The 56,075-nt window shown below is 63.6% G+C and carries 51 protein-coding genes, 1 pseudogene and 1 riboswitch (1 of these 53 running past the window's edge); of the genes and pseudogenes, 35 read left to right on the plus strand and 17 right to left on the minus strand.

What is annotated here, in order from left to right; translation table 11 throughout:
• Window positions 1–2,722, minus strand: a 2,722-nt coding sequence (locus ACLEJU_RS21015) for a response regulator (RefSeq protein ID WP_440776742.1), incomplete at its 3' end; no start/stop codon positions are given.
• A gap of 193 nt (window positions 2,723–2,915) precedes the next feature.
• Here ACLEJU_RS21015 and ACLEJU_RS21020 point away from each other — a divergent pair.
• The 7 genes from ACLEJU_RS21020 (at window position 2,916) to ACLEJU_RS21050 (ending at window position 11,199) form a co-directional block, all read left to right on the plus strand.
• Entirely contained in the window at window positions 2,916–3,632 is a 717-nt protein-coding gene (locus ACLEJU_RS21020; protein WP_435423836.1) for a response regulator transcription factor, read from the plus strand.
• A gap of 3 nt (window positions 3,633–3,635) precedes the next feature.
• On the plus strand, window positions 3,636–5,033 hold the full coding sequence (locus ACLEJU_RS21025) for a histidine kinase sensor domain-containing protein (RefSeq protein ID WP_435423835.1): 1,398 nt from the start codon (window positions 3,636–3,638) through the stop codon (window positions 5,031–5,033).
• 108 nt (window positions 5,034–5,141) lie between these two features.
• Window positions 5,142–6,041 carry a cysteine synthase CysM gene (gene cysM, locus ACLEJU_RS21030; protein WP_435423834.1) on the plus strand — a complete coding sequence of 300 codons (900 nt, stop codon included), beginning with the start codon at window positions 5,142–5,144 and terminating at the stop codon, window positions 6,039–6,041.
• Window positions 6,042–7,400 (plus strand): 23S rRNA (uracil(1939)-C(5))-methyltransferase RlmD, encoded by a 1,359-nt coding sequence (gene rlmD, locus ACLEJU_RS21035; RefSeq protein ID WP_435423833.1) that lies wholly within the window; start codon window positions 6,042–6,044, stop codon window positions 7,398–7,400.
• A 96-nt stretch (window positions 7,401–7,496) separates the two neighbouring features.
• Window positions 7,497–9,737 (plus strand): GTP diphosphokinase, encoded by a 2,241-nt coding sequence (gene relA / locus ACLEJU_RS21040; RefSeq protein ID WP_079226867.1) that lies wholly within the window; start codon window positions 7,497–7,499, stop codon window positions 9,735–9,737.
• A 62-nt stretch (window positions 9,738–9,799) separates the two neighbouring features.
• Window positions 9,800–10,633, plus strand: a complete 834-nt coding sequence (gene mazG / locus ACLEJU_RS21045) for a nucleoside triphosphate pyrophosphohydrolase (protein ID WP_435423832.1) — start codon at window positions 9,800–9,802, stop codon at window positions 10,631–10,633.
• Window positions 10,634–10,659: 26 nt separating this feature from the next.
• Window positions 10,660–11,199 (plus strand): DUF2058 domain-containing protein, encoded by a 540-nt coding sequence (locus ACLEJU_RS21050; RefSeq protein WP_110638807.1) that lies wholly within the window; start codon window positions 10,660–10,662, stop codon window positions 11,197–11,199.
• Between the two features lie 58 nt (window positions 11,200–11,257).
• Here ACLEJU_RS21050 and ACLEJU_RS21055 read toward each other — a convergent pair whose 3' ends face one another.
• From ACLEJU_RS21055 to purM, 4 genes are all read right to left on the minus strand, one after another.
• On the minus strand, window positions 11,258–11,440 hold the full coding sequence (locus tag ACLEJU_RS21055) for a hypothetical protein (protein ID WP_103449505.1): 183 nt from the start codon (window positions 11,438–11,440) through the stop codon (window positions 11,258–11,260).
• 170 nt (window positions 11,441–11,610) lie between these two features.
• Window positions 11,611–12,321 (minus strand): DUF3108 domain-containing protein, encoded by a 711-nt coding sequence (locus ACLEJU_RS21060; protein WP_435423831.1) that lies wholly within the window; start codon window positions 12,319–12,321, stop codon window positions 11,611–11,613.
• Between the two features lie 8 nt (window positions 12,322–12,329).
• The gene (purN, locus tag ACLEJU_RS21065; protein WP_435423830.1) at window positions 12,330–12,983 is read right to left on the minus strand and encodes a phosphoribosylglycinamide formyltransferase; all 654 of its coding nucleotides are present in this window, start codon (window positions 12,981–12,983) and stop codon (window positions 12,330–12,332) included.
• Window positions 12,983–14,041, minus strand: coding sequence for a phosphoribosylformylglycinamidine cyclo-ligase (gene purM, locus ACLEJU_RS21070; protein ID WP_027918086.1), 1,059 nt, complete (start codon window positions 14,039–14,041; stop codon window positions 12,983–12,985). The genes purN and purM overlap by 1 nt, the downstream gene beginning before the upstream one ends.
• 254 nt (window positions 14,042–14,295) lie before the next feature.
• Between purM and ACLEJU_RS21075 the strand changes: the two genes are divergently transcribed.
• The 6 genes from ACLEJU_RS21075 to ACLEJU_RS21100 all read left to right on the plus strand — a co-directional run bounded on the left by ACLEJU_RS21075 (window position 14,296) and on the right by ACLEJU_RS21100 (window position 21,391).
• Window positions 14,296–15,366: a DUF2066 domain-containing protein gene (locus ACLEJU_RS21075; protein ID WP_435423829.1), complete on the plus strand. Its 1,071-nt coding sequence runs from the start codon at window positions 14,296–14,298 to the stop codon at window positions 15,364–15,366.
• Window positions 15,367–15,378: 12 nt separating this feature from the next.
• On the plus strand, window positions 15,379–16,452 hold the full coding sequence (locus ACLEJU_RS21080) for an AI-2E family transporter (RefSeq protein WP_103449510.1): 1,074 nt from the start codon (window positions 15,379–15,381) through the stop codon (window positions 16,450–16,452).
• A 153-nt stretch (window positions 16,453–16,605) separates the two neighbouring features.
• Window positions 16,606–17,313: a DnaA regulatory inactivator Hda gene (gene hda / locus ACLEJU_RS21085; protein WP_008092169.1), complete on the plus strand. Its 708-nt coding sequence runs from the start codon at window positions 16,606–16,608 to the stop codon at window positions 17,311–17,313.
• A gap of 127 nt (window positions 17,314–17,440) precedes the next feature.
• Window positions 17,441–18,079: a C40 family peptidase gene (locus tag ACLEJU_RS21090; protein ID WP_435423828.1), complete on the plus strand. Its 639-nt coding sequence runs from the start codon at window positions 17,441–17,443 to the stop codon at window positions 18,077–18,079.
• A 135-nt stretch (window positions 18,080–18,214) separates the two neighbouring features.
• Window positions 18,215–18,748 (plus strand): C40 family peptidase, encoded by a 534-nt coding sequence (locus ACLEJU_RS21095; RefSeq protein ID WP_294336725.1) that lies wholly within the window; start codon window positions 18,215–18,217, stop codon window positions 18,746–18,748.
• Window positions 18,749–18,844: 96 nt separating this feature from the next.
• A complete protein-coding gene (locus ACLEJU_RS21100; protein WP_435423827.1) occupies window positions 18,845–21,391 on the plus strand; it encodes a dermonecrotic toxin domain-containing protein in 2,547 nt (848 codons plus the stop codon).
• 12 nt (window positions 21,392–21,403) lie between these two features.
• Here the strand turns inward: ACLEJU_RS21100 and ACLEJU_RS21105 are convergent, their stop codons facing one another.
• Entirely contained in the window at window positions 21,404–21,982 is a 579-nt protein-coding gene (locus ACLEJU_RS21105; protein ID WP_435423826.1) for a hypothetical protein, read from the minus strand.
• Window positions 21,983–22,147: 165 nt separating this feature from the next.
• Window positions 22,148–22,368, plus strand: a riboswitch (cobalamin riboswitch).
• Between the two features lie 119 nt (window positions 22,369–22,487).
• Here ACLEJU_RS21105 and cobO point away from each other — a divergent pair.
• From cobO to ACLEJU_RS21180, 15 genes are all read left to right on the plus strand, one after another.
• Complete coding sequence (gene cobO, locus ACLEJU_RS21110) at window positions 22,488–23,099, plus strand: cob(I)yrinic acid a,c-diamide adenosyltransferase (protein ID WP_435423825.1); 612 nt, start codon at window positions 22,488–22,490, stop codon at window positions 23,097–23,099.
• On the plus strand, window positions 23,096–24,391 hold the full coding sequence (locus tag ACLEJU_RS21115) for a cobyrinate a,c-diamide synthase (protein WP_435423824.1): 1,296 nt from the start codon (window positions 23,096–23,098) through the stop codon (window positions 24,389–24,391). Before cobO ends, ACLEJU_RS21115 begins: the two co-directional genes overlap by 4 nt.
• A complete protein-coding gene (gene bluB, locus ACLEJU_RS21120) occupies window positions 24,388–25,038 on the plus strand; it encodes a 5,6-dimethylbenzimidazole synthase (protein ID WP_435423823.1) in 651 nt (216 codons plus the stop codon). The genes ACLEJU_RS21115 and bluB overlap by 4 nt, the downstream gene beginning before the upstream one ends.
• On the plus strand, window positions 25,035–25,943 hold the full coding sequence (gene cbiB / locus ACLEJU_RS21125) for an adenosylcobinamide-phosphate synthase CbiB (protein WP_435423822.1): 909 nt from the start codon (window positions 25,035–25,037) through the stop codon (window positions 25,941–25,943). The genes bluB and cbiB overlap by 4 nt, the downstream gene beginning before the upstream one ends.
• Window positions 25,936–26,928, plus strand: coding sequence for a threonine-phosphate decarboxylase CobD (cobD, locus tag ACLEJU_RS21130; protein WP_435423821.1), 993 nt, complete (start codon window positions 25,936–25,938; stop codon window positions 26,926–26,928). The genes cbiB and cobD overlap by 8 nt, the downstream gene beginning before the upstream one ends.
• Entirely contained in the window at window positions 26,925–28,379 is a 1,455-nt protein-coding gene (locus ACLEJU_RS21135; protein ID WP_435423820.1) for a cobyric acid synthase, read from the plus strand. The genes cobD and ACLEJU_RS21135 overlap by 4 nt, the downstream gene beginning before the upstream one ends.
• A 1-nt stretch (window position 28,380) precedes the next feature.
• Window positions 28,381–28,902: a bifunctional adenosylcobinamide kinase/adenosylcobinamide-phosphate guanylyltransferase gene (cobU, locus tag ACLEJU_RS21140; protein WP_435423819.1), complete on the plus strand. Its 522-nt coding sequence runs from the start codon at window positions 28,381–28,383 to the stop codon at window positions 28,900–28,902.
• Entirely contained in the window at window positions 28,899–29,954 is a 1,056-nt protein-coding gene (gene cobT, locus ACLEJU_RS21145; protein WP_435423818.1) for a nicotinate-nucleotide--dimethylbenzimidazole phosphoribosyltransferase, read from the plus strand. The genes cobU and cobT overlap by 4 nt, the downstream gene beginning before the upstream one ends.
• Entirely contained in the window at window positions 29,951–30,508 is a 558-nt protein-coding gene (gene cobC / locus ACLEJU_RS21150) for an alpha-ribazole phosphatase family protein (protein ID WP_435423817.1), read from the plus strand. The genes cobT and cobC overlap by 4 nt, the downstream gene beginning before the upstream one ends.
• A gap of 1 nt (window position 30,509) precedes the next feature.
• A complete protein-coding gene (locus tag ACLEJU_RS21155) occupies window positions 30,510–31,238 on the plus strand; it encodes an adenosylcobinamide-GDP ribazoletransferase (RefSeq protein WP_435423816.1) in 729 nt (242 codons plus the stop codon).
• Between the two features lie 213 nt (window positions 31,239–31,451).
• Window positions 31,452–32,564 carry a glycoside hydrolase family 5 protein gene (locus ACLEJU_RS21160; RefSeq protein ID WP_435423840.1) on the plus strand — a complete coding sequence of 371 codons (1,113 nt, stop codon included), beginning with the start codon at window positions 31,452–31,454 and terminating at the stop codon, window positions 32,562–32,564.
• 42 nt (window positions 32,565–32,606) lie between these two features.
• A complete protein-coding gene (locus ACLEJU_RS21165) occupies window positions 32,607–33,011 on the plus strand; it encodes a MarR family winged helix-turn-helix transcriptional regulator (protein WP_435423815.1) in 405 nt (134 codons plus the stop codon).
• Between the two features lie 63 nt (window positions 33,012–33,074).
• A complete protein-coding gene (locus ACLEJU_RS21170) occupies window positions 33,075–34,277 on the plus strand; it encodes an MFS transporter (RefSeq protein WP_435423814.1) in 1,203 nt (400 codons plus the stop codon).
• Window positions 34,274–34,396 (plus strand): hypothetical protein, encoded by a 123-nt coding sequence (locus ACLEJU_RS21175; protein WP_435423813.1) that lies wholly within the window; start codon window positions 34,274–34,276, stop codon window positions 34,394–34,396. The genes ACLEJU_RS21170 and ACLEJU_RS21175 overlap by 4 nt, the downstream gene beginning before the upstream one ends.
• 46 nt (window positions 34,397–34,442) lie before the next feature.
• The gene (locus ACLEJU_RS21180) at window positions 34,443–34,994 is read left to right on the plus strand and encodes a glutathione peroxidase (RefSeq protein ID WP_435423839.1); all 552 of its coding nucleotides are present in this window, start codon (window positions 34,443–34,445) and stop codon (window positions 34,992–34,994) included.
• A gap of 528 nt (window positions 34,995–35,522) precedes the next feature.
• On the opposite strand, the gene ACLEJU_RS21185 is transcribed toward ACLEJU_RS21180, so the two are convergent.
• Window positions 35,523–35,783, minus strand: a complete 261-nt coding sequence (locus tag ACLEJU_RS21185) for a DUF2798 domain-containing protein (RefSeq protein WP_435423812.1) — start codon at window positions 35,781–35,783, stop codon at window positions 35,523–35,525.
• Window positions 35,784–35,897: 114 nt separating this feature from the next.
• On the opposite strand from ACLEJU_RS21185, the gene ACLEJU_RS21190 reads away from it, so the two are divergent.
• Complete coding sequence (locus ACLEJU_RS21190; protein ID WP_435423811.1) at window positions 35,898–36,827, plus strand: LysR family transcriptional regulator; 930 nt, start codon at window positions 35,898–35,900, stop codon at window positions 36,825–36,827.
• 43 nt (window positions 36,828–36,870) lie between these two features.
• Here the strand turns inward: ACLEJU_RS21190 and ACLEJU_RS21195 are convergent, their stop codons facing one another.
• The 3 genes from ACLEJU_RS21195 to ACLEJU_RS21205 all read right to left on the minus strand — a co-directional run bounded on the left by ACLEJU_RS21195 (window position 36,871) and on the right by ACLEJU_RS21205 (window position 39,238).
• Entirely contained in the window at window positions 36,871–38,136 is a 1,266-nt protein-coding gene (locus ACLEJU_RS21195; RefSeq protein WP_435423810.1) for an OmpP1/FadL family transporter, read from the minus strand.
• A gap of 146 nt (window positions 38,137–38,282) precedes the next feature.
• The gene (locus tag ACLEJU_RS21200; protein WP_435423809.1) at window positions 38,283–38,765 is read right to left on the minus strand and encodes a hypothetical protein; all 483 of its coding nucleotides are present in this window, start codon (window positions 38,763–38,765) and stop codon (window positions 38,283–38,285) included.
• A gap of 248 nt (window positions 38,766–39,013) precedes the next feature.
• Window positions 39,014–39,238: a hypothetical protein gene (locus tag ACLEJU_RS21205; protein ID WP_012313162.1), complete on the minus strand. Its 225-nt coding sequence runs from the start codon at window positions 39,236–39,238 to the stop codon at window positions 39,014–39,016.
• Between the two features lie 955 nt (window positions 39,239–40,193).
• Between ACLEJU_RS21205 and ACLEJU_RS21210 the strand changes: the two genes are divergently transcribed.
• Window positions 40,194–40,553 carry a sel1 repeat family protein gene (locus ACLEJU_RS21210; protein WP_440776743.1) on the plus strand — a complete coding sequence of 120 codons (360 nt, stop codon included), beginning with the start codon at window positions 40,194–40,196 and terminating at the stop codon, window positions 40,551–40,553.
• Between the two features lie 154 nt (window positions 40,554–40,707).
• The gene (gene rmuC, locus ACLEJU_RS21215; RefSeq protein ID WP_435423838.1) at window positions 40,708–42,081 is read left to right on the plus strand and encodes a DNA recombination protein RmuC; all 1,374 of its coding nucleotides are present in this window, start codon (window positions 40,708–40,710) and stop codon (window positions 42,079–42,081) included.
• Here rmuC and ACLEJU_RS21220 read toward each other — a convergent pair.
• Both ACLEJU_RS21220 and ACLEJU_RS21225 read right to left on the minus strand, forming a co-directional pair.
• Window positions 42,053–45,529: a hybrid sensor histidine kinase/response regulator gene (locus tag ACLEJU_RS21220; protein WP_435423808.1), complete on the minus strand. Its 3,477-nt coding sequence runs from the start codon at window positions 45,527–45,529 to the stop codon at window positions 42,053–42,055. The two genes, rmuC and ACLEJU_RS21220, sit on opposite strands and share 29 nt — an antisense overlap.
• Before the next feature lie 195 nt (window positions 45,530–45,724).
• The gene (locus ACLEJU_RS21225; protein ID WP_435423807.1) at window positions 45,725–46,903 is read right to left on the minus strand and encodes an MFS transporter; all 1,179 of its coding nucleotides are present in this window, start codon (window positions 46,901–46,903) and stop codon (window positions 45,725–45,727) included.
• A gap of 150 nt (window positions 46,904–47,053) precedes the next feature.
• Here ACLEJU_RS21225 and ACLEJU_RS21230 point away from each other — a divergent pair, with 150 nt between their 5' ends.
• The 3 genes from ACLEJU_RS21230 to ACLEJU_RS21240 all read left to right on the plus strand — a co-directional run bounded on the left by ACLEJU_RS21230 (window position 47,054) and on the right by ACLEJU_RS21240 (window position 50,055).
• Window positions 47,054–47,785, plus strand: coding sequence for a GntR family transcriptional regulator (locus ACLEJU_RS21230; protein ID WP_435423806.1), 732 nt, complete (start codon window positions 47,054–47,056; stop codon window positions 47,783–47,785).
• 140 nt (window positions 47,786–47,925) lie between these two features.
• The gene (locus ACLEJU_RS21235; RefSeq protein ID WP_435423805.1) at window positions 47,926–49,200 is read left to right on the plus strand and encodes an MFS transporter; all 1,275 of its coding nucleotides are present in this window, start codon (window positions 47,926–47,928) and stop codon (window positions 49,198–49,200) included.
• Window positions 49,201–49,221: 21 nt separating this feature from the next.
• A complete protein-coding gene (locus tag ACLEJU_RS21240) occupies window positions 49,222–50,055 on the plus strand; it encodes an amidohydrolase family protein (protein ID WP_435423804.1) in 834 nt (277 codons plus the stop codon).
• Between the two features lie 171 nt (window positions 50,056–50,226).
• Here ACLEJU_RS21240 and ACLEJU_RS21245 read toward each other — a convergent pair whose 3' ends face one another.
• The gene (locus ACLEJU_RS21245; protein WP_435425098.1) at window positions 50,227–51,090 is read right to left on the minus strand and encodes a methyl-accepting chemotaxis protein; all 864 of its coding nucleotides are present in this window, start codon (window positions 51,088–51,090) and stop codon (window positions 50,227–50,229) included.
• Window positions 51,082–52,146: pseudogene (locus ACLEJU_RS21250) on the minus strand (methyl-accepting chemotaxis protein); the annotation flags it as partial. The pseudogene ACLEJU_RS21250 and the gene ACLEJU_RS21245, both read right to left, overlap by 9 nt.
• A 267-nt stretch (window positions 52,147–52,413) precedes the next feature.
• On the opposite strand from ACLEJU_RS21250, the gene ACLEJU_RS21255 reads away from it, so the two are divergent.
• On the plus strand, window positions 52,414–54,291 hold the full coding sequence (locus ACLEJU_RS21255) for an MFS transporter (RefSeq protein WP_435425087.1): 1,878 nt from the start codon (window positions 52,414–52,416) through the stop codon (window positions 54,289–54,291).
• Window positions 54,292–54,296: 5 nt separating this feature from the next.
• Here the strand turns inward: ACLEJU_RS21255 and sugE are convergent, their stop codons facing one another.
• The 3 genes from sugE to rdgC form a co-directional block, all read right to left on the minus strand.
• Entirely contained in the window at window positions 54,297–54,614 is a 318-nt protein-coding gene (gene sugE, locus ACLEJU_RS21260) for a quaternary ammonium compound efflux SMR transporter SugE (protein ID WP_103449539.1), read from the minus strand.
• A gap of 95 nt (window positions 54,615–54,709) precedes the next feature.
• Window positions 54,710–55,675, minus strand: coding sequence for a bile acid:sodium symporter family protein (locus ACLEJU_RS21265; RefSeq protein ID WP_435425088.1), 966 nt, complete (start codon window positions 55,673–55,675; stop codon window positions 54,710–54,712).
• Between the two features lie 184 nt (window positions 55,676–55,859).
• Window positions 55,860–56,075, minus strand: the 3' end of a protein-coding gene (rdgC, locus tag ACLEJU_RS21270; RefSeq protein ID WP_103449541.1) for a recombination-associated protein RdgC. Its footprint extends 705 nt past the window's final position; the window shows 216 of its 921 coding nt (coding positions 706–921); the start codon falls outside the window, past its right edge; its stop codon occupies window positions 55,860–55,862.

Raw genomic sequence — 56,075 nt, forward strand, 5'->3', positions numbered from 1 at the left:
TCGCCGCATCCAGCTCATCCAGCGCCTGCGTTGCCTGTGGGCTGTCCTGCTTGAGCAGGGTCTCGCTGCGCTGACACGCCGCGCGCAGCTGGGGCACGCCGCAATAGCGCGAGGCACCGTTGAGCCGGTGCACCTGCTCGATCAATGTCGATGGGTCATCCGCCTCGCGCGCTGCGCGAATCGCCTGGCGGTCGCTTTCCAGCGACGCCAGCAGCATGGCCAGCATGTCGGCAGCCAGGTCTGGCTTGCCGGCGGCCAGGCGCAAGCCTTCGTCCGGGTCCAGCACCGGCAGCTCATGACTGTCGGCATGCGGCCCGCTGGCATGATCCAGTGGCGATGCGCCCAGGCTCAGCCCGGTCCACTTCATGACCACTTGGGCCAACTGTCGCTCGCTGATCGGCTTGGTCAGGTAATCGTCCATGCCGCTGTGCAACAAGGCGCGCTTTTCGTTGGCCATGGCATGGGCAGTCAGGGCGACGATCGGCAACGGGTTGCCGCTCTGGGTCTTTTCCCACAGGCGGATCTGCTCGGTGCAGGCCCGTCCGTCCATGCCGGGCATCTGCACGTCCATCAGCACCAGGTCGAAAGGCTCGGCCTGTACCGCAAGCACGGCGGCATGGCCATTGTCGACAGCCAGCACTTCGGCACCCAGGTCTTCGAGCAGCGTCTGCACCAGCAGCAGGTTGGCGGCGTTGTCGTCGACGCACAGGATCTTCGCCCGGCGTTGGCCGCTGCTGGCCAGTGCCGGTTCGGCCAGCGGCCGGCGCGGTTGCACAAGCTCCAGCAACAGGCGGCGCAACTTGCGCGTGCAGGTCGGTTTGGACAGCAGCTGACCATGACCGTTAGGCAGGAACGGGTGATACAACGCCTGCTCGGTGGTCGGGCACAGCACCACACACTGGCAGTGCAAACGTTCCAGCTGCTGGTTGTATTGACCGAGCTGCTCCGGCGAAAGCGTGCCGAGGTTGGCGCCGAGTACCGCGAACTCGAATGGCAAGCCGGCCTGGAAGCCTGCCTGCACACCCTGCAGCAACTGATCGTAGGAGGCGAACAGGCTGACGCTCAGGCCGCAGTCCTCGAGCTGGTGCTCCAAGGCCTGGCGCGCCAGCTCATGGCTATCGACAATGGCCGCTCTGCGCCCCAGCAACGGTTGCAGTGGGTGTTCCTCGATGTCGTCGTGGGCCTTGGGCAGGCTCAAGCTGATCCAGAACTGCGAGCCTTCGCCTGGTGTGCTGTCGACGCCGATCTCACCGCCCATCTGTTCGATCAGGCGCTTGGAAATCACCAGCCCCAGGCCGGTACCACCGGGCTGGCGTGCCAACGAATTGTCGGCCTGGCTGAACGCCTGGAACAGCGTGCGCACGTCTTGTGGCGACAGGCCGATACCGGTGTCCTGCACGCTGATACGCAGCTGGGCGCTGTCATCCTGTTCGTCCTCGAGCATGGCCCTGACCACGATGGTGCCTTCGCGGGTGAACTTGATCGCGTTGCTCACCAGGTTGGTGAGGATCTGTTTCAGCCGCAACGGGTCGCCGATCAGCGATGTCGGCGTGTCGCGGTAGATCAGGCTGAGCAGTTCGAGCTGTTTGGCGTGGGCGGCGGGGGCGAGGATGGTCAAGGTGTCCTGGACCAGGTCACGCAGGTTGAACGGGATGCTGTCGAGCACCAGCTTGCCGGCCTCGATCTTGGAGAAGTCGAGGATCTCGTTGATGATACCCAACAGGTTGTCGGCGGATTTCTCGATGGTGCTCAGGTAATCCAGCTGCCGCGGGGTCAACTCGCTCTTCTGCAGCAGGTGGGTGAAGCCCAGGATGCCATTGAGCGGCGTGCGGATTTCGTGGCTCATGTTGGCCAGGAACTCCGACTTGATGCGGCTGGCCTCCAAGGCCTCCTTGCGCGCCATGTCCAGCTCGATGTTCTGGATCTCGATGGTTTCCAGGTTCTGGCGCACATCCTCGGTGGCTTGGTCGATGCTGTGCTGCAGCTCCTCGTGGGCGCCGTGCAGGGTTTCGGCCATACGGTTGATGCCGCGGGCCAGTTCGTCCAGTTCATGGCTGCCCATGGCCGGCAGGCGTTCGTCGAGGTGGCCGTCCTTGAGCTGGTTGACCGCATGCTTGATGCGTGCGATCGGGTCATTGATGGTGCGGCTCATGCGCATTGCCAGCAGGCCGCTGAGGGCCAGGCAGGCGAGGATCAGCAGCACGCTCGTGAACAGGTTGCGGTAGCCGCGCAACAGCGTGCCGTCGTGGGACAGCTCGATCTCGACCCAGCCCAGCAGGCGCTCGGCCTCGGACGGTACGGCATCGGTGGCCAGGTCGCGGTGGTGGCCGAACACCGGCATCAGGTAACGGGTGGCGTCGTTGCCGGTGCGCTGCAGCAGTTGGGTACCGGTGCCGCCGCTGGGGGCCTGGTTGATCATGCTCGGCCCGGCATGGGCCAGGCGGCTGCGGTCGGGGGCGAGGAACGCCACGGCGCGCACATCAGCCTGCTCCAGGGTCTGCGCGGCGATGCGCTCCAGCTGGGCGGGTGCCTGCCGTGCCAGGGCCGGTGCGGCCAGCGGTGCCAACTGCTCGGCGAGCATCTTGCCGCGCTGCAGCAACTGGGTGCGCAACTGGTCTTGTTGCAGCCAGGTGAAATAGCTGCCCAGCACCAGTGCCATCAGGCTGGCCGGCAGCAGTGCCAGCAGCAGCACCCGGCTTCTGATTCCCAAACGATCGAGCACACTCGCCTCCTGTGATGTGCCTGGACGCCGTCGTCGCTGCGACGGAACAAAGCGGAAAGTTACTCCGCTGGCTGCGCTAATGCACCCACTGAATGTCATTTCGTTACTTGGCCAACGCATTGGTCGCAGGGCGGTTGCCTGGGAGGAAAGCATGCTCAATAATTGAGTAACTGAGAATGGATGGCAGTTGCCAATGAATCCTGTAGCTAATTACACCTCCCACATCCTGGCGATCGAGGACGATCCGGTCCTGGGGGCGTACCTGCATGAAGAGCTGCAGCGTGGCGGCTTCCAAGTCACCTGGTGCCGCAATGGCCTGGATGGCCTGGCGGCGGCCGGTCGGCAAAGCTTCGACGTGGTGCTGATGGACATCCTGCTGCCTGGCCTCAATGGCCTGGATGCCCTGGCCCGGCTGCGCCAGCACAGCGCCACGCCGGTGATCCTGATGTCGGCGCTGGGCGCCGAGGCCGACCGCATCAGCGGCTTCCAGCGTGGTGCCGATGATTACCTGCCCAAGCCCTTCAGCATGGCCGAGCTGCAGGTGCGGATCGAGGCGATACTGCGCCGGGTCGCCCTTGAGCGGCGCCATCAGCCGCCGCTGGAGGCCGCCGCAGACGCGCTGCATTTCGACGAAGGCCTGTGTGACGTCAGTCTGGGTGGTCGGCTAGCCGGCATGACCCCCAGCGAATACCGGCTGTTCGACGTTCTCTACCGCAATGTCGATGAAGTGCTGAGCAAGCCCTTCCTTTACCAGCAGGTGCTGCAGCGCGGTTACTCGCGACACGACCGCAGCCTCGACATGCACGTCAGTCAGATCCGCCGCAAGCTCAAGAGTATCGGCTATCACGAGCGGGAGATCCGCACTGTGTGGGGCAAAGGCTACGTGCTCAGCGTTGGCGAAGCGGAGTAGGCCATGCTCGATCGCCATTCGCTGTTCTGGAAGCTGGCCATCCTGCTGGTGGGCTTCTGCCTGTTGATGATCGGCCTCAGCTACACCTGGGGCCGCCACATGGAAACCCAGAACGCCTTTCTCGACGAGCCGGCCCGCAAGGTGCTGCGCGACTATGCCAGCGAGGCGGAAACGGCCTGGCGTGGCGGTGGGCGGGAGGGGCTGGACCGCTGGGTGGCGGCGATGCAGCAGCGCGAACGCGGCTGGGTCGGTGTGCTCGACCTCAACCTGCGACCTCTCGACAGTGCCATTCTCGGCCCCGAGATCATGCAGCGGCTCACCCGCCTGCGTGGCGTCGACTGGCCCATGAGCCGGCGCAGCGTCGACCAGCCGTGGCTGCGCATTCCGTTCCCCGGCGCGCCGCAGCAGGGCATGCTGGTGATCGAGCTGCCACAACGGCTCAACCCGGGCCATTACCGCCTAGCTTGGCAAATCGTCACCAACGGCATCATCCCCGGCCTGTTTACCTTGCTGCTGTGTGTCGGCCTGTACCGCATGCTGATCGTCCCGCTCAACCAGCTGCGCGAGCAGGCCAATGCCTGGCGTGCCGACCAGCTTTCGGCACGCCTGGATTCACGGACCACGGCCCGCCACGACGAGCTGGGCGAACTGGCCCGAGCTTTCGATCAGATGGCCGAGCGCCTGCAAGGTACCGTGGTGATGCAGCAGCAGCTTTTGCGCGACCTGTCCCATGAAATGCGCACGCCGCTCAGCCGCCTGCGCGTGGCCTGTGACGGCGAGACCGACCTTGCGCGATTGCGAGAACGCCTGGGGCGTGAGGTGGATTGCATGCAGCAGCTGGTCGAGAACACGCTGCAACTGGCTTGGCAGGACGCCGAGCGTACGCCGATGAATCTTGAGCCGATCCAGGTGCAGGCACTGTGGGACCTGCTGGCCGAGGACGCCAGCTATGAAAGCGGCTGGTCGGCCGGGCGCTTGCGCTGCGAGCTGCCGGGCAATTGCTGGGTGGAGGGCAACCTCAACCACCTGGCCCAGGCCGTGGAGAACATGCTGCGCAATGCCATCCGCCATTCGCCGGAAAATGGCCTGGTGCGGCTGGGTGGGCAACGTGAGGGCGGGTATTGGCGTTTGTGGCTGGAGGATGAGGGCGGGGGTGTGGCCGATGAAGACCTGGAGCGTATCTTTGCACCGTTCTCCCGGCTCGATGGCTCACGACCGGGGGATGGCGGGTTTGGCCTGGGGCTGAGCATTGCCCGCAGTGCGATCCAGCGTCAGGGCGGAACCTTGTGGGCGGAGAATGGCAAGCGCGGGCTGCGGCTGTGCATGAGGTTGCCGATGCATGTGCCGGCCTCTTCGCGGGACAAGCCCGCTCCTACAGGGGCAACGATAAGTTGCTCGTAGCTTAGCGCTTATAGCTTGTAGCTATAGCAACCACAGATTGCGTGATATGGCCGGGAAGGGTTTGCCGGTATGATAGGCACCCCTGCCGTCCGGATTGTGAAATACGCCATGACCTTGCAGTACCCAACCATCGCCGATTGCGTCGGCAATACGCCCCTGGTTCGCCTGCAGCGCATCGCTGGCGAAACCAGCAATACCCTCCTGCTCAAGCTCGAAGGTAACAATCCAGCCGGCTCGGTGAAGGACCGCCCGGCACTGTCGATGATCACCCGCGCCGAACTTCGCGGCCAGATCAAGCCAGGCGACACCTTGATCGAAGCCACTTCCGGCAATACCGGCATCGCCCTGGCCATGGCAGCGGCGATCAAGGGTTACAAGATGATCCTGATCATGCCCGACAACTCCACCGCCGAACGCAAGGCAGCCATGACTGCCTACGGCGCCGAGCTGATCCTGGTGACCAAGGAAGAGGGCATGGAAGGCGCCCGCGACCTCGCCGAGAAGTTGCAGGCCGAAGGCCGCGGTCTGGTCCTCGACCAGTTCGCCAACGGCGACAACCCGATCGCCCACTACAGCAGCACCGGCCCGGAAATCTGGCAGCAGACCCAGGGCACCATTACCCATTTCGTCAGTTCCATGGGTACCACCGGCACCATCATGGGCTGCTCGCAGTACCTCAAGGAACTGAACCCCAACGTGCAGATCGTCGGCCTGCAACCGATGGAGGGCTCGGCCATTCCGGGCATCCGCCGCTGGCCCGAGGAGTACCTGCCAAAGATTTTCGATTCCACCCGCGTCGACCGCGTGATGGACATGTCCCAGCAGGAGGCTGAGGACACCACTCGCCGCCTCGCGCGCGAAGAGGGCATTTTCTGTGGCGTGTCTTCCGGTGGTGCGGTGGCAGCCATGCTGCGCCTGTCCCGCGAAGTGGAAAACGCCGTGATGGTCGCGATCATCTGTGACCGCGGCGACCGTTATCTGTCCACCGGCCTGTTCGACCCGAGCTAAATGTCCAAGAAAAAAAGCAACAGCGGCCTGCGCTTCCAGCCGGCCGGTGGCAACCGCGCGCCCCAGGTCCCCGTGGGCAAGAAGCAGCGCCTGGATATCGAGCGCCTGGCCGGTGACGGCCGCGGCATCGCCTTCCTGGAGGGGCGCACCTGGTTCGTCAGTGGCGCACTGGCCGGTGAAGCGGTCGAGGCGCGGGTGCTCAATGCCCGCGGCAAGGTCGTCGAGGCGCGCCTGGAGCGTGTGCTGCAAGCCAGCCCCGAACGCCGCCAGGCGCCGTGCCGCCATTATGAGCGTTGCGGCGGCTGCAACCTGCAGCACCTGCCGCACGAAGCCCAGCTGGCGCTCAAGCAGCGCACTCTGGCCGAACAGCTGCAACGGGTGGCCGGCGTGCAGCCCGAAGAATGGGCCGCGCCCCTGAGCGGACCGGAATTCGGCTACCGGCGCCGTGCGCGGGTGGCCGTGCGCTGGGACGTGAAGGCAAAGCACCTGGATGTCGGCTTCCGCGCCGAAGCCAGCCAGGAAATTGTCTCCATCGATGACTGCGCCGTGCTGGTACAGCCTTTGCAATCTATTCTTCGCCACTTGCCGACCGTGCTGCGCTCGTTGGGCAAGTCGCAGGCGATCGGCCATGTGGAGCTGTTCAGTGGCACCGCCGAAGCCGTGCTAGTGCGCCATGTCGCGCCGCTGCCGGCGGATGACCTGGCGCGCCTGCAAGCGTTCTGCGACGAGGCCAAGGCCCAGTTGTGGCTGCAGGGCGAGGGTGACCCTGCTCCAGTGGATGCCGAGGCGAAACTGGGCTTTGCCCTGGCGCCCTGGCAGCTGGAGCTGGCCTGGCGCCCGGGCGATTTCGTCCAGGTCAACGCCCAGGTCAACACGGCGATGATCGAGCAGGCCCTGGCCTGGCTCGCGCCGCAGGCTGACGAGCGTGTGCTGGACCTGTTCTGCGGCCTGGGCAACTTCGCCCTGCCGCTGGCGCGTCAGGCACGTGAAGTGGTGGCGGTGGAAGGTGTACAGGCCATGGTCGATCGGGCCGCGGCCAATGCCCGGAACAACGATGTGCATAACGCCGCGTTTTTTCAGGCCGATTTATCGCAGCCTTTGGCAGGCGCCGGATGGGCCGCCGAAGGCTTTTCTGCGGTACTCTTGGATCCACCGCGTGACGGTGCATACGAGGTGGTGCAAGGCATCGCCCGCCTCAACGCCAAGCGCTTGGTGTATGTATCGTGCAACCCGGCCACGCTGGCGCGAGACGCCCAGGTGCTGGTCGGTCAGGGGTACCGGTTAAAAAGGGCCGGGATTCTCGACATGTTTCCTCAGACGGCGCATGTCGAAGCCATGGCGTTATTCGAAGCGGGCTAGCGAACTGGCCCCTTGGTGCGGCTTCCACGGAAGCGAAGCTGCACGGTGATAGCCAGTGCACCCGTGTGGTGCGCTGTATGGAAAGGTAAAACAAAGATGGTACAGGTGAGAGTGCACCAGCCGGTCAACACAGACGGCAGTATCAATCTCGAAGCATGGCTGGATCATGTGGTGAGCGTCGATTCGGCACTGGATCGCGTGGCGCTGAAAGAAGCCTGCGAGTTCACCCAGGAAATCGAAAAGAAGGGCAACCCGGCCAAACATTCCTGGGCCGATGGTACGTCCAGTTACCAGGCCGGCCTGGAAATCGCCGAAATCCTCGCCGACCTCAAGCTCGACCAGGATTCGTTGGTCGCGGCGGTGATCTATCGCTCAGTACGTGAGGGCAAAGTGACTCTGGCCGAAGTCGGTCAGCGCTTTGGCCCGGTGGTGTCCAAGCTGATCGACGGCGTGCTGCGCATGGCCGCCATCAGCGCCAGCCTCAGTCCACGCCAGTCGCTGGTGCTGGGTTCGCAGGCGCAGGTCGAGAACCTGCGCAAGATGCTCGTGGCCATGGTCGACGACGTGCGCGTGGCCCTGATCAAGCTGGCCGAGCGTACCTGTGCGATCCGGGCGGTGAAGTCTGCCGATGACGAAAAACGCCTGCGCGTGGCGCGCGAGGTGTTCGACATCTATGCGCCGCTGGCCCACCGCCTGGGCATCGGCCATATCAAATGGGAGCTGGAAGACCTGTCCTTCCGCTACCTGGAGCCTGACCAGTACAAGCAGATCGCCAAGCTGTTGCACGAGCGCCGGCTGGACCGCGAGCGCTTCATCAGCGACGTGATGAACCAGCTACAGAACGAATTGCTGGCCACCGGGGTCAAGGCCGACATCAGCGGCCGGGCAAAACACATCTATTCGATCTGGCGCAAGATGCAGCGCAAAGGCCTGGAATTCAGCCAGATCTACGACGTGCGTGCGGTGCGCGTGCTGGTGCCGGAGGTGCGTGACTGCTATACCGCGCTGGGCATCGTGCACACTCTGTGGCGGCACATCCCCAAGGAGTTCGACGACTACATCGCCAACCCCAAGGAAAACGGCTATCGCTCGCTGCATACGGCGGTGATCGGCCCCGAGGGCAAGGTGCTGGAAGTGCAGATCCGTACCCACGGCATGCACGAGGAAGCCGAGCTCGGCGTCTGCGCCCACTGGCGCTACAAGGGCACCGACGTCAAGCCCAGCTCCAACCACTACGAAGAGAAGATCTCCTGGCTGCGCCAGGTGCTCGAATGGCATGAAGAACTGGGCGACATTGGTGGCCTGGCCGAGCAGCTGCGGGTCGATATCGAACCCGACCGGGTCTACGTGTTTACCCCGGATGGCCACGCCATCGATCTGCCCAAAGGCGCCACGCCGCTGGATTTCGCCTACCGCGTGCACACCGAGATCGGCCACAACTGCCGTGGCGCCAAGATCAACGGGCGCATCGTGCCGCTCAACTACAGCCTGCAGACCGGCGAGCAGGTGGAGATCATCACCAGCAAGCACGGCAACCCGAGCCGTGACTGGCTGAACTCCAACCTGGGCTACGTCACAACCTCGCGGGCCCGGGCCAAGATCGTCCATTGGTTCAAGCTGCAGGCGCGTGACCAGAACGTCGCCGCCGGCAAGACCTTGCTCGAGCGCGAACTCAGCCGCCTGGGCCTGCCGCAGGTGGACTTCGAGCGCCTGGCCGAGAAAACCAACGTCAAGACCGCCGAGGACATGTTTGCCTCGCTCGGTGCAGGTGACCTGCGCCTGGCGCACCTGGTCAACGCCGCCCAGCAGCTGCTCGAGCCCGAGCGCATCGAACAGATCGAGCTGGTGCCGCGCAAGCCTACCGGCCCGCGTACCGGCAAGCGTGGCGACATCCAGATCCAGGGCGTCGGCAACCTGCTCACACAGATGGCCGGTTGTTGCCAGCCGCTGCCGGGCGATGCGATCGTCGGTTACATCACTCAGGGTCGGGGCGTCAGCATCCACCGCCAGGACTGCGCCTCGGCGCTGCAGCTGGCCGGGCGCGAGCCGGAGCGGATGATCCAGGTAAGTTGGGGGCCGATCCCGGTGCAGACTTACCCGGTCGACATCGTCATCCGCGCCTACGACCGCCCCGGGTTGCTGCGCGACGTGTCGCAGGTGTTGCTCAACGAGAAGATCAACGTGCTGGCGGTCAACACCCGCTCGAACAAGGAAGACAACACCGCACTGATGTCGCTGACCATCGAGATTCCGGGCCTGGATGCGCTGGGGCGTTTGCTGGGCAGGATTTCGCAGTTGCCGAACATCATCGAAACGCGGCGTAATCGTACACCTTGAAGCCGCGGCGCCTGCTTCGCGGGTAAACCCGCGAAGATGGCCCCACCGAAGGACCTGCTTAAATGACCTACACCCTCGAAGACCTTCTGCACCTCATGGTCCGCCTGCGCGACCCGCAGTACGGCTGCCCATGGGACCTGAAGCAGAACTACGCGAGCATCGTGCAGCACACCATCGAAGAAGCCTACGAAGTCGTCGACACTATCGAGCGCGGCGATTTCGAGCACCTGCAGGGCGAGCTCGGCGATCTCTTGTTCCAGGTGGTCTACTACAGCCAGCTGGCCCGGGAGGAAGGGCGTTTCGAGTTCGATGGCGTGGTCGACAGCATCACCCGCAAGCTGATCCGCCGTCACCCCCACGTATTCCCGACGGGCGAACTGTACGCGCCGCTGGACACTCCCAGCCTGGGCGAGGCCCAGGTCAAGTCACGCTGGGAGGAGATCAAGGCCGAGGAGCGCGCTGAGAAAAGCACCCCTGAGCAACTGTCGCTGCTCGATGACGTACCGGCGGCATTGCCGGCGCTGTCGCGAGCGGCCAAACTGCAGAAGCGCGCGGCTACCGTCGGGTTCGACTGGCCAGAGGCACTGCCGGTGCTGGACAAGGTGCGCGAGGAGCTCGACGAAGTGTTGCAGGCCATGGCCGACAACGACGCCGATGCACTCGAGGATGAAGTCGGCGATCTGCTGTTTGCCGTCGTGAACCTGGCCCGCCATCTCAAGCAAGACCCGGAAAACGCCCTGCGCCGCGCCAACCGCAAGTTCGAGCGGCGTTTCCGCTTCATCGAACAGGCATTGCGTGACAGTGGCCGGCCGATTGAACATTGTAACCTTGACGAGCTGGATGCCCTTTGGGGTGAGGCCAAGCGTCAGGAAAAGAACCTGCCCAGCTGCGGCTGAGCTGTTGCATAAGTGAGTGAACATTCATGAGCCTTTCCCTTCGCGACCAATTGCTCAAAGCCGGTCTGGTCAACCAGAAACAGGTCTCGCAGACCAACAAAGCTGAAAAGAAACAAAAGCGCATGGAGCACAAAGGCCAGGTCGAGGTCGACGACAGCCAGCAGCGCATGGCCAAGGAAGCCATGGCCGAGAAGGCCAAGCGTGACCAGGAGCTGAATCGCCAGCAGCAGGAAAAGGCCGAGCAGAAGGCCCGCGTGGCGCAGATCAAGCAGTTGATCGAAGCCACCCGCCTGCCCAAGCTGACCACCGAGGACTACTACAACTTCGTTGATGACAAGAAGGTCAAGCGCATTGCCGTCAACGCCCTGATGCGCACCCGCCTGAGCAATGGCGCGCTAGCCATCGTGTCGCATGCTGGCGGCTACGAAGTGATCCCGCGCGAGGCGGCGGTGAAGATTCAGGAGCGCGACCCGAACCGTATCCTGCTGCTCAATACCCATGTCGAGGAAGCGGACGAGGACGATCCGTACGCGGCCTACAAGATCCCAGACGATCTGATGTGGTAAGCACGAAAAACCCCGCCTTGGCGGGGTTTTTTATTGGAAGACTGTATCAAGGTTCGGATTACTGCGTGGTGCGCTGGTTTTCAAGCTCTTCGAGCTCTGCCCGGTACTGGTGAGCTTCATGTTCCTGGTGGAACATCCCTACCAGTTGGCCTTGTTGGTGCACATCCCAGATCCGCACGCCAGCGGCCAGGCCTTCGTGGGACATTTTCGATTCGTCGCGTTCGGTTACTTGGACTGTCATCGGTAAACTCCACTGCTTTGAGTTGACTGCGACACTGTGTCGCACAACCCCTTTATAGAGTTTGTTAGCAGGCTAAGTAAATAAAACAGGCATGAAACAAGTTTCATGAAAGCCGGGCAAAAAGAAGCCCCGCACAGGGCGGGGCTCCGGATACTGCGGGTTGCAGCGGATCAGTTACCTTTCACCGTCTTGCCGTCGACCGTGCCATCCTGCAGCACGATCACGTACTCCTTGCCATCGGTCTCCACCTGGCGCAGCTGCACGAGCAGGTAGTCCCAGTCCTTGGCGAACCACAGCTCGGTAACACGCTTGTTCTGCGCTGGGGCACGCACGCGCTCGACCTTCACCGCCTCGACCTGGCCGGTCTTGGTGGCGATCTTCTCGGTGCCGAGCACGCGGAAGTCATAGTTGTCGATCTCGTCGCCATCGACCACCTGGTAGGTCATGCTCTTCTTGCCGGCGGCCACATCGTGCTGCAGTGCCAGCTGGTAGGACGACTTGTCCAGCACACCGCGGTTGAGCGGCAGGTTGATGGGGTCCTTGCGGTCGGTACCGGTGATCTTCTTGGCGTTCCAGTCGAAGGTCAGGTCGACGGTCTTGGCCTTGCCCAGGCCGCCACGCTCGAAGTGATACTTCTGCGGCAGCAGGGTGTCGTTGTCCATGCGCAGGGTGCTTTGCTCGGTCAGGCTGGCGATCATCATGGAAGCCTTGAAATTAAGGTCCCAGGTACCGTTGGCATTTTTGACCAGGCTGCGCTCGGCGGTGCCGCTCATGGGCAGTTGCTTCCAGTCGGCGGTGTAGCTGGCCGAGAAGGGCTTGAGGTCAGCTGCCTGGAGGGGCAGGGCGAGCACGGCGAGAGCCAATAGCAGGGCACGACGCATAAATTCTCCTAGGGTCGGATCAAGTGACCACTGGCCGGCAGCGGCAGGTCATCCAGTAACGCACCCTGTTCACCCAGGCGCAAACGACCTTGGGCAAACCAGTGCACCGCCAGCGGGTAGATCTGGTGTTCCTGATGGTGAACCCTTTGGGCCAGGCTTTCCACCGTGTCATCAGACAGCACCGGTACCACAGCCTGTACGACCAGAGGCCCGCCATCGAGTTCCTCGGTGACGAAGTGTACGCTGCAGCCATGTTCGGCGTCGCCTGCCTCCAGTGCCCGGCGGTGGGTATGCAGGCCCTTGTAGCGGGGCAGCAACGACGGGTGGATGTTGAGCAGGCGGCCTTGGTAGTGGCGCACGAAGTCGCCACTGAGGATGCGCATGAAGCCGGCCAGCACCACCAGGTCCGGCGTGAAGCCGTCGATACGCGCCATCAGCGCGGCATCGAAGGCTTCGCGGCCGTCGAACTGGGTGTGGTCGAGCACCACGGTGTCGATACCGACCGCCTGGGCCCGTTGCAGGCCGTAGGCATCGGCGCGGTTGGAGACCACCGCAGCGATGCGCACCTGGCTGTCATGCGTGCGGCAACTGTCGATCAAGGCTTGCAGGTTGCTGCCGGAACCCGACAGCAGTACCACTACATTGCAGGGCTTGCTCGGCATCAGTGTGCCTTGAGGTTCTGCAGCTCGACCTGGGCGGCGCCTTCGGCGGCTTCGGCGATGTGGCCGATGACCCAAGGCTGCTCACCGGCGGCGCGCAGTTCGTTCAGGGCAGCTTCGACCTGATCCTGGGCCACGCAGATGACCATGCCGACACCGCAGTTCAGCACGCGGTGCATCTCGTGCTCGTCGACGTTGCCTTTTTCCTGCAGGAAGTCGAACACCGCCGGGCGCTGCCAGCTGGCCACGTCAACCACGGCCTGGGCATTCTTCGGCAGGACGCGCGGGATGTTGTCCAGCAGGCCGCCACCGGTGATGTGGGCCATGGCCTTGACTGCGCCAGTGTTTTTGATCAACTGCAGCAGTGGCTTGACGTAGATGCGGGTTGGCGCCATCAGCAGGTCGGTCAGCGGCTTGCCGTCGAGCTGGGTGTTCTCGATATCGGTGCCGGACACTTCGAGGATCTTGCGGATCAGCGAGTAGCCGTTGGAGTGCGGGCCGGAGGACGGCAGGGCGATCAGCGCGTCACCGGTGGCAACCTTGGAGCCGTCGATGATCTCGGCCTTTTCCACGACGCCGACGCAGAAGCCGGCCAGGTCGTAGTCTTCGCCTTCATACATGCCCGGCATTTCGGCGGTTTCGCCGCCGACCAGGGAGCAGCCAGCCAGTTCACAGCCGGCGCCGATGCCGGTGACCACGGTGGCGGCCACGTCGACATTCAGCTTGCCGGTGGCGTAGTAGTCGAGGAAGAACAGCGGCTCGGCGCCGCAGACCACCAGGTCGTTGACGCACATGGCGACCAGGTCCTGGCCGATGCTGTCGTGCTTGTTCAGGTTCAGTGCCAGGCGCAGCTTGGTGCCGACGCCGTCGGTGCCGGAGACCAGCACCGGCTGCTTGTAGCCGGCCGGGATCTCGCAGAGGGCGCCGAAGCCACCCAGGCCACCCATGACTTCAGGGCGTGCGGTGCGTTTTGCCACGCCCTTGATGCGTTCGACCAGTGCTTCGCCGGCGTCGATGTCTACACCGGCGTCCTTGTAGCTCAGGGAGGGTTGCTTGCTCATTGATCCAGGCCTTTAAGAGGGAGGGATTCGTAAAAACGACCATGACGGCCAAGGCCGGCTGGGAAGCGGCGGCTGCCTGAAACGTCAGTGGTCTGTGAAGGCGCGCGATTTTATCAGGGTTGCCGGGCAGCGGCCATCCTCAGGCCGACGGGCAGGGCGGTAAATTGCTGAAAAAGGTGTGTGGGTGGTTGATGCGCCTCCTTCTGTATAAGCTGCAAGCCACATGCTTCATGCGCAACCGGACAGGAATCCCCATGCGACTATTCAATTCTCTGGCGGCAGGGTGCCTTGCACTAGCCTGCCTCACTGCGCAGGCCGAAACCGTCTCCGGGCTTTATCAAGTGCGCGAGCCGGTCGAATGGCAGGGTGCCGAAGCCCGTTCGGCAGCTACTGCCAAGGCCTTCGATACCTTGGTGCTGCGCCTGACGGGTGACCCCAAGGCGGCGCAGAACCCGGCGCTGGCCGACCTGCGCAAGGACCCACAACAGATCATCAACCAGGTCGGCACCGAAGCCGGGCCGCCGGAGTCGGTGCTGGTCGAGTTCGACCCTGGCAGCACCGAGCGTGCTTTGCGCAAAGCTGGCCTGGCGCTGTGGGGCAGTAACCGGCCCTCCATCCTCGGCTGGTGGCTCAATGACAGTGCAGAAGGCAGCAACCTGGTCGGTGACGGCCAGGCCAGCGCCCAGCCGCTGCGTCGAGCCGCCCAGCACCGGGGCTTGCCGCTGCGCTTGCCGCTGGCCGACCTGCAAGAGCAACTGGTAGCCAACGCCAAGCAGCTCGAAGGCAATGATCCGGCCCCCCTGCGCCAAGCTGCGGAGCGCTACGGCGCCGACGCCATGCTGGCGGTGCATGCCCATGAGGCCGATGGCAAATGGCAAGGTACCTGGCAGTTGTGGCTGGGCGACAAGCGCGAGCAGGGCAACGCCGAAGGCGCTGACCAGGCGGCCCTGGCGGACGCCGTCATGCTGGCAGTCAGCAGTCGTCTGGCGCCGCGCTATGTGGTCAAGGCCGGTGCCAGCAGCCAGTTGCAGTTGCAGGTGCAAGGCATGAACCTGCAACGCTATGCCGAGCTGAGCCGTGTGCTGGAGCCTTATGGCCCACGCCTGCAGCTGGCCGAAGGCGGTACCTTGACCTATGCGGTCACCGGTAATCGCGAGCAACTACGTGCCCAGCTGGGTCTGGCCAAATTGCAGGAAGTGCCACCGGAGCAGGCTCCGCCGGCACCGGTCACACCCACGCCGGCCCCGGGTGCTGCTCCAGGCCAGCCGGCCGCACCCGCTCCTGTTGCCGCCAAGCCGTTCGACGGCCTGCGATTCCGTTGGTAAGGGGCGCTATCGATGACTGACATGCGTCGCTGGATCGGCTGGGGTGCTGCACTGCTGATTGCCGTGCTTCTCTATAGCTTGCATAACATTCTCACCCCATTCCTGGTCGGCATCTTGCTGGCCTACCTGGCCGACCCGCTGGTCGACCGTCTGGAGCGCGTTGGCCTGTCGCGCACCTGGGGTGTGGTGGTGGTGTTCGGCCTGTTCACCCTGGTGCTGCTGGCCTTGCTGCTGGTGCTGGTGCCGCTGCTGGCCAAGCAGTTGCTGCGCCTGTACGAATTGGCGCCGCAAATGCTCGACTGGCTCGAGCATGTGGCGCTGCCCTGGGTGCAGGGCCGCCTGGGCCTGGCCGATGGCTTCTGGAAGTTCGACAAGATCAAGGCCGCCATCGGCGAGCACATGGGCCAGACCACCGACATCGTCGGCATGCTGTTGTCCCATGCCACTGCCTCGAGCCTGGCGCTGATCGCCTGGCTGGCCAACATGGTGCTGATCCCGGTGGTGGGCTTCTATCTGCTGCGCGACTGGGATCTGATGATGGCCAAGCTGCGCGGCCTGCTGCCGCGTCAGCGCGAACCTCAGGTGGTGGGCCTGGCCGGTGAATGCCATGAAGTACTGGGGGCGTTCGTCCGTGGCCAGTTGATGGTGATGCTCGCGCTGGGCGTCATCTATTCCGCCGGCCTGATGCTGGTCGGGCTCGAACTGGGCTTGCTGATCGGCATGCTCGCGGGCCTGGCGGCCATCGTGCCGTACATGGGCTTCATCATTGGTATCGGCGCGGCGCTGGTGGCCGGGCTGTTCCAGTTTGGTGGTGACCTGTACCCGATGCTTGGCATCGTTGCCGTGTTCATGGTCGGGCAGGCGCTGGAGGGCATGGTGCTGACCCCGCTGCTGGTGGGTGACCGCATCGGCCTGCATCCGGTGGCGGTGATCTTCGCCATCCTTGCCGGTGGCGAACTGTTCGGCTTTACCGGGGTGTTGCTGGCGCTGCCGGTGGCGGCGGTGATCATGGTATTGCTGCGGCATGTGCATGATCTGTACAAGGAATCGGACATGTATGCCGGGGATGTCGACCCGGATCTGTGACCTGAGTACTGGGTTGCGTTGCCGCAAAGTGGCGCAACTCGTTGATTTCGCTTGCGCTATCCGCCTGCATGATTGTGCGCCCTGCAATGCGGGTATAGACTTTGCACATTGTTCACCAAAGGCCCCCTGCGGTCCTGACGACCGCCCGCGAGCATGAAACCACCGATCCAGTTGCCCCTGGGTGTGCGCCTGCGCGATGACGCCACCTTCATCAACTACTATCCGGGCGCCAATGCCGCGGCGTTGGGCTATGTCGAGCGGCTATGCGAAGCCGACGCTGGCTGGACCGAGAGCCTCATCTACCTGTGGGGCAAGCAGGGCGTTGGCCGCAGCCACCTGCTGCAGGCAGCCACCCACCGTTTCCAGCAGCGCGGCGAACCCGCCGTGTATTTGCCGCTGGCGCAATTGCTCGATCGCGGCGTGGAGTTGCTCGACTACCTGGCTCAGTACGAACTGGTGTGCATCGACGACCTGCACGTGATCGCTGGCAAGGCGGACTGGGAAGAGGCGATGTTCCATTTGTTCAACCGCTTGCGCGACAGCGGTCGGCGCCTGTTGCTGGCAGCCTCCGCTTCACCTCGCGAACTGCCGATCAAACTGCCCGATCTCAAGTCACGGCTGACCCTGGCGCTGGTCTTCCAGATGCGCGGCCTGTCCGACGAAGACAAGCTGCGAGCCCTGCAATTGCGAGCGTCGCGCCGTGGCCTGCACCTGACTGACGAAGTCGGCCATTTCATCCTGACCCGTGGCACGCGCAGCATGAGCGCGCTGTTCGACCTGCTCGAGCGCCTCGATCAGGCCTCTTTGCAAGCTCAGCGCAAGTTGACCATCCCTTTCCTGAAGGAAACCCTCGGTTGGTAAAGCCCATAAACACGGGGCTCTGAGGTGCAAAACGAAAAAGTCACATCTTTTTCGATAAAATTTGCAAATGGCCGTGATAGAGGGCATAGTTTCCCCCTTCTAAAGGATTACAGACACGGTCGTGCCCATGCTGAAGCGCTTCGCACCCCTCGTGCCACTCGCACTCGTGACCTTGCTTTTTGGCTGCGCGGCCCACGGCCCGGATTCCCAGCCCCAGGATCACACCCCGATTGCCTCGCAATCGGTCAACAAGGCCAAGGCTTCGCCTTCGTCCGTATTCGGCGAAGAAGAACAGGCCACTGAAGATGACCTGGAGGCCTTCTCCAGCAGCAAGCCTTATCAGCTCCCGGTTCTGGCAGACAGCATCCTCGAGCGTGGCATGTCGCTGATCGGCACCCGCTACCGCTTCGGTGGTACCTCGGAAGCCTCTGGGTTCGACTGCAGCGGTTTCATCGGCTACCTGTTCCGCGAAGAAGCCGGGATGAATCTGCCGCGCTCGACCCGCGAAATGATCAACGTCGATGCGCCCAAGGTGGCCCGCAACAAGCTCAAGCCTGGCGATTTGCTGTTCTTCAGCACCAATGGCCGTGGGCGTGTCAGCCATGCCGGCATCTACCTGGGTGACAATCAGTTCATTCACTCCAGCAGCCGCCGCAGCGGTGGTGTGCGCATTGACAGCCTCGGTGATCGCTACTGGAGCAAGACCTTCATCGAAGCCAAGCGTGCCTTGGCCATGGCGCCGACCACCAGTATCGCGCGCAACTGATATCAAAATGATATATTCTGCCGCGGCGGCGCAGCTGAAAAGCTCGCCGCCGTGCGCATTTACAGAAAGCGTCTAATCTAAATTCTCAACTCTTTTCGGCTGCGGCCGTTCGGTCTCAGACAGGAAGTTCTGGCCATGGCGATGATGGCGCGCTTCGCATTCCTTTCCCTGGTGGCACTGCTTGCCGCCTGCTCCAGCCGTGCCCCGGCACCGGCCCCTGTGGTGCAGCCACGGATTACCTACAGCCAGCCCGAAGGCTCGCCACTCGCCGACGACGTGCTCATGCGCGCGATCGGCCTGGTCGGCACACCGTATCGCTGGGGCGGCAACACACCGGATTCCGGGTTCGACTGCAGTGGCCTGATCGGTTACGTGTACCGCGATGCTGCGGGTATCAGCCTGCCGCGATCGACGCGCGAGATGATCGTCATGCGCGCGCCGACCGTGAACATCGACTCGCTGCAGTCGGGTGACCTGGTGTTCTTCGCCACCGGTGGCGGTTCGCAGGTCAGCCATGCGGGCATCTACGTAGGGGAGGGGCGCTTCGTGCATGCGCCGCGCACGGGCGGTACGGTACGCCTGGATTACCTGTCCAACAGCTATTGGTCCAAAGCTTACCTGCAGGCCAAGCGGGTCATTCCGCAAGGCCACCTGGCGCAGAACCCCTGATTTCTCGCCCACCGCGGCGACGACATACATCTACCACTCCGCGTTGCCTGAGGGACACCAGCATGTGCCTCCGATTGCAGCGGTCTGGAGTGGGACATGAATACCGTCAATGAACGAATTATCCGCAGCCTGAACACACTGGATGCCGCGCGTCCGCTGGTGGGGCTGATAGATCAGATTATCGCGAACTTCCCTGACCTGCATGATCTGGCCAGCCAGCAGGCTGCGCGGATCCTGCACAGGCGCACCGGCAAACAGATGGACCCGCGGTTTGTCTGGTGGCACCAGTTCAACAGCTCAAGCTCAAGTGCGCGCAGCTTCACTGGCTGGCAGCACAGCGGGCCGCCACAGAAATCGATGGTGATGACCGAGCTGGTTATCGAGCGGTTCGACCTGTATTACCAGGACGCCGCCGATGAACTCGACCAACGAGGCGGCTTTTACCTGCAGGGCCCTCATGCCAAGACCTACGATGAGCGCCATGAGGTGCGGATGCTCGGCAGCGACGTGCAGAAGGATCTCTGGGCGTTGGACTTCGCGGTTCTCTACCGTGAGGCGGTCGAGCGTTTCTGGACAGCCAATGGTGAGCACTTTCGTGTACTGGCCAAGGTCAACCTGCTTGGGCAAGTATCGGGAGCGTTGCTCCAGGGGCGGATCACGGCCGACGACGCGCGGCATCTGCGCACCCTGGTGTCAGCTGAGCTGGCCGACATCACCATGCCTTCCCTTGCCATGTTGCAGCGGCAAAGCGGCGATCATGCCTTGACCTTGGACCGATACACATTCGGTGAGGGAGATAGAGGCTGCCTGTTCTCGATGCAGGCACCGGGCGGGCGGTTCATCGCCTATCTGCCATGGGCAGACGAAGCGTTGAGAGGGTTCGACTCTGAGCTGGCGATGGCCGCCTGGCTGCGCGCGCAGCTGCAGGTGGCGAGTACGTTGGACAACTTCGCCATGGTGGCGCACAGCAATCCTCGTGACCGGTCGGCCAACCAGCTGATCAGGGTGCACCTGCAAGGCATCGCCGACAGCCGTTCGGATGAGGCCGGACTGGTCGCACTGTCACTGTTCAAGCGTGCCCTCGGTAACGACCTGTTTGCCTGGCTGGCTGACCAGGCTGTCGCGGAGCTGCGGCGTAATGGCAGGCTTCTGCAGGACAACACCAGGCTGCGCAGGGCAATGTACAGTGGCTATCTGTCGGCCTTCCTCAACCTATTTGGCAGTTTTGCCCCCTTCGGTTGGCCAATGACGCTGATCTTGCTCGGGGCCACGCTCGCCAAGGTTGGGTTGGACGTGGACACTGCGTTGCATGCCACCGATGAGCAGCAACGCAAGAGCGCCTTGCGCTCGGCGATGCTGGAAAGTGTCTTTGCGACCTTCGACATGGCTGATATCGGCTTCACTTCGATGTTCGCTTCACTCGCTTTTGAAGCCCCTCCTCATGAGGTGGGCGCCAACCTTGAAGAGTGGCAGCCGGTGGAGTCGGCGAGCCTGGAAGTGGAAGATTGGGCAAGCAATATCGTGCCCGCTGGCGAGGTGTCCCACAACGGCCGTTTGCGTGGTGTACAGGTCAGTCAGGATGGCAGTTGCTGGATCACCCTCAATCGCCTGACCTATCGTGTGCGCTACAGCCACGAGCTGGCGACCTGGCTGGTGGTGCCAGCGGACAACCCTTTTGCCTTTGTATCACTGCAGCCCGTGCGGCTGAATGCATCAGGTGAATGGGAGTTGTTGGCACCGCCGCGACTGTCGGGTGGGACACCGCCGCAGGAGGGAAGCATACCTGTCAGACGCTCGGCGTTCTGGGATACCTACACGGTCAGCAACGGCGTCCGCAATACCCAGTTGTCCATCAACTCGTTGAAAAGGCAGAAGGCCCTGTTGGCGAAATGGCCGGTCGCTGAGCTGCCCCGCGGGCAGGCACCGGACCTCGATGCGCGCGGGCTGGATTGCGTGATGGTCAATGGCCGGCCTTACTATTCATATCGCTACGGGCGCGAGTACTTCAATACCATGATCGAGTACTACACCAGCGACGAATCGCAGGTGAATGACGTGTTCCGTTCGGGCGTTTACAAATATGGTGATGAAGATGCCTACATTCACGATTTTGCCGACAGCCTGGGATTTTTGCCCAAGAGCAACGAGGTCAGTCTCTACAGGGGGGGAAATCACACTCGCAGTACCAGCGGTGCAAACTACCGCACAGGTCAGCTGGGCGTTGGCGATGTACTGGTCAATACAGATCTGACCTCGTTTACTGAAAACCCTTACAAGGTTGCCGAGTTTGCCGCGCTGCCTGACGCGCAGGCGCCCGGCGCGGTATCCGGTCGCTTCGACGACAGTTCGGTGGTGTTCGAACTGCCTGCCGGGCATTACCGCGATGCGACACCGATCAGTGCATTTTCCCTTTTCTGGGATGAGGCCGAGAGCCTGTTCCTGCCAGGCCACTATTTCCGTATAGAAGGGCTGGAGGAGGTCAGGGGCGAGCATTACCGCTTCATCAAGGTAACGCTCAGGCAAATCACCAAGCCAGCGTTGGGCCCTGTCTACGACTTGCGCACGGGGCTGCTGTTCGACGACGCGGACTACCGTAACCGCTTCAGGAGCGCCGCCCTTGTCGAGCGGTTCTTCCCGGCATGATGGCCGCTCGGCTCAGGCCTGTTTGAGCAGCAGTGCCACGCCCGGGTAGTACTGTCCTGTCTCGTTGTGCAGCTTGCGGTAGGCGTACGGGAAATACCAGGCGATGGCGCAGGCCGTGTGCTTTTGCAGGTCGTCCACCAGATCCTGCAACTCCTCGGGGCTGGCATATTGGCCAGCTTTCCAGGGCGTGATGAACAGGGCGCCGGCTTTCAGCTGGCTGGCGTAGGCCTTGTGGCGGGCGAGGGCAGTTGTTTCCTGGAGCGCCGAGGCCATGTCCAGCCGCGCGACTTTGGGCCAGCGCTGGCTGATACTGAGGTACAGCGTTTCATCGGCGCTGCAGATCGACAGGTCGCAGCGCCCCTCCTGTTCACCTTCGTCACGCTGTTTCTTGCTGGTGAACTGCTGCAGCGCTGCCAGTTCGGCTTGCCAGGCGGCTGCGGCAAGCATGCCGATGTTGGCTTGGGTGCCATGCCAGTAAGGTGCCTCGGCATCACCATTGAACTGGTTGAAGCGGTCGATGCAGTCGATCCAGCGCTCCAGCACGGGGCGGAGGAACTCCAGGTTCGGGTTGTTGATGATCTGGCCTTGCATGCTGCGCACTCCTGTTATCGTTGTGATCGCGTTCAGCGCAAAATAATGGCTATGTGATATCACTCTGATCAGTGTGGCACAACCTGGCAGATCGGCCATTGGCCCAGGCCAGTTCTGCCGAAGTAAAAGGCCCCGTTCGATTGACGCTCCCAGTGCAACCCTCTAACCTTCGCGCGTGTTTCAGGTGCCCTGCCAGCCTCGACTGGGCAGGGTGAAACTGGGAAGCCGGTGGTCGCCAGCATGGCGCGATTCCGGCGCTGCCCCCGCAACGGTAGGTGAGTAGCGGCCGCGCAGGGCCACTGGGTACGTATACCCGGGAAGGCGCGCAGGCCAGGGTCGATTGCCCGCTCACGAGCCCGGAGACCGGCCTGAAACTGCCAACGGCATCACGGAGGGTGATGCGCGGTTCACCGTGGCTCCGGCCATGGCGCCTGCGCGTTCTCCGTCTGCCCGCCTATTCCCTGTCGCCGCTGTTCACGTGGCGCCAGCCTGCGGAGAACCCTTCATGAGCGAATCCACCGAACGCGACGAACGCCACCTGGCGCGCATGCAGCGCAAGAAGGCGGTCATCGACGAGCGCATTGCCAACTCCCCTAACGAATGCGGCCTGCTGCTGGTGCTCACCGGCAACGGCAAGGGCAAGAGCAGCTCGGCTTTTGGCATGCTTGCCCGCGCCTTGGGCCACGGCATGCAGTGTGGCGTGGTGCAGTTCATCAAGGGCCGCAACAGCACCGGCGAAGAGCTGTTCTTCCGCCGCTTCCCCGAGCAGGTGCGCTATCACGTAATGGGCGAGGGCTTCACCTGGGAGACCCAGGACCGCCAACGCGACATCGCCGCCGCCGAAGCGGCGTGGGCGGTCTCGCGCCAGCTGCTGCAAGACTCGAGCGTGCAGTTCGTGGTGCTCGATGAACTTAACATCGCGCTCAAGCACGGCTATCTCGACCTTGACCAGGTGCTGAGTGACATCCAGGCCCGGCCACCGATGCAGCATGTGATCGTCACTGGCCGCGCAGCCAAGCCGGAAATGATCGAGCTGGCCGACACCGTTACTGAAATGGGCATGCTCAAGCACGCTTTCCAGGCCGGTATTCGCGCGCAGAAGGGCGTCGAACTGTGAGTGAAACGCGCAGTTGCCCGGCGGTGCTGATCGCCGCACCCGCCTCTGGCCAGGGCAAGACCACCGTGACTGCGGCTCTGGCGCGCTTGCACCGCAACCTTGGGCGTAAGGTCCGGGTGTTCAAATGCGGCCCTGATTTCCTCGACCCGATGATCCTGGAGCGGGCCAGTGGGGCGCCGGTGTACCAGCTCGATCTGTGGATGATCGGTGCCGAAGAAAGCCGTCGCCTGCTGTGGCAAGCGGCAGAAGAAGCCGACCTGATTCTGATCGAAGGGGTGATGGGCCTGTTCGACGGTACTCCGTCGAGCGCCGATCTGGCCCGCCATTTCGGCGTGCCGGTGCTGGCGGTAATCGACGGCACGGCCATGGCCCAGACTTTCGGCGCTCTGGCCCTGGGCCTGGCGCGTTATCAGGCCGACCTGCCGTTCGCCGGCGTGCTGGCCAACCGGGTCGGTAGCCTGCGTCACGCGCAATTGCTCGAAGGCAGCCTGACCGAAGGCCTGCGCTGGTATGGCGGCCTGTCCCGCGAGCGCGGCATCGAGCTGCCCAGCCGCCACCTGGGGCTGGTTCAGGCCAGCGAACTGAACGACCTGGATGCCCGCCTGGATGCCGCTGCCGAGGCCCTCGGTGCCAGCTGCGATGCTGCCTTGCCACCGCCAGTAGCGTTTGCCGCGCCTGAGCCACAGCCGTGCGCTGCGTCGCTGAGCGGTGTGCGCATTGGTGTGGCGCGAGACGAAGCCTTCGCCTTTACCTACGGTGCAAACCTGGATCTGTTGCGCGACCTGGGCGCACAGCTGGCGTTCTTTTCGCCGCTGCACGACCGTGAGTTACCGGCAGTGGACAGCCTGTATCTACCAGGTGGTTATCCGGAACTGCATCATCACGCACTGGCAGCCAATACGCCGATGTGCGAAGCGATCCGTGCCCATCACGCCCAGGGCAAGCCATTGCTGGCCGAGTGCGGCGGCATGCTCTATCTGCTCGATGCACTGACCGATGTCGCAGGCGAGCGTGCCGAACTGCTGGGATTGCTGCCGGGCGAGGCGGCCATGCAAAAGCGCCTGGCGGCTCTGGCCCTACAAGCTGTGGAGCTGCCGGAAGGCACCCTGCGCGGGCATACCTATCACCACTCGCTGACGACCACCGAACTGGAACCGATCGCCCGGGGCCTGAGCCCCAATGGCGGGCGCGGCAACGAAGCGGTGTATCGGCTGGGCAGGCTGACCGCCTCCTACGTGCACTTCTACTTCCCGTCCAACCCTGATGCGGCGGCGGCGCTGTTGCGGCCATGAGCGATCACGCCTACAGCGCCGCCGAGCGCGCCGCGATCTACCGTGCCATCGGTGAGCGCCGCGACATGCGCCACTTTGCCGGTGGCTCGGTCGCGCCCGAGCTGCTCGGCCGCCTGCTGGCTGCCGCGCACCAGGCGCCCAGTGTCGGCCTGATGCAGCCTTGGCGCTTTATCCGCATCAGCCAGCCCGAGCTGCGCGGGCGTATTCAGGGCCTGGTCGAAGAGGAGCGGGTGCGCACCGCCGAAGCCTTGGGCGAACGCTCCGATGACTTCATGAAGCTCAAGGTCGAGGGCATCAGCGACTGCGCCGAAGTGCTGGTCGCGGCGTTGATGGACAACCGCGAGCCGCACATCTTCGGCCGCCGCACCTTGCCGGAGATGGACCTGGCCTCCTTGGCCTGCGCCATCCAGAACCTGTGGCTGGCCGCTCGTGCCGAAGGCCTGGGTTTGGGCTGGGTCTCGCTTTTCGACCCGCCAGCCCTGGCCGCGCTGCTGGGCATGCCCGCTGGCGCCAAGCCAGTGGCGGTGTTGTGCCTGGGGCCAGTCAGCGAGTTCTACACACAGCCGATGCTGGTACAGGAAAAATGGGCGCAAGAACGCCCCTTGAGTGAAATGCTGTTCGAGAACCAATGGGGAGAACGCCCATGAGCGTGGCCTTGCTGACTGTGGCCGGTGTGGCCCTCGATGCGCTGCTGGGCGAGCCGCAGCGCCGGCACCCGCTGGTGGGCTTCGGCAACCTGGCGTCAGGCCTGGAGCGCCGCCTGAATGCCGGTGGGCGCGGCTGGCGCAGCCATGGCGTGAGTGCCTGGTTCCTGGCCGTGGTGCCGCTGACCCTGCTGGCGTTGATCCTGTCCTGGCTGCCCTATGTCGGCTGGCTGGTGGACGTGCTGGCGCTGTATTGCGCCCTGGGTTTGCGCAGCCTCGGCGAGCATGTGCTGCCAGTGGCCAACGCCTTGCGCCAAGGTGATCTGGAAGAGGGGCGGCGCCGTGTCGGTTATCTGGTCAGCCGCGAAACCCGCGAACTGGACGAGCCTGCCGTGGCGCGCGCAGCCACCGAATCGGTGCTGGAAAACGGCAGCGATGCGGTGTTCGCCGCGCTGTTCTGGTTCGTCGTGGCCGGTGCGCCGGGGGTGGTGCTGTACCGCCTGAGCAATACCCTGGATGCGATGTGGGGTTACCGCAATGCACGCTTCGAGCGCTTCGGCTGGTGCGCCGCTCGAATCGACGATGTGCTGAATTATATTCCCGCCAGGCTCGTGGCGCTGACCTACGCGCTGCTGGGCGAGACGCGCCTGGCCCTGGCCTGCTGGCGCAAGCAGGCGCCGCTGTGGGACAGCCCCAACGCCGGGCCGGTCATGGCCTCTGGTGCCGGTGCGCTGGGTGTCGAACTGGGCGGCCCGGCGGTGTACCACGGTGAACTGCACGAGCGCCCGCGCCTGGGTGAAGGGCCGATGGCCGATGCCGATGCCGTCGAGCGCGGCTGGAGCCTGGTGCAGCGTGGTGTCTGGTTGTGGGTACTGCTAATCTGCGTGGGAGCCTATCTGAATGCTTGAACACGGTGGCCGCCTGCTGCGGGCAGTGCGGCAATACGCAATCGCCCGCGAAGACTGGCTGGACCTGTCCAGTGGCATTGCCCCCTGGCCTTACCCGATTCCCCCCATACCGCTGGACGCCTGGGCCCGCTTGCCTGAAGCCGACGACGGCCTCGAAGACGCTGCGCGACACTATTACGGCGTGCGGCAACTGTTGCCGGTGGCCGGCTCCCAGGCGGCCATCCAGGCCATGCCCCTGTTGCGCCCGCTGGGGCGCGTGGGTGTGCTGACGCCATGCTACGCCGAGCATCCGCATGCCTGGCAGCGGGCGGGGCATCAGCTGATCGAGCTGGATGAAAGCCAGGTCGAGGCGCAACTCGATCAGCTTGACGTGCTGGTGCTGGTCAATCCGAACAACCCGACCGGACGGCTGGTGTCACGTGAGCGGCTGCTGGCCTGGCATGCGCAGCTCGCGGAGCGGGGTGGCTGGTTGCTGGTGGACGAAGCGTTCATGGACAACTCACCGGAACACAGCGTGGCGGATTGCGCCGAGCTTCCAGGCCTGATCGTGCTGCGTTCGTTCGGCAAGTTCTTCGGCCTGGCCGGTGTGCGGCTGGGCTTTGTAGTGGCTGAACCCTCATTGTTGCAGCGCCTTGCCGAGTTGCTCGGACCGTGGACCATCAGTGGCCCGACCCGGGTGCTGGCGCAAGCCTGCTTCGCCGACCACGCGGCGCATCAGGCCCAGATCGAACGCTGCGCCCTGGCCAGCCAACGCCTGGCTACGCTGCTGCAAGGCTGTGGCCTGGCGCCCAGCGGTGGCTGCGACCTGTTCCAGTATGTGCGCAGCGAACGTGCAGCCCACTTGCATGACTTTCTAGCCCGCCGCGGCATCCTTGTGCGCCTTTTCGAACAGCCGGCTGCCGTGCGCCTTGGCTTGCCGGCAACTGCCGCAGACGAGCAGCGCCTGGCCCAAGCCTTGGCCGATTATCAGAAGGAGACGGCATGACCACCCTCATGGTGCAAGGCACCACCTCCGATGCCGGCAAGAGCACGCTGGTTACTGCCCTGTGCCGCTGGCTGTTGCGCCAGGGAGTTGGCGTGGTGCCGTTCAAGCCGCAGAACATGGCGCTCAACAGCGCGGTGACCGCCGACGGTGGCGAAATCGGCCGTGCCCAGGCGGTGCAGGCCCAGGCCTGCCGGCTGGCACCGCACACCGACATGAACCCGGTGCTGCTCAAGCCCAACAGCGACACGGGCGCCCAGGTGATAATCCACGGTCGTGCAGTCACCAGCATGAACGCGGTGGCCTATCACGACTACAAGGCCATTGCCATGCAGGCTGTGCTGGCCTCGCACCAGCGCCTCAGCGCGGCCTACCCCGTGGTGATGGTCGAGGGGGCGGGCTCGCCGGCCGAGATCAACCTGCGCGCCGGTGACATCGCCAACATGGGCTTTGCCGAGGCGGTCGATTGCCCGGTGATCCTGGTGGCCGACATCAACCGTGGTGGGGTGTTCGCCCACCTGGTCGGTACCCTCGAGCTGCTGTCGCCGAGCGAGCAGGCGCGGATCAAGGGCTTCGTCATCAACCGCTTCCGCGGCGACATTGCGCTGCTGCAGCCGGGCCTGGACTGGCTGGAGCAACGCACCGGCAAACCGGTGCTGGGCGTGCTGCCCTATGTCACCGACCTGCATCTGGAGGCCGAGGATGGCATCGACATCCGCCAGGGCGCCAAGCAGGATCGTGTGCTCAAGGTGATCGTCCCGGTGTTGCCGCGCATCAGCAACCACACCGATTTCGACCCGCTGCGCCTGCACCCGCAGGTCGACCTGCAGTTCATCGGCCCGGGCCAGCCGATTCCGGCCGCCGACCTGATCATCCTGCCCGGCTCGAAGAGCGTGCGTGGTGACCTGGCGCAACTGCGCGAGCGCGGTTGGGACAAGGCCATCGAGCGGCACCTGCGCTATGGCGGCAAGCTGATCGGGATCTGTGGAGGCCTGCAGATGCTCGGTCGCGAAGTCCACGACCCATTTGGCCTCGAGGGGGCCGCCGGTTCCAGCCCTGGGCTTGGCCTGTTCGATTACGAGACGGTGCTCGAAGCCGACAAGCAACTGCGCAACGTGGCCGGGACCCTGAACCTGGAAGCTGCACCGGTCGCCGGCTATGAAATCCATGCTGGCGTCACCGCGGGGCCTGCCTTGGAGCAGCCTGCCGTGCTGCTCGCCGATGGCCGTTGTGACGGTGCGGTCAGTGCCGATAGCCAGATCCTCGCCACCTATCTGCATGGCCTGTTCGAGGGCAGCCAGTCGTGTGCCGCGCTGCTGCGCTGGGCGGGGCTGGAGAATGTGCAGACCATCGATTACGAGGCCCTGCGCGAATGTGACATCGAGCGCCTGGCCGACTTGGTGGAAACGCACCTGGATACCGCGCACCTGCGCACGCTGTGTGGAGTCGCCTGACATGCGCAACCTGATCCTCGGCGGCGCCCGTTCAGGCAAAAGCCGCCTGGCCGAGCAACTGGCCAGCGACAGCGGCCTGCCCGTCACCTACATCGCCACCAGTGAGCCGCTCGATGGTGAAATGAACGAGCGCGTACGCTTGCACCGCCAGCGTCGGCCTGAACACTGGGGGCTGATCGAAGAGCCCTTGGCCCTGGCCGCAGTGCTGGATGCAGAAGCCGCCGAAGGCCGTTGCCTGCTGGTGGACTGCCTGACCTTGTGGCTGACCAACCTGCTGATGCTCGACGATCCGCAGCGGCTGGCCGCAGAGCGCGATGCGCTGCTCGACTGCCTGGAGCACTTGCCCGGCACCCTCATTCTGGTCAGCAACGAAACCGGCCTGGGCGTGGTGCCCATGGGCGAGCTGACCCGCCGTTATGTCGACCTGGCCGGCTGGCTGCACCAGGCTGTTGCCGAGCGCTGCCAGCGTGTGGTGCTGACCGTGGCTGGCCTACCTCTCATGCTCAAAGGACCCGCTCTATGAACCAAGCCTGGTGGCGTGAAGCCTGCCAACCCCTCGACAACGCCGCCATGGACCAGGCCCGCGCCCGTCAGCAGCAGCTGACCAAACCTGCCGGCTCGCTCGGCCAGCTGGAAGGCCTGGCCGTGCAGTTGGCTGGCCTGCAAGGCCGCGAGCGGCCATCCCTGGATCAGGTCGCAATCACCATTTTTGCGGGCGACCACGGCGTGGTCGAAGAGGGCATTTCGGCCTACCCGCAGGCAGTCACCGGGCAGATGCTGCGCAACTTCGTCGGCGGTGGTGCGGCGATCAGCGTGCTCGCGCGCCAGCTGCAGGCCAGCCTTGAAGTGGTCGACCTCGGCACCATCGACCCTCTGCTGGAACTGCCAGGGGTGTTGCACCTGCGCCTCGGCGCCGGCACCGCCAATTTCTCCCGCCAGCCGGCCATGACCGATGCCCAGCTGCAGGCTGCCTTGCAGGCCGGTCGCGACAGTGCCCTGCGCGCAGCGGCCAATGGTGCGCAGCTGTTCATCGGTGGCGAGATGGGCATCGGCAACACCTCTGCCGCCGCCGCCCTGGCCAGCACCTTGCTGGCCTGCCCGGCGCGAGAGTTGAGTGGGCCGGGTACCGGCCTGGACAGCGCCGGTGTTCGCCACAAGGCCGAAGTGATCGAGCGCGCCCTGGTGCTGCACGGCCTGCGCGCCGACCAGCCGTTGCAGGCGCTGGCCTGTGTCGGCGGCTTCGAGATCGCTGCGCTGACGGGTGCCTACCTGGCCTGCGCCCAGCAAGGTATCGCCGTGCTGGTAGATGGCTTCATCTGCAGCGTCGCGGCATTGCTGGCGGTGCGCCTCAATCCGCAGAGCCGTGACTGGCTGCTGTTCGCTCACCAGGGCGCCGAGCCTGGGCACAAGACCCTGCTCGCGGCACTGGAAGCCCAGCCATTGCTGGCGTTGGGGCTGCGCCTGGGCGAAGGCAGTGGCGCCGCACTTGCGGTCCCGCTGATGCGTCTGGCCTGCACCCTGCACGGGCAGATGGCAACCTTCGCCGAAGCGGCGGTGGCGGACCGCCCGGCATGATCCTCGACCTGCTGCGCCACGGTGAAACGGAGCAGGGCGGTGGCCTGCGTGGCAGCCTGGACGATGCCTTGACCGACAAGGGCTGGGGCCAGATGCGTGACGCGCTGGCAGGTGCAGGGCCCTGGGATGTGCTGGTGAGTTCGCCGTTGCAGCGCTGTGCGCGTTTTGCCGAGCAGCTGGGCATGCCAGTTCAGCTTGAAGCCGATCTGCAAGAACTGCATTTCGGTGAGTGGGAAGGGTGCAGTGCCTTGCAGATCATGCAAACGCAGGCTGACGAGCTTGGGCGTTTCTGGGCCGATCCATACAGCTATACGCCGCCTGCAGGGGAGCCTGTCGCTGCCTTTGCCGAGCGTGTGCTCTCTGCCGTCGGGCGTCTGCGCCAGCAGCATGCCGGCAAGCGTGTGCTGCTGGTCACCCATGGCGGTGTCATGCGCCTGCTGCTGGCGCGTGCCCGTGGGCTGCCCAAGGAGCAGTTGCTGCAGGTCGAGGTTGCCCATGGCGCCCTGATGCGCTTGGCGGTGGATGCGAGTGGCGCGATGCACGAGGTGCTTTGACATGCTGCCGTTCTGGATTGCCCTGCAGTTTCTCAGCAGCCTGCCGGTGCGTTTGCCGGGGATGCCCGAGCCACGTGAAATGGGCCGCTCGTTGCTGTGCTATCCACTGGTAGGGTTGCTGTTCGGCCTGTTGCTGTGGCTGGCCAACTACCTGCTGCAGGGGGCTGCGGCGCCGTTGCACGCGGCCCTGTTGCTGGCGCTGTGGGTGTTGCTCAGTGGCGCTTTGCATCTGGATGGCCTGGCCGACAGTGCCGATGCCTGGCTGGGTGGTTTCGGCGACCGTGAACGCACGCTGGAGATCATGAAAGATCCGCGTAGCGGGCCGATAGCCGTGGTTACCCTGGTGCTGGTATTGCTGCTGAAGTTTTGTGCCCTGTGGGTGCTGGTGGAGCAGGGCGCGGGCAAGGCCTTGCTGCTGGCGCCGGTGCTGGGGCGGGCGGCGATGCTCGGGTTGTTTCTCTGCACGCCTTACGTGCGCCGCGGGGGCCTGGGGCAGGCGCTGGCCGAGCACTTGCCGCGGCGTACGGCCGTGTGGGTTCTGCTGTCCAGTCTGCTGTTGTGTTTGCTGGTGGGTGGCGCGCGCGCGATCTTGCCGATGCTGGCGGCGATGGCTGTTTTCATCGGGCTACGCCGGTTGATGTGTAAGCGTCTGGGTGGGACCACGGGTGATACCGCAGGCGCCATGCTGGAGATTCTTGAGCTGGCTGTGCTGTTGGGCTTGGCGATTTAGGAAGAGTCCTACAGTGCTTGACGAAAACCCTTTCGGATAAAACTGGCTGCAGAATTGCAGAAAAATGCTGAAAAAAATCAGGAAATGACGCCTTTTCTGCAGCTGTCTATGCTCGCGGTTTCTCTGTCACCGCTAAGGCAATGGACAATGCGAAGACTCCTGCTGGCCTTGTTGATGGTCACCGTCAGTGGCTCCGTCACTGCAGCCGACCTGATCGATTTCTGGAACACCCCGCGCCACGGCGGCAACAGCTTCAATCGCTTGCCGCCGGATCAGGCCTACTTCGATGCGTTGAGTGCATATGGCGCGAGCTGGGTGCGGTTGTCCTACGACAAGTGGAAGCCGGCGCAGCGTGACTTCCTGTTGGGCAATGCGGACCGGTATGAGCAGTTGCCCGCCGCCGATCTCAAGCAACTGCGCGATACCCTGGATCGCGCGCACAGGGCAGGGCTCAAGGTGGTCATTGCGCCCCTATCGTTACCCGGCATGCGTTGGTCGCAAAACAACCAGGGGCAGTTCGATGACCGTCTTTGGCAAGACAACGGTTACGCACGGCAAGCAGCCATCTTCTGGCGCGATCTGGCCCGGGAGCTGAAAGATCATCCTGCCATCGCCGCCTACAACTTGGTCAACGAACCAGCTCCCGAGAAACTTGGCGGCCTGGCCGAGCACGCGTCGGCTGAACACATGCAGCAATGGTACGCCCAGGCGCAGGGAGGGACGCGTGACCTGCCGGCGTTGTACGCACAATTGATCGCGGCAATACGCGAGGTGGATGCCAAGACCCCGATCATGGTCGACGCCGGCTGGTTCGCCAGCGCCGACGCCTTCAGTTACTGGCAAGCGCCCTTGCAGGATGATCGCGTGCTCTACAGCGTGCACATGTATGAACCCTATGCGGCTACCAGCGCGCCGAACCTGATGCGCAAAGATCCCATCGATTACCCCGGCCCGGCGCCGTTCGGTGGTGAGACCCAGCAATGGGATGCCGAACGGGTTCGTCAGTATCTGAACCTGCCATTGGCCTGGATGGAGCGAATGAAGCTGCCGGCTTCCCGGTTGGTCGTGGGGGAGTTCGGGTGCATGCGCCGACTGCCCGGTTGCAGTGAATACCTGGAGGACGTCCTCTCAGTCATGGACCGGCATCGGTTGCACTGGGCGTTCTACAGCTTCCGTGAAGACAGCTGGGATGGCATGGACTACGAACTGGGATCGGCAAAGGTGCCTTGGCGGTATTGGCAAGCGATAGAACAGGGGGCTCCAGACCCATTGCTACGCAAGGCCACAGCGGAATTCGAACTGATTCGACGACGCCTTGCAGACTGAAACTTCTTGCAACACCCTGGGTGCGGGTATATACACGTATCCATGTTGACCAGTGAATGCATCTGCACCCACCTGCGTCGCGCCGCCCGCGGGGTGACCCGGCATTATGACGAGGCCCTTGCCGGCTTCGGCATCAATGTCGCCCAGTTTTCCCTGTTGCGCCACCTGCAACGGCTCGATCGTCCCAGTATCACCACGCTCGCCGAGGCCATGGGCCTGGAGCGCAGTACCTTGGGCCGTAACTTGCGCGTACTGGAGGCCGAAGGCCTGGTCGCCCTCGCCGAAGGCGATGACCAGCGCAACCGTATGGTGTTGCTGACCGAGACGGGTGCGGCACGATTGCAAGAGGCTCATCCAGCGTGGGAGCAGGCGCAATTGATGCTGGTCGAGCAGTTGGGCGAAGGGCAGCGTGACGAGCTTGTGCGCTTGCTGGAGCGGCTTGCCTGAATCATTACGACTAGAAGCGGGTATATACCCGTACAACCTTGCGATGTGCTGGAGATAACGACAATGACTTCGGTGTGGCGAACCAGCGGGTGGGTGCTTGTGGGGGCAGCGTTGATCCTGGCGCTGTCCTTGGGTGTGCGGCATGGTTTCGGGCTGTTCCTGGCGCCGATGAGCGCCGACTTCGGCTGGGGCCGTGAAGTGTTCGCCTTTGCCATTGCCCTGCAGAACCTGATCTGGGGCCTGGCACAACCGTTTGCCGGTGCGCTGGCCGACCGCCTGGGTGCGGCGCGGGTGGTGATTATCGGTGGCATTCTCTATGCTGCTGGCCTGCTGTTGATGAGCACCGCCGATTCGGCCTGGTCGCTGTCGCTCAGTGCCGGCCTGCTGATCGGTATCGGCCTGTCTGGCACCTCGTTCTCGGTGATCCTGGGTGTGGTCGGCCGCGCCGTGCCTGCGGAAAAGCGCAGCATGGCCATGGGCATCGCCAGCGCTGCCGGATCCTTCGGCCAGTTCGCCATGCTCCCCGGCACCCTTGGCCTGATCGAATGGCTGGGTTGGTCGTCGGCGCTGTTGGTGCTTGGCTTGCTGGTGGCGTTGATCGTGCCCTTTGTCGGGCTCCTGCGTGACCGCCCGCTGCCCAGTCATGGTGCGGAGCAGACGTTGGGCGAGGCCCTGCGCGAAGCGTGTTCGCACTCCGGCTTCTGGCTGCTTGCCCTGGGCTTCTTCGTCTGTGGCTTCCAGGTGGTCTTCATTGGCGTGCACCTGCCTGCCTACCTGGTTGACCAGCACCTGCCGGCGACCACCGGCACCACGGTGCTGGCGTTGGTCGGGTTGTTCAACATCGTTGGTACCTACACAGCCGGCTGGCTGGGTGGGCGCATGTCCAAGCCACGCCTGCTCACCGCGTTGTATTTGCTGCGTGCGGTGGTGATCGTGCTGTTCCTGTGGGCACCGGTGACTCAGGTGAGTGCCTACCTGTTCGGCATTGCCATGGGGCTACTGTGGCTTTCCACCGTGCCTTTGACCAATGGCACCGTGGCCACGGTCTTCGGCGTGCGTAACCTGTCGATGCTCGGCGGCATTGTCTTCCTGTTCCACCAGCTGGGCGCTTTCCTGGGTGGCTGGCTGGGTGGCGTGGTGTACGACCAGACCGGCAACTACGACCTGATCTGGCAAATTTCGATTCTGCTCAGCGTGCTGGCTGCCGCGCTTAATTGGCCGGTACGTGAACGGCCGGTTGCCCGCTTGCTGGTGCAAGCGGCATGAACCGCTACCTGGCCCGCGGGCTGCTGCTGGCGGCAGCGGCATTGCTGCTGGTGCTGGCGTGCTGGGGCTGGCAGCGGGGCGGGTTGGCGTTGATGCAGCTGGGCATGAGCGTTTGTTAAGCGCTACCCTGCAAGTTCGAGGAGAGTCTTGCCGGAGGAATGAATGATGCGTGCCCATTGGTTGACGATGTCGTTGCTGGCGCTGCTGGCTGCCAGTTCCAGCTGGGCTGCCGATTGCCCGGCGCTGTTGCAGGGCAGCTTGCCTGAATTGCGTGGCAAGGAGCAGGTCGACCTGTGCCAACGCTTCGGCGGCAAGCCGCTGGTGGTGGTCAATACGGCCAGCTATTGCGGCTTTGCACCGCAGTTCGAGGGGCTGGAGTCGACGTACAAGGAGTATCACGAGCAGGGCCTGGAGATGCTCGGTGTGCCGTCCAACGACTTCAAGCAGGAAGACGCTGATAGCGAGAAGACTGCCAAGGTCTGCTACGCCAACTACGGTGTGACCTTCACCATGACCAAGACCCAGCCGGTTCGCGGCAAGGATGCGATACCGCTGTTTGTCGAGCTGGCGCACCAGAGCAGCGCGCCGAAGTGGAATTTCTACAAGTACGTGGTGGATCGCCAGGGCAAGGTGATCGGCAACTTCTCCAGCTTGACCAAGCCCGATGACCCCGCCTTCAGGGCCGCGATCGAGAAGGCGATAGCCTCGCATCCGTAGTGCGAGCGGCTTTTCGCTTTTGCTCTGCTTTTGCTCTGCTTTTGCTTCTAAGCGCGCGATAGTCCAGGCGACACTAAGTGCGACTTCAGGAGGCCGAACGCAGGCGTCTGGAGGGCCAGGGTGCGTAGCACCCCTTCGGCATAGCCGAAGGCGCGAGATGTAGACTTGCGCAGCAAGTCGTAGGCCGCGCGGGCCCGGAAGGCGCCGGAGTGAGGGAACCCCGGAGCGGAGCGTAGGGGCCGGATGATGGGAGCGGGGGTTTTTGCCTACTTTTTGCCCAGTCAAAAAGTAGGTCGCCGTAAAGGCGAAAAGGTGAATCGGCGCCACCATGGCGAATGAATGTTGACCGTTTTTCAAAGCCCACGCGACAAAAAGTAACCAAAAAACGCTGGCTCCTATCATCCGGCCCCTGCGCTGCGCTCCGGGGTTCCCTCGCTCCGGCCTCCTGAAGTCGCATTCGGCGTTTGCTGAACTATCGCGCGCTCAGAAGCAAAAGCAAAAGCAAATGCAAAAGCAACGGCTTGGTGGTTAGTGTGGATTAACAGTAATTGCCACCAATTTCAGCACCACGGGCCTCACCATCAGTACGCACACAAATGCCACTGGCATCGCCAGCTGGTAAGCCTTCAGCACATTACTCAAGTACTCCGGATTCACCCCGGCATTCGCCGCAGTGATCACGAAGCACATCAGCAGCGCCATGATTGATGACATATAGAACGCGAACACGTACGGCGTAGCGCTCGGGCGTAGTTTGCGCCGGCTGCGCGTGTGGGACAGATTGCTCATGCGATCTCCTGAAGGTTGACTGAGGGCGCAGGTTAGCAATGCCTTCGGCAGCGGCTGTAGACCCGCTGGATTGAGTTCTTTATAAAGAGAGTCTTACGAATCGAAGAGCTTGCCATGGATCTGCTCAACGCCATCCGCAGCTTCATCAAGGTGGTCGAAGCCGGTAGCATCGCCGCCGGGGCCCGTAACCTCGGCCTCAGCCCGGCGGCGGTCAGCCAGAACCTTGCGCGGCTGGAAGGGCACCTGCAAGTGCGTCTGCTCAGCCGTACCACTCGCAGCATGGCGCTGACGCCTGCCGGTAGCCAGTACTACGAACGGGTCAGGCACATCGAGCGCGACCTGGCCCTTGCCGAACAGGCGGTCACCACACCCGACAGTGAACCCCAAGGGCGGCTGTGCATCGCTTCGACCTCTGCTTTTGGTCGCCATGTGCTGGCGCCGCTGATCCCGGCCTTCAGCGCCCGCTACCCACTGCTTTCGATAGAGTTGGTAACGACTGATCGCAAGGTCAATCACGCGCGCGAAGATGTCGATGTCAGTCTGCGCATCACCCCGCAACTGGAAGACCAGCTGCTGGCGCGGCACATCGCCCGCATCCCGTTCATCTGCTGCGCATCACCGGGTTACCTCGCCAGTGCTGGCTTGCCCAACACCCCGGAGGTGTTGCGGGATCATCGCTGCCTGGTTTTCCGTTATCCGGTGGACGGCCGTTTCCTGCGTTGGGGTTTCGTGCGTGATGGCATGCGTTTCGAGGCGGAATTCGGCACCGTATTGATCAGTGACGACATCGATGCACTGACTCAGATGGCCCTCAACGATGGTGGCATCACCCGACTGGCCGAATTCATCGTCAGGCCGCATCTGGCCTCGGGGGCACTGGTGCCGCTGTTCGAATACCGCGACAGGGCTCAGGCCTACGCCCAGACCGAGCCAATGGATATCTACCTGTGCGTGGCCGACCGTTTCGCCATGACCGCAAAGGTGCGTGCGTTCATGGACTATCTCCGTGAGTCGTTGGGTGATAGCTGGCAAGTGCAGGCATGAAAAAACCGCCACGAAGGCGGTTTTTTGATGGGGCGGGTACGAATCAGAAGCGGTAGGTGAGGGAAGCACCGATACCGTGAGCGCTGTTCTCGTATTTGGCCTGGTAGCGACCCTTGGTGGGGCTGGCCAGGTTGACCTTGGTGTCCTCTTCCCACAGGTAGGAGTAGGCCACGTCGATGGTCATGTCGTCGGTTGGGCTGTAACCGGCACCGATGCTGATTGCCTTGCGATCACCTGTTGGGATGCGCGGCGAGCGGTCGGTGTTGTTGGTTGGCGACTGGTCGACGGAGAAGCCGGTACGCAGGACCCACTCTTTGTTCACCTTGTAGGACGCGCCGATGGCGTGAGCCCAGGTGTCATGCCAGTTCTGCTCTTCGGTAATGGTACCGAACTGGGCTGCCAGCGGTGCCGGGACTTCGTTGTTGACGGTGATGTCCTTCAGGCGGCTCCAGCGGGTCCAGGTGCTGCCTGCATACAAGGTCCACTGGTCGTCCAGTTCGTGGGTGACCGAGAAGTCCACCGACTCAGGGGTCTTGATTTTCAGAGTAGCGTCGAACTTGCTGCCGCTGAAAGGCCCGATCAGGGCGTTGTTGACTTTGGTATCGCCTTCCAGTTTGTAGTCGACCATCGAGTGGTAGGTCAAGCCGACGCGGGTACGATCGGTGGCCTGTACCAGGATACCGACGTTGTAACCAATGGCGGTATCGTCACCCTTGATCTTCACTTCGCCGTCGTTGGTTCCGGGAGTGAAACGGTTGATGGTATTCGAGCCCAGTTCGCCCTTGATGCGGTTGATGGTCGGGCCGAAACCGATCGACACCTTGTCGTTGAAGGCGTAGCTGACGGTAGGTTGGAAGGTGATGACCTCGACGTGGCTCTTCTTGCCCCAGTAGCGAGCTGCGTCGCCGCTGCCGTAGTCGGTCACCAGGCCGTATGGGACGTAGACACCAAAACCGACGCTCCAGTGCTCATCGATCGGCTTCACGTAGTAGCCCATCGGGACGCCAACGGTAGGCACCATGTCACCGTCGGTTTCGCCTGGCAGTGGGCTGCTCCCCGGGCCCGAAATATCAGTCTTGGCAATTACAGCAGCTCCGCCCACGGTCACTTGCTGGCGCTTTAGGCGCGACATGCCGGCCGGGTTGCCATACACGGTGCTGGCATCATCGGCAGAAGAAGAACGGCCCGCAAAACCGGTACCCATGCCGCTGATGCTTTGTTCGTTGAGTGCGAAGCCGGCAGCGAACAGTTGGCTGGACGCCAGGGCAACGGCTACACCGAGGGAGGTTTTGAGCATTGCTTTTTTCATTATTAGAAACTCCTTGTGATCTCCGGGGCGAAAAGCTACCAACAAATCACGCGCCGCGCCATAGCCTGGATCACAGGAGATAGGGCGGTTTTGTAGGACAATCCGACCAAAATTCCCTTTTTTCCGTTAATGTTGTAGGACGCTTCTTAAGATGCCTGCGGCAATTTTTGCTCAACGCACAATTGCCAGGCCTGGGTGAAGTCGCGCAGGCGACCTTGAGGGTGGAAAATCTGCCGCCAGATACGGGCCAGGCCGAGCAGGTCATCGGCCGCGGGCAGCGGAGTGGCCTGCTCTTCGATGAGCATCCAGGCGATGGCGGTGGAGTAGCGCAGGTTCACCGTCAGTTCCAGGTGTGGCCCGCCGAGGAAGGCGTGCTGGCTGGCTAGGCCGCGTACCAGGCTGGCCAGCTCCGGATCACGAGCAAGAAAGTGGTCCCAGACGGCCTGGTGACGGCTTTCGCCAATGCGGTAAAGGCCGTGGCCACGACGGTCGTGCAAGGCTGAACCGAGTGCCGATTGGGAGGCCGCGATACCGAGCAGAAGGGCCTCGGCGCTGGCGCAGTGACGATTCAGATAGACCAAGGTTGGTCGGATCACATACTGACACAATTCATTCGCCGCGATACCCATGATGCCCTCGAGCAGTAAAGGGCCGACGGGCGCTGGAGCTTGGCAGCTGTGAATTGGTCAGGCCCGCCGGAAGCGGTAAGGACCGCTCGAGTTGAAGTGTAGTGTGATAATCGTGGTGTAAAGGGCTGTTTTTAAATCGATTGCTGCCGGCCGTCCAGCGCTATATGCCTTGCAGCACTTAGGCCAAGAACGATCAGGCAGCATGTCGCAGGTGTCATTCAGCCTCTGAATACCCCGATATTCGCCGCTCACGCGGTGAGCGATTGGCGGGTGCGGGCGATCACTGCCTGCAGCGGTTCCGAGCGGCTGTACTGTTCAGGGTACAGGCGTTCGGTATGGCAGGCGACGCCGTGTTCGTCCACCAAGGTGAAGCTGAAGTTGCCCTTGCGTGGGGCGGTGATCAGGCACTTCAACGGCGAGAAGGCCTGGGAAAGGGTGCCAATGGCAGCCTGAATTTGATGATGAGTTTGCATATTGTTGGAGGTTCCTGCTTTAAACACGGGGTATATGATCCGTGCATGATAGAAACGTTCCAGTGACGCCTTTATGAAGGGACGAACGAACCTGACTGGAACAAAGCAGCCAGAGAGAGCGCAATCAAAGTGTGGGCGCTTGGGCTGACTGGTAGGTACTTCAGAAGGCAGGCAGCACACCGGGGCCAAGGTTCTAGGCCGTCGGAGTGGAATCCTGATCAATCTTCCGGTTGATTCGTGCTTGAACAGCGCTGGGCTGGCGAGTGAATCATCGAGTGGGCCGGTCCTGGTTTCAGCAGCGATCGTTCGGGAGAGCGATGGGCTGCAAGGACGCTTCTGGCCAGAATTGACTTTCAGCTTGGGTACTAACGGTGCGCACTTTACCGAAATTGTAAGGCCTTTGCAAGCTTTGTACGTTTCTTCAGGTTAGCCGCGCAGTATGGCGTGTCTTTCGCCTGATTGGAAGAGGGGGCAACTGGCCTCCAAGCGGCCTGATGTGCCAATTTCGTGCATTCAAATGCAGGCTTTCGGTGCACTTGTTCACATTCGAGGCGTGACTTGTAACAGCCCGGCAACAGCCCTGATCTGGCTCGCCAATGACTTGACTGGCACCTTAAGTCAATGAAAAAAAACACTAATTTTTGCTGGTGAAAAAATCGTCAGTTTGACTGTAGGCCCCATTTCATGGGGGTTTGAGGGCTCATTGGAGGGGTTGTCCACCGAGTTATCCACAGGAACTGTGGATTGTCCCGAGCGCTTGCTCTAGGACGGGCGTGCCAGCAAATTAGAGAACTGTCCGACAATCGACAGGCATCAGCCGACTAGCCAGTCATCCACTCGGAAACGTCAAGAAAAAATCATCGAAAAAAAATTTCAATACTCCGGAAATCGACACGTCATGCACGAAAAAAAGGAGTAGAGTGGCGCGCCTTTCGAGTTGCCATCCCTGTCGGTCATGAAGTTTCGCGGTAAACCCCTCGCCAGCCCCGTAGTTGCCTCAGCAGCCCCCTCGCCCAAACGCTTCTCCCTGAAAGTGGCCCTCTGGCTGCTCGACAGCCCGCGCCTGGGTGAGAAGCAGCAGGTCAAGCACATCGCCGGGCGCTTGCTCAAGCAGCCCGCGCGTGAAGGCGTGGTGGTGGCGCAGAGCCGGTTAGGGCAGATGCTCTGCCGTGATTGCGGTAATGCCCGCGACCGGCGCATCGGCCATGAACTGTTGCGCCAGGCGGCGCGGGCCGGGGACCAACAGGCGCAACTGGAGTATGCGCGGCTGTTCCAGGCCGACGCGTCGGAACAGGCGCCCGCCCCAGCAGACTGATAAGCTGCACTCAACTCGCAACAGTGTGATCGGGGTAAGCATGACAGTGGATCTGACCAGCATTCTGCTGGGCTTGGTGGCAGGGGCCTTGCCTTGCCTGGGTTGGGTCATGCAGGTACAGCGCCGTCAGGGCGCACGCCAGGGCGAGCAGGCCCTGCTGGAGGAGCGTCTGAGCAGTGCGCAGCTGGCTCAGGCCGGCCTGCAGGCGCAACTGGACGCCAGCCGCGACGAGGTCAGCGACCTCAGCGAAGCCAACACCGTCAAGCAGACTCAACTGGCCGCCCAGGGCCGTGAACTGGAGCTGCTGCAGATCGACCGCGACAACGCCCGCGATGCCGCCCACGCCTGGCACCTCGAACGCGCCACTCGCGAAGCCGAACTGCGTCGCCTGGAGGCCCAGACCGCGCGCCTGGAGGCCGAGCTGCGTGAACAGCAGGACAGCCACCAGCAGCGCCTGGAAGACCTCCAGGAGGCCCGTGATACCCTGCGCGCCCAATTCGCCGACCTGGCCACGAAGATCTTCGACGAGCGCGAGCAGCGCTTCGCCCAGACCAGCCAGCAGCACCTGGGCCAGTTGCTCGACCCGCTCAAGGAGCGCATCCAGGCGTTCGAAAAACGCGTCGAGGAAAGCTACCAGCAGGAAGCCCGCGAGCGCTTCTCGCTGGGCAAGGAACTGGAGCGCCTGCAGCAACTCAACCTGCGCCTGTCCGACGAAGCCACCAACCTCACTCAGGCGCTCAAGGGGCAGAAAACACAAGGCAACTGGGGCGAGCTGATCCTCGAGCGGGTGCTGGAGCATGCCGGCCTGGAAAAAGGTCGCGAGTACCAGACCCAGGTCAGCCTCAAGAGCGCCGATGGCGAGCGTTTCCAGCCTGACGTGCTGATCATGCTGCCCGGTGACAAACAGGTGGTGGTCGATGCCAAGGTCAGCCTCACCGCTTACCAGCAATTTGTCGGCAGCAACGACGAAGCCGCGCTCAAGCAACACGTGCAGTCGTTGCGCAATCACGTCAAAGGTCTCTCGAGCAAGGACTACAACCGTCTTGAAGGCCTGCACAGCCTGGATTTCGTGCTGTTGTTCGTGCCGATAGAGGCGGCCTTCTCGGCAGCCCTGCAGGCCGAGCCCAACCTGTTTCAGGAGGCGTTCGACCGGCAGATCGTGATCGTCAGCCCGACCACCTTGCTGGCCACCCTGCGGGTCATCGACAGCCTGTGGAAACAGGAGCGCCAGGGCCAGAACGCCCGTGAGATCGCCGAGCGTGCCGGTTGGCTGTACGACAAGTTCGTGCTGTTCATCCAGGACCTGGATGAACTGGGCAACCGCCTGCAACAGGTCGACAAGGCCTACGCCGCAGCACGCAACAAGCTGTGCGAAGGGCGCGGCAACCTGGTCAGCCGCAGCGAACAGCTCAAGCTGCTCGGGGCCCGGGCCAGCAAGAGCCTGCCGGCCGAGTTGCTGGAGCGGGCACTTTCAGATGAAGCAATGGCCGACGAGGCGGTTACTGAACCAGGCTCAGATGGCGATTGAGCAGGGCGCGCAAGGCCGCCGGTTTCACCGGTTTGGCCAGGTAGTCCAGGCCTGCGGCATGCACGGTGGCCAAAGTTTCCTTGCTGCCGTCGGCGCTGATCACCACGCCGGGCACCGGCTCGCCCAGGCGCGCACGTAACCAGCCCATCAGCCCGGTACCGGTTTCGCCGTCATCCAGGTGGAAGTCAACCAGCGCCAGGTGCGGGCGCATGCCCTTGGCCAGCAGCGCTTCGCATTCGGCGCGGTTGCGTGCGGTCCACACCTGGCAGCCCCAGCGGCTGAGCAGGCTGTTCATGCCGATCAGAATGCTGTCTTCGTTGTCCACGCACAGTACCTGCAAGCCGGCCAGCGGCTGGCTCGCGGCTTCCACCGGGGCGCTCGGCGCTGCGGCGGCCTGGTGGGCTATCGGTACATTGACGCGGAACACCGTGCCCTTGCCGGGCCAGGAGCGCACCTCCAGCCTGTGGCCAAGTACCCGGCACAGGCCGTCGGCAATCGCCAGGCCCAGGCCCAGGCCTTTTTCGGCGCGGGTCTGGTGGCTGTCCAGGCGCTTGAACTCCTGGAATATCACCTGCAGCTTGTCGTCGGCAATACCCGGGCCACGGTCCCAGACCTCCAGCCACAGCTGCTCGCCCTGGCGGCGCACCCCCAGCAGGATCGGGCTCTTGCCGTAGCGCAGGGCATTGGTAAGGAAGTTCTGCAGCACCCGGCGCAGCAGTTTCATGTCGCTGTCGACCCGCAGGCGGCTGCCGCGCAGGCGGAACTCCAGGCCCTTTTCGGCCGCCAGCACCTTGAATTCGGCGCCCAGGGTGTCGAACAGTTCGTTGAGGGCGAAGGGTTTGGCGTCGGGAGTGATCTTGCCGTTTTCCAGGCGCGAGATATCCAGCAGGTCGCTGATCAGCTCCTCGGCCGAGCGCAGCGAACTGTCCATGTGCTGCACCAGCTGCTGGGCCTCTTCGTTCATGCCTTCGGCCTGCTGCGACAGGGCGGCGGAGAACAGCCGCGCAGCGTTCAGCGGCTGCATCAGGTCATGGCTGACTGCCGCCAGGAAGCGGGTCTTGGACTTACTCACCGCTTCGGCCTGGCTCTTGGCTTCCGACAGCGCCTGGTTGAGCTGCGATAGCTCGTGGGTCCGTTCGGCCACGCGCTGCTCCAAACCTTCGTTGGAGTCGCGCAGCGCCTGTTCGGCCTCGCGGAACGGGGTGATGTCGGTGAAGCTCATGACAAAGCCGCCACCGGGCATCGGGTTGCCGATCAGCTCGATCACCCGGCCGTTGGGGAACAGTCGCTCAGAGGAGTGGGCACGGCCCTGACGCATCCAGTGCAGGCGCCGCGCCACGTGGACTTGCGCCTCGCCAGGGCCGCACAGGCCACGCTCGGCGTTGTAGCGGATGATGTCGGCGATCGGGCGGCCGACGCTGATCAGCCCTTCGGGGTAGTTGAACAGCTCCAGGTAACGGCGGTTCCAGGCCACCAGGTGCAGGTTCTGGTCGACGACGCTGATGCCTTGGTTGATGTTCTCGATGGCGCCCTGCAGCAAGGCCCGGTTGAACTGCAGCACCTCGCTGGCTTCGTCGGCGATGCGCACCACGTCCTCGAGCTGCATGTCGCGGCCCTCGATGGCGGCCTTGACCACGGCGCGGGTCGATGAGCTGCCGAGCACACCGGCGAGCAGGCGTTCGGTGTGCTCGATCCAGTCGCCGTCGGCGTTCTGGTTGGGGTTGAAACCCTTGCCCTGGCGGTAGGCGAAACGGATGAAGCTCTGCCGTGCGCGCTCCTCGCCGACAAAGCGCGAGGCCAGGTTGAGCAGATCATCGATCTGCACCGCCAACAGCGGTTTGCTGCTGGGCCGGGCGCTGGTCTGCTGGCCGATGAAGCGGCCAGCCTGCCAGTGTTCCGACACGCGGGTGCGCGACAGCATCGACACCCACACGAACAGGGTGAAATTGCCTGCCAGCGACAGCACCACGCCCTGGGTCAAGGGGCTGATCGGCAGGTCGAGCGGGTTGCCGTGCAGCCAGGCCAGGCCCGGGAACAGCCCCAGCGACAGGCCCAGGCTATGGGCGATGATCGGCAGCACCAAGGTGTAGAACCACAGGAAGATGCCCGCCGCCAGGCCGGCGAACACGCCACGGCGGTTGGCTTGCTTCCAGTACAGCGCTCCGAGCATGGCCGGAGTCAGCTGGGTGACGGCGGCGAAGGCAATCTGTCCGATGGTGGCCAGGCTTGCAGTGGAGCCGAGCAGGCGGTAGCTGACATAGGCCAGTAGCAGGATCACCACGATGGTCACCCGGCGCACCGACAGCATCCAGTGGCGGAACGCCTCGAACGGCCGCTCGGCGTTGTTGCGGCGCAGCAACCAGGGCAGCAGCATGTCGTTGGAGACCATGGTCGACAGTGCAACGGCCTCGACGATGACCATGCCGGTAGCGGCCGAAGCACCGCCGATGAAGGCCAGCAGGGCCAGGCTCGGGTGCGCCTCGGCCAGCGGCAGGCTGATGACGAAGGAGTCGGAAATCACCGTGCCCGGCAGCAGCATCTGCCCAGCCAAGGCGATCGGCACCACGAACAGCGCGGCCAGGGCCAGATACAGCGGGAACACCCAGCGTGCCAGGCGCATGTCCTGGGGTTCGATGTTCTCCACCACGGTGACATGGAACTGCCGTGGCAGGCAGATGATCGCCATCATCGCCACGGCGGTCTGCACCACCATCGACGGCCAGTTGATGGTTTCCTGCCAGTAGCTGTCCAGCTGCACCGACTGTCGCGCCTGGGTCAGCAGGTCGTCGAAGCCGTCGTACAGGTTGAACACCACGAACACGCCCACGGCGAGGAATGCCAGCAGCTTGATCAGCGACTCGAAGGCGATGGCCAGGACCATACCGCGATGGTGCTCGGTGACGTCCAGGCTGCGTGTGCCGAAGACGATGGCGAACAGCGCCAGCACCAGCGACACCACCAGCGCGGTGTCCTGCACACGGGTGCCGGTAGCATCGGCGTTGGCGCCGATCAGCAGGTTGACGCCGAGCACGATGCCCTTGAGCTGCAGGGCAATGTAAGGCAGCACGCCGACCAGGCAGATCAGCGCCACCACCACCGCCAGGGACTGGGACTTGCCGTAGCGGGCGGCGATGAAGTCGGCGATCGAGGTGATGTTCTGCTGCTTGCTGATCAGCACCATCTTCTGCAGCACCCACGGCGCGAAGATCAGCAGCAGGATCGGGCCAAGGTAGATCGGCAGGAACGCCCAGAGCTGTTCGGCAGCCTGGCCGACCGCGCCGAAGAACGTCCAGCTGGTGCAGTACACCGCCAGCGACAGGCTGTACACCCAGGCACGCAGGCGCGGCGGCAACGGCGTGCTGCGGCGGTCGCCGTAGAAGGCGATGGCGAACATGATGGCCATATAGGCCAGGGCGACCACGGCGATCAGCCCGCTGGACAACGACATGAAAACTCCGGAGCAAAAAAGATAACGCGGTCCCGATCAATCAGTCTGGCACGCGGGCGGCGGTTCGTCAGCGCCGACAATGGTCGCAGCGGCGAGTCGTCGCAGGCTCATCATTCAGGTATTGCGCATGTCCCAGGGCCAATGCAATACCTGTAGGAGCGGGCTTGTCCCGCGAGGAGGCCAGTGCAGACAGCATCAATTCCGACGGGTACCCATCCAGTAGAACACCCCTGCCAGTATCACCGACATCACCAGCAGGTAGAAGATCACCCCCGGCCACCACCGGCCCAGAGCAAACCCCACCAGCACCGGCCCCAGCGCTGCCCCAAGGTTGGACAGGTTTTGCGCCCCGTAATACACCCCGCGCAGGTGCTCCGGTGCAATCAGGTCGATGAACATGTACTCGGCAGGGATGACGATCATCTCGCCCAGGGTGAACACCAGCATCGCCAGACACCAGGCCACGACCGACCCAGCCATGGCAAAGCCGAGCAGCCCGCCTATGAACAGCGCCATGCCGGCCATCAGCCAGGGCATCAGCTGCTGGCGGCCAATGCGCCGGCCGATCAGGTACTGCAGGGCAATCACCGTGACCGCGTTGGTGGTCACCAGGTAGCCGACCAGCCGCGCCGCCTCGCTGGCGCTGCTGGTCACCACCAGGTATTGCGACAGATAAGCGGTGAACTGGCCGAACACCACCGCGCTCAGCACGCCGCCGAAGGTGAAGCACACCAGCCGGCGGTCCCGCGCCAGCCCCAGCGCCACCTGGCTGAACCCGACGCCCGGCTGCTCCTGGGCACTGGCCTGTAGCCCCCGGTCGCCGAGCCGCCAGTAGGCCAGGCACATGCCCAGGCCAGTGAGCGCCGAGGCAATGAAAGGCAGGTGATCGTCCAGTTCCAGCATGGCCACGCCGAGCAGCGGGCCGACGGCATAACCGACGTTGCTCAGGGTGTACTTGATGGCGAACACCTCGGCCCGTTGTTCCACCGGCAGCAGCGCGCAGAAGCCGGCCTTGGCGGCGATGTCGACCACTGCCAGGGTCAGGTTGATCAGCACCAGGCAGGTGAAGAACAGCCACACCGAACGGCTGGCGATGGCCGCCACGAAGGCGAGTGCGAAGACCAGCGTGCTGGCGCTGACCAGGGTGTGGTTGCGCACGGTGTCGACCAGGTGCCCGCCGTACAGGCTCAGCAGCGAGGCAACGATCAGTGCGCCACCGATCAGCAGGCCGATCTGTCCGACCGACAGCTGGAAGTTGTCGGCCAGGTAGACCACCAGGTAGGGCAGGGTGAGGGCCCTGGCTACAGTAAGAGTGAAGGTGGTGGCCAGCAGCAAGCGGACACTGGCGGGGTAGCCTTTCAGAGCGGCGAGCATTACCACGTCCTTGTTGTGGGTCTTTGCGATGCTTGAGGATAAGTGAGGCCGGCATCGGCGACCAGCGGAGGATTGACAGCCCCTATCCCACGGGGAATACTCTCCGAAAAATTCATATATATGTTTACATAACAAGACGAGAGCCGACCCATGCACCCACTGTCCGGTGATGCTCGACTGCCACGCTATCAACAGCTGCGCGATCACTTGATCGAGCAGATCGCCAACAACCGCTGGCGCCCGGGCGAAGCCATTCCGACCGAAGCCGCCCTGGCTACCGAGTTTGACATGTCCGTCGGCACGGTGCGCAAGGCCGTGGACGTGCTGGTCGCCGAAGGCGTGCTCGAGCGTCAGCAGGGCCGCGGCACGTTCATCCGTCGCCCGCAATTCCAGTCTTCGCTATTCCGCTTCTTCCGCTTCGAAAGCGCCACCGGCGAGCGACTGATGCCGGAAAGCCGCATCCTCTCGATCGAGCCGGTACCGGCACCGTCGGCCGTTGCCCAGGCCCTGGGCCTGGCCGCCGAGGCCGAGGTCATTCGCATTGTCCGTACCCGTCTGCTCGGCGCCCAGCCGGTGCTCGCCGAGGAAATCTGGCTGCCGCGCCAGACCTTCCAGCCGCTGCTCGACATCGAGCTCGACAGCAAAGGCCCACTGCTCTACCCGATCTACGAGGAGCTGTGCGGTCAGGTGGTCGCCTACGCCGAGGAGACACTGACCGCCGAAGCGGTCGATGCGGCCCATGGTCGCTTGTTGCAACTGCCGGCCGACAGCCCGGTGGTGGTGATCGAGCGCCTGGCCCGCGATTACGCCGGCAAACCTTTGGAATGGCGCCGCTCACGCGGCCACGCGCAGCACTTCCGCTACCGCGTCGACATTCGCTGAGCCGTTAAGCCGGCCGCTTCGCCCGTTACCCGTCTGCGCCGTTCTGCCACGGCGCAGTGGCTTCGCCTGCCCGGTCGCCAACGTGCCCAGAGCTTCGGCACGCCCGGCCGTAACACACACGACTAAGAAGGATAACAACCATGTTCAGCTGGTATCGCCAGATCACTTCACGGGAACGCAAGACGTTCTGGGCCTGCTTCGGTGGCTGGTCGCTCGATGCGCTGGAAGTGCAGATGTTCGGCCTGGCCATCCCCGCGCTGATCGCCGCGTTCTCCCTGACCAAGGGCGATGCCGGCCTGATCAGCGGCCTGACCCTGGTTACCTCGGCGATCGGTGGCTGGCTCGGTGGCACTCTGTCGGACCGCTATGGCCGGGTGCGGACCCTGCAGTGGATGATCCTCTGGTTTTCCTTCTTCACCTTCCTCTCAGCGTTCGTCACCGGCTTCTACCCGCTGCTGTTCGTCAAGGCCATGCAGGGCTTCGGCATCGGTGGCGAGTGGGCGGCTGGCGCGGTGCTGATGGCCGAGACGATCAACCCGAAATACCGCGGCAAGGTCATGGGCACGGTGCAGAGCGCCTGGGCAGTGGGCTGGGGCCTGGCGGTGGGCCTGTTCACCCTGATCTATTCACTGGTGCCGGCTGAGTACGCCTGGCGGGTGATGTTCTTCGTCGGCCTGCTGCCGTCGCTGCTGATCATCTGGGTGCGCCGCAACGTGCCGGAGCCGGACAGCTTCCAGCGCCTGCAAAAGGAGCAGGCGATTCCCGGCAGCTTCTTCAAGTCGATGTCCGGCATCTTCCGCCCGGAACTGCTGCGCGTGACCCTGCTGGGCGGCCTGCTGGGCCTGGGTGCCCATGGTGGTTACCACGCGGTGATGACCTGGCTGCCGACCTTCCTCAAGACCGAACGCAACCTGTCGGTCCTGAACTCCGGGGGCTACCTGGCGGTGATCATCTTCGCCTTCTGGTGTGGTTGCGTGGCCAGCGGCCTGCTGATCGACCGTATCGGCCGTCGCAAGAACATCCTGCTGTTCGCGCTGTGCTGCGTGCTCACCGTGCAGGCCTATGTGTTCTTCCCGCTGACCAATACCCAGATGCTGTTCCTCGGCTTCCCGCTAGGCTTCTTCGCCGCCGGCATTCCGGCCAGCCTGGGGGCGTTCTTCAACGAGCTGTACCCAGCCGACGTGCGCGGTGCCGGGGTCGGCTTCTGCTACAACTTCGGCCGCGTGCTGTCGGCGGTGTTCCCGTTCCTGGTCGGGCACATGAGCGAATCCATGTCGCTGGGTAGCGCGATCGGTATCGATGCCGGTATCGCCTACGGCGTGGCCATGCTCGCCGCGCTGTGTCTGCCGGAAACCCGCGGCCGCAACCTCGAGGCCACGCCAGCGCCGGCAATGGCTGGCGTTGTCGCCAAGTAACCTGACTGTCCTGTGATGACCATGCCCGACGTTCCTGTTTCACACCTGACCGCCATCGACAGCCATGCCCACGTGTTCAGCCGTGGGCTGAACCTGGCCAGCGAGCGGCGTTACGCGCCCAGCTACGATGCGCCACTAGGCGATTACCTGGGCCAGTTGCTGGCTCATGGTTTCAGCCACGGTGTGTTGGTGCAGCCCAGTTTCCTGGGCACCGACAACCGCTACCTGCTCAGCGCCCTGCAAACCCTGCCGGGGCAACTGCGCGGGGTGGTGATGCTTGACCGGGACGTCGAGCACGAGACGTTGCATGAGATGAATCAGCTTGGGGTCAGGGGCGTGCGCCTGAACCTCATGGGGCAGGCGCTGCCAGATCTGACGGGCGCCGAGTGGCGGCCGCTGCTGGAGCGTATCGGCGAGCAGGGCTGGCATCTGGAGCTGCACCGCCATGTGGCGGATATTCCTGCGCTCGTGCGGGCCCTGGAGCCTTATGGTCTACACATTGTGGTTGACCATTTCGGTCGGCCCGATGCCCGTCTGGGGCTTGGGCAACCGGGCTTTGCCGAGCTGTTGACGCTCGGCGGCAAAGGCAAGGTGTGGGTCAAGGTGTCCGGGATTTATCGGCTGGAAGGCACGCAGGAGCAGAACCTGGCGTTTGCAGGGCAGGCCCTGTGTGCGCTTGAGGCCCACTATGGTGCCGAGCGGTTGATGTGGGGCAGTGACTGGCCGCATACCCAGCATGAGTCAGCCGTGAGCTTTACCAGGGTTGTCGAGCAGTTCGATGCCTTGGGCTGCTCGGCTGAATTGCGCCGGGCGCTGCTGGTCGATACCGCGCGCAAGCTGTTCGGCTTCTCATGAAGCGCCATGTTCAAGGCGCCACAGTCTTTGTAGGAGCGGCCTTGCGTCGCGAAAGGGCTGCATGGCAGCCCCCAGCAATTGCAGCCTCGCCGCAGGACCCTGGGGCCGCGTTGCGGCCCTTTCGCGACGCAAGGCCGCTCCTACAGGCAGTGCAGCGTTCAGATCCATGGATCAGAAGCGGAACCGGCTGATCATCTGCTGCAACTGCCCACCCAACCGCGCCAGCTCCACGCTGGATACCGAAGTCTGCTGACTGGCCTCGGCGGTCTGTTCGGAAATATCCCGCACTGTCACCACGCTGCGGCTGATCTCTTCAGCCACTGCGCTCTGCTGCTCCGAAGCCGCCGCAATCTGCTGGTTCATCAGCTGAATCCCCGACACACGCTGGGTAATCCCCTCCAGTGCCACCCCGGCCTCACGCACCAGCGCCACGCTGCTTTCGGTCAGGCTCTGGCTCTGCTCCATCAACTCGCTTACCGAACGGGTACCGTCTTCAAGGCTGCCGATCGCCGACTCGATCTCCAGTGTCGAGGCCTGGGTACGCTGTGCAAGGCTGCGCACTTCATCGGCCACCACCGCAAAACCACGGCCCGCTTCACCGGCCCGTGCCGCTTCGATGGCGGCATTGAGCGCCAGCAGGTTGGTCTGTTCGGCCACGGCCTTGATCACGTCCATGACCTTGCCGATACGCTGGCTCTCGGTGCGCAGCGCGCCCATGGCTTCGCCAGTGGCGTCCACCTGGCTGGCCAGTCGGCTGATCTGGGCCACGGCGCGGTTGACCACGCCGTCGCCTTCACGGGCTTCTTCGTCGGTGGCACTGGCGGCCGCAGAGGCTTCGCCGGCATTGCGCGCCACTTCGTGCACGGTGGCAGCCATTTCCTGCATGGCCGTGGCCACCTGGTCGGTTTCCACCTTCTGGTTGTTGGCGCCGGCGCTGGTCTGCTCGGTGATCGCCGAAAGCTCCTCGGTGGCGCTGGCAATCTGCGAAATGCCATCGCGCACCTGGGCGATCAGCTCGCGCAGGTTACGGGTCATGCCTTGCAGGGCGTTCTGCAGCTGGCCGACTTCGTCGCGGCGGCGGCTGCTCGGTTGTTCGCTGAGATCACCGGCAGCCACCTGTTCCATGGCTTGCAGTGCCTGGCGCAGCGGCTGGCTGATCTGCCGGGCAATGACCACGGCAGCCAGGGCGCCGATAAGCAAGGCGAGCAGGGTAGTGGCGATCTGCAGGGTGCGGGCGAAGTGGCTGTCCTTGGCGACGAGCACAGCCTGGTCGTCCAGCAGTTGGCCGATGACACCGTTGAGGGTCTCGATGTCGTTGGCCATGGCGGCGCGGTAGCCCACCAGGTGGCTGACTTCGCCACGGAACGCCTCGACGGCCTTGGCATAGGCCTGCACTTGCTGCTCCAGCTGCTGGAACTGCTGCGGGAAATTGCCGTTGAAGCGTGCGACCAGCCCGGGCAGGTCATTTACCGTGGTGGCGATCTGGGCGTTCATCAGCTTCTCGGTCTCGGCGTTGGTGTTACCGGTATAACCGCGAACGTGGTAGCGCAGCAGAATCAGGTTTTCGCGAATCTGGTTGATCGCCTCGATGCGCACGAACCGCTGCTCGGCATCGGGCAAGGCACGCACCTGATTGCGAATCTGCTCGATGCTGGCGAACGACTGAGTGGCCAGCACGCCCATTTCCTTCTGGGCGGCGCGCATCTTTTCATAGGAGCGGAAACTGGCGGCCTGGTTGCCGCTGTAGCCCTGCAGTGCCTGGTCGGCAGTGTTGATCAGCGCATGGGTCCGCGCCTTGATCATCACTTCGCGCAGCTTCTCCAATGTCGGCTTGAAGGCCTCCAGTGCAGCTTGCAGCTGCTTGCTCTCGGCTGGGGCGCCGTTGGCCATGGCGTGACGCAAGCGCGCTTCGCGCAGGTCGCCGAGGGCGTCGTTGAGGCGCGAAACGTCGCTGACCACCTCGCTGCGCCGGACCAGGCTGCCCAGGCCGTCCCAGCTGATCAGCGACTGCACGAGTGTCAGGCACAGTACCAGGCCGAAACCTATGAAGAGTTTATGGGCGATCCTGAGGTCGCCAAACCAGGTAAACATTACTGCCGAGCTCCTTTTCTTGTGCGTTGGAGGAGACCTGAGGTCTGTTCCCTCAGTTAGATATAGTCATCTATATGAATTATCGGCGTAAGTAACAGAATCTGAACAGCGATTTGAAGGGAAATTAATGTCACTGTGATATCAAAGTGTGAGCGGGTTCCTGAATTGCCTCGTGTTCCTTGCCATGCACAAGCATTCCCATGCAGATTTGTGGCTCGCAACGCTCCGCGTGCCTCCAATGACAAAAGACACTCAGGAACAAGGACGATGAGTCACCCCTCGCAATTCACCTTGCTCGGCAAGCGGCGTTTCCTGCCGTTCTTCGTCACCCAGTTGCTGGGTGCCTTCAACGACAACCTGTTCAAGCAGTCGCTGATCCTGGCGATCCTGTTCAAGCTCAGCCTGGGCGACGGCGACCGTTCGATCTGGGTCAACCTCTGCGCGCTACTGTTCATCCTGCCGTTCTTCCTGTTCTCGGCGCTGGGCGGGCAGTTCGGCGAGAAGTTCGCCAAGGATGCGCTGATCCGTGCGATCAAGCTGGCCGAAATCGCCATCATGGCGGTCGGCGCCGTCGGCTTCGTCACCAACCACCTCACGCTGATGCTGGTGGCGCTGTTCGGCATGGGCACCCACTCGGCGCTGTTCGGCCCGGTGAAGTACTCGATCCTGCCCCAGGCCCTGCGTGAAGAAGAGCTGGTCGGAGGCAATGGCCTGGTGGAGATGGGCACCTTCCTCGCCATCCTGGTCGGCACCATCGGTGCCGGGGTGATGATGGCCCACGACAGCTACGCCACGGTGGTGGCTGGTGGTGTGGTCGGCACTGCTGTGCTGGGCTACCTGGCCAGCCGCTGGATTCCTCGTGCCGCGGCCGCGTCGCCGCAGATGACGCTGGACTGGAACATCTTCAAGCAGTCGTGGGTGATCCTGCGCATGGGCCTGGGGCAGACCCCGGCGGTGTCGCGCTCGATCGTCGGCAACTCGTGGTTCTGGTTCGTCGGCGCCATCTACCTGACCCAGATCCCGACCTACGCCCAGGAGTGGCTGCACGGTGACGAGACCGCCGTGACCCTGGTGCTGACCCTGTTCTCGGTGGGCATCGCCTTGGGTTCGCTGCTGTGCGAACGCCTCAGTGGGCGCAAGGTGGAAATCGGCCTGGTGCCGTTCGGCTCGTTCGGCCTGACCCTGTTCGGCCTGCTCTGGTGGTGGCACTCGGGTGATGTGCCGGCTGGCGCCCAGCCGCACGACTGGCTGGCGTTGCTGGGCATGCACCAGGCCTGGTGGATCCTGGTGTCGATCGTCGGCCTCGGTGTGTTCGGTGGCTTCTACATCGTGCCGCTGTACGCCCTGATCCAGGCACGCACCGCCGAGGATCAGCGGGCCCGGGTGATCGCCTCCAACAACATCCTCAACGCCCTGTTCATGGTGGTCTCGGCGATCTTCACCATCGTCCTGCTGAGCGTGCTCAAGCTGAGCATTCCGCAGCTGTTCCTGGTGGTGTCGCTGCTGAACGTGCTGGTCAATGCCTACATCTTCAGGATCGTGCCCGAGTTCACCATGCGCTTCCTGATCTGGCTGCTCAGCCACTCGATGTACCGCGTGCAGCACCGCGACCTCGAACGCATCCCTGACGAAGGCGCGGCGCTGCTGGTGTGCAACCACGTGTCCTTCGTCGATGCATTGCTGCTGGGCGGGGCGATCCGCCGGCCGATCCGCTTCGTCATGTACTACAAGATCTACAACCTGCCGGTGCTCAACTTCGTGTTCCGCACGGCGGGCGCCATTCCGATTGCCGGGCGCAACGAGGACCTGGCCACCTACGAGCGAGCCTTCGCTCGTATCGCTGAATACCTGGCGGACGGTGAGCTGGTGTGCATTTTCCCGGAAGGCAAGCTGACGGGCGACGGCGAGATCGATGTGTTCAAGGGGGGCGTCAGCCGCATCCTCGAAGAAACCCCGGTGCCGGTGATTCCGCTGGCGCTGCAGGGCCTGTGGGGGAGCTTCTTCAGCCGTGACCCAGCCAAGGGCTTCTTCAAGCGCCTGTGGTCGCGGGTGACCATCGTGGCCGGCGCCGCCATCCCGGTGGAGGCGGCGCAGCCAGACGCCTTGCGTGAGCAGGTCAGCCGCTTGCGCGGCGGCCTGCGTTAAGGGGATCAGCTGGCGCTGACTTTCAGGCCGATCAGGCCGGTGACGATCAGCGCCACGCTGGCCAGCCGCACCAGGGCCATCGACTCGCCGAACAGGATGATCCCGGCGATCACCGTGCCGACGGCGCCGACGCCGGTCCAGATGGCATAGGCGGTGCCCAGCGGCAGCTCCTTCATGGCCAGGCCCAGCAGGCCCAGGCTGATGGCCATGGCGGCGACTGTCAGTACGGTAGGGAGGGGTTTGCTGAAGCCGTCGGTGTACTTCAAACCGACGGCCCAGCCGACCTCGAACAGGCCGGCGAAGAACAGGATGATCCAGGACATGATGCGTCTCCATCGTTGCAAATGATGGGGCCGTCCCCGGGATGGTCACGCAGTGCGTCGTGAGGTCGTCCTCACAGTGGCCATCAGGGTACACATCAATGCCTGGCCGGCTCAACCTCTTCAGCCTCGGTCGAAGGCTCTTCCATCCGCCGGAAGCAGGTCGATAGCAGCGCTCCGGAGATGTTGTGCCAGACACTGAACAGCGCGCTCGGCACCGCTGCGAGCGGCGAGAAATGCGCTGCCGCCAGCGCCGCCCCCAGCCCCGAGTTCTGCATGCCCACTTCCAGTGCCAGCGACTTGCGCTGGGCCAGCGGCAGCTTGCAGAGCCGGCCGGTGAGGTAACCCAGCAGGTAACCGAAGGTGTTGTGCAGCACCACCACCGCCATGATCAGCAAACCGGATTCGGCGATCTTGGCCTGGCTGGCCGCCACCACCGCACAGACGATCATCACGATGCTCACCACCGACACCAGTGGCAGCACCTGCACCGCCATCTGCACCCGAGCACCCAGCAGGCGCTGGGCCAGCACGCCGAGAACGATCGGCAGCATCACCAGCTGCAGGATCGACCAGAACATGTCCATGAAGGAAACCGGCAGCCAGGCCGAGGCCAGGAACCAGATCAGTGCCGGGGTCAGCAGCGGGGCGAGGAGGGTGGTGACCGCGGCGATCGCTACCGCCAGCGCCAGGTCGCCCTTGGACAGCCAGACCATCACGTTCGACGCCGTGCCGCTCGGGCAGCAGCCGACCAGGATCACGCCCACGGCGATTTCCGCCGGCAGGTGGAACAGCTGGCACAAAAGCCAGGCCATGCCCGGCATGATCACGAAGTGCGCCACCACGCCCAGGGCCACACGCCAGGGCTGGCGGGCGAGGGCGGCGAAGTCGTCGAGCTTGAGGGTCAGGCCCATGCCGAACATCACCAGGCCCAGCAGCGGCACGATGGCGACCTTGAGGGCGATGAACCACTGGGGCATCAGGAAGGCCAGTACGGCGAACACCAGCACCCACAGGGCGAAGGTGTTGCCGACGAAGCGGCTGAAGGCGGCGAGGGCGCGCATGGGGCAATTCCTTTTCTATTTATAGCTTTTCGTGAATTTCACTGGCCTCTTCGCGGGCACGCCCGCTCCCACAGGTACTCCACAGAATCTGAACACTGTGGAGTACCTGTGGGAGCGGGCGTGCCCGCGAAGAGGCCGGTCCTGGCCACAACAAAACCAGCCAGCACCGGCATTTCAAACCGAATCAGACCCCTTGCGGAATCTCTTCACCACCCAGCACTTCGAACAGCGCCGGCAGGAACTCGGCAAAGGTCATCATCATCAGCTGGAAGCTGGCATCGAACTGCTGCGCAGCCTCCTCGCCACCGTCCTGTTCGGCCTGCTCCTGCAGCAGCTCTTCGAACTTCAGGCGCTTGATCACCATCTTGTCGTCGAGCACGAACGACAGCTTGTCCTGCCA

This window comes from Pseudomonas sp. SMN11, from assembly GCF_052041945.1.
In the GTDB taxonomy this organism is placed as follows: domain Bacteria; phylum Pseudomonadota; class Gammaproteobacteria; order Pseudomonadales; family Pseudomonadaceae; genus Aquipseudomonas.

Coding starts and splice junctions, on each gene's coding strand:
- ACLEJU_RS21055 (WP_103449505.1), bottom strand. CDS start 11,440: ATGACAGTCCAAGTAACCGAACGCGACGAATCGAAAATGTCCCACGAA.
- ACLEJU_RS21105 (WP_435423826.1), bottom strand. CDS start 21,982: ATGCAAGGCCAGATCATCAACAACCCGAACCTGGAGTTCCTCCGCCCC.
- mazG (WP_435423832.1), top strand. CDS start 9,800: ATGACCTACACCCTCGAAGACCTTCTGCACCTCATGGTCCGCCTGCGC.
- purM (WP_027918086.1), bottom strand. CDS start 14,041: ATGAGCAAGCAACCCTCCCTGAGCTACAAGGACGCCGGTGTAGACATC.
- ACLEJU_RS21020 (WP_435423836.1), top strand. CDS start 2,916: ATGAATCCTGTAGCTAATTACACCTCCCACATCCTGGCGATCGAGGAC.
- ACLEJU_RS21075 (WP_435423829.1), top strand. CDS start 14,296: ATGCGACTATTCAATTCTCTGGCGGCAGGGTGCCTTGCACTAGCCTGC.
- cysM (WP_435423834.1), top strand. CDS start 5,142: ATGACCTTGCAGTACCCAACCATCGCCGATTGCGTCGGCAATACGCCC.
- sugE (WP_103449539.1), bottom strand. CDS start 54,614: ATGTCCTGGATCATCCTGTTCTTCGCCGGCCTGTTCGAGGTCGGCTGG.
- cobU (WP_435423819.1), top strand. CDS start 28,381: ATGCGCAACCTGATCCTCGGCGGCGCCCGTTCAGGCAAAAGCCGCCTG.
- rlmD (WP_435423833.1), top strand. CDS start 6,042: ATGTCCAAGAAAAAAAGCAACAGCGGCCTGCGCTTCCAGCCGGCCGGT.
- ACLEJU_RS21255 (WP_435425087.1), top strand. CDS start 52,414: ATGAGTCACCCCTCGCAATTCACCTTGCTCGGCAAGCGGCGTTTCCTG.
- ACLEJU_RS21165 (WP_435423815.1), top strand. CDS start 32,607: ATGTTGACCAGTGAATGCATCTGCACCCACCTGCGTCGCGCCGCCCGC.
- ACLEJU_RS21050 (WP_110638807.1), top strand. CDS start 10,660: ATGAGCCTTTCCCTTCGCGACCAATTGCTCAAAGCCGGTCTGGTCAAC.
- ACLEJU_RS21025 (WP_435423835.1), top strand. CDS start 3,636: ATGCTCGATCGCCATTCGCTGTTCTGGAAGCTGGCCATCCTGCTGGTG.
- relA (WP_079226867.1), top strand. CDS start 7,497: ATGGTACAGGTGAGAGTGCACCAGCCGGTCAACACAGACGGCAGTATC.
- ACLEJU_RS21100 (WP_435423827.1), top strand. CDS start 18,845: ATGAATACCGTCAATGAACGAATTATCCGCAGCCTGAACACACTGGAT.
- hda (WP_008092169.1), top strand. CDS start 16,606: ATGAAACCACCGATCCAGTTGCCCCTGGGTGTGCGCCTGCGCGATGAC.
- ACLEJU_RS21220 (WP_435423808.1), bottom strand. CDS start 45,529: ATGTCGTTGTCCAGCGGGCTGATCGCCGTGGTCGCCCTGGCCTATATG.
- cobC (WP_435423817.1), top strand. CDS start 29,951: ATGATCCTCGACCTGCTGCGCCACGGTGAAACGGAGCAGGGCGGTGGC.
- ACLEJU_RS21225 (WP_435423807.1), bottom strand. CDS start 46,903: ATGCTCGCCGCTCTGAAAGGCTACCCCGCCAGTGTCCGCTTGCTGCTG.
- ACLEJU_RS21200 (WP_435423809.1), bottom strand. CDS start 38,765: ATGGGTATCGCGGCGAATGAATTGTGTCAGTATGTGATCCGACCAACC.
- cobT (WP_435423818.1), top strand. CDS start 28,899: ATGAACCAAGCCTGGTGGCGTGAAGCCTGCCAACCCCTCGACAACGCC.
- ACLEJU_RS21240 (WP_435423804.1), top strand. CDS start 49,222: ATGCCCGACGTTCCTGTTTCACACCTGACCGCCATCGACAGCCATGCC.
- ACLEJU_RS21095 (WP_294336725.1), top strand. CDS start 18,215: ATGGCGATGATGGCGCGCTTCGCATTCCTTTCCCTGGTGGCACTGCTT.
- ACLEJU_RS21170 (WP_435423814.1), top strand. CDS start 33,075: ATGACTTCGGTGTGGCGAACCAGCGGGTGGGTGCTTGTGGGGGCAGCG.
- ACLEJU_RS21185 (WP_435423812.1), bottom strand. CDS start 35,783: ATGAGCAATCTGTCCCACACGCGCAGCCGGCGCAAACTACGCCCGAGC.
- bluB (WP_435423823.1), top strand. CDS start 24,388: ATGAGCGATCACGCCTACAGCGCCGCCGAGCGCGCCGCGATCTACCGT.
- ACLEJU_RS21230 (WP_435423806.1), top strand. CDS start 47,054: ATGCACCCACTGTCCGGTGATGCTCGACTGCCACGCTATCAACAGCTG.
- ACLEJU_RS21245 (WP_435425098.1), bottom strand. CDS start 51,090: ATGACCCGTAACCTGCGCGAGCTGATCGCCCAGGTGCGCGATGGCATT.
- ACLEJU_RS21175 (WP_435423813.1), top strand. CDS start 34,274: ATGAACCGCTACCTGGCCCGCGGGCTGCTGCTGGCGGCAGCGGCATTG.
- ACLEJU_RS21135 (WP_435423820.1), top strand. CDS start 26,925: ATGACCACCCTCATGGTGCAAGGCACCACCTCCGATGCCGGCAAGAGC.
- ACLEJU_RS21060 (WP_435423831.1), bottom strand. CDS start 12,321: ATGCGTCGTGCCCTGCTATTGGCTCTCGCCGTGCTCGCCCTGCCCCTC.
- ACLEJU_RS21265 (WP_435425088.1), bottom strand. CDS start 55,675: ATGCGCGCCCTCGCCGCCTTCAGCCGCTTCGTCGGCAACACCTTCGCC.
- cobO (WP_435423825.1), top strand. CDS start 22,488: ATGAGCGAATCCACCGAACGCGACGAACGCCACCTGGCGCGCATGCAG.
- ACLEJU_RS21205 (WP_012313162.1), bottom strand. CDS start 39,238: ATGCAAACTCATCATCAAATTCAGGCTGCCATTGGCACCCTTTCCCAG.
- cbiB (WP_435423822.1), top strand. CDS start 25,035: ATGAGCGTGGCCTTGCTGACTGTGGCCGGTGTGGCCCTCGATGCGCTG.
- ACLEJU_RS21190 (WP_435423811.1), top strand. CDS start 35,898: ATGGATCTGCTCAACGCCATCCGCAGCTTCATCAAGGTGGTCGAAGCC.
- purN (WP_435423830.1), bottom strand. CDS start 12,983: ATGCCGAGCAAGCCCTGCAATGTAGTGGTACTGCTGTCGGGTTCCGGC.
- ACLEJU_RS21180 (WP_435423839.1), top strand. CDS start 34,443: ATGCGTGCCCATTGGTTGACGATGTCGTTGCTGGCGCTGCTGGCTGCC.
- ACLEJU_RS21155 (WP_435423816.1), top strand. CDS start 30,510: ATGCTGCCGTTCTGGATTGCCCTGCAGTTTCTCAGCAGCCTGCCGGTG.
- ACLEJU_RS21195 (WP_435423810.1), bottom strand. CDS start 38,136: ATGAAAAAAGCAATGCTCAAAACCTCCCTCGGTGTAGCCGTTGCCCTG.
- cobD (WP_435423821.1), top strand. CDS start 25,936: ATGCTTGAACACGGTGGCCGCCTGCTGCGGGCAGTGCGGCAATACGCA.
- ACLEJU_RS21235 (WP_435423805.1), top strand. CDS start 47,926: ATGTTCAGCTGGTATCGCCAGATCACTTCACGGGAACGCAAGACGTTC.
- ACLEJU_RS21080 (WP_103449510.1), top strand. CDS start 15,379: ATGACTGACATGCGTCGCTGGATCGGCTGGGGTGCTGCACTGCTGATT.
- ACLEJU_RS21090 (WP_435423828.1), top strand. CDS start 17,441: ATGCTGAAGCGCTTCGCACCCCTCGTGCCACTCGCACTCGTGACCTTG.
- ACLEJU_RS21210 (WP_440776743.1), top strand. CDS start 40,194: ATGAAGTTTCGCGGTAAACCCCTCGCCAGCCCCGTAGTTGCCTCAGCA.